General features: G+C 68.4%; 55 protein-coding genes and 2 tRNA genes (1 of these 57 running past the window's edge). 25 read left to right on the top strand and 32 right to left on the bottom strand.

Annotation, left to right across the window (positions count from 1 at the left end):
• Positions 1-5: 5 nt before the first annotated feature.
• The 11 genes from lipB to LRG07_RS05460 form a co-directional block, all read right to left on the bottom strand.
• Entirely contained in the window at positions 6-659 is a 654-nt protein-coding gene (gene lipB / locus LRG07_RS05510; RefSeq protein ID WP_201169804.1) for a lipoyl(octanoyl) transferase LipB, read from the bottom strand.
• Between the two features lie 12 nt (positions 660-671).
• Entirely contained in the window at positions 672-938 is a 267-nt protein-coding gene (locus LRG07_RS05505) for a YbeD family protein (RefSeq protein WP_201169802.1), read from the bottom strand.
• On the bottom strand, positions 935-1801 hold the full coding sequence (locus LRG07_RS05500) for a D-amino acid aminotransferase (RefSeq protein WP_201242973.1): 867 nt from the start codon (positions 1799-1801) through the stop codon (positions 935-937). The genes LRG07_RS05505 and LRG07_RS05500 overlap by 4 nt, the downstream gene beginning before the upstream one ends.
• Before the next feature lie 3 nt (positions 1802-1804).
• Positions 1805-2983, bottom strand: coding sequence for a D-alanyl-D-alanine carboxypeptidase family protein (locus tag LRG07_RS05495; protein WP_201242975.1), 1179 nt, complete (start codon positions 2981-2983; stop codon positions 1805-1807).
• Positions 2984-3057: 74 nt separating this feature from the next.
• Positions 3058-4110 (bottom strand): septal ring lytic transglycosylase RlpA family protein, encoded by a 1053-nt coding sequence (locus LRG07_RS05490; RefSeq protein WP_238634709.1) that lies wholly within the window; start codon positions 4108-4110, stop codon positions 3058-3060.
• Positions 4107-5093 carry a lytic murein transglycosylase B gene (mltB, locus tag LRG07_RS05485; RefSeq protein ID WP_238633318.1) on the bottom strand — a complete coding sequence of 329 codons (987 nt, stop codon included), beginning with the start codon at positions 5091-5093 and terminating at the stop codon, positions 4107-4109. Before mltB ends, LRG07_RS05490 begins: the two co-directional genes overlap by 4 nt.
• Positions 5094-5109: 16 nt before the next feature.
• Complete coding sequence (gene rodA / locus LRG07_RS05480; protein WP_238633319.1) at positions 5110-6240, bottom strand: rod shape-determining protein RodA; 1131 nt, start codon at positions 6238-6240, stop codon at positions 5110-5112.
• The gene (mrdA, locus tag LRG07_RS05475; RefSeq protein WP_238633320.1) at positions 6237-8162 is read right to left on the bottom strand and encodes a penicillin-binding protein 2; all 1926 of its coding nucleotides are present in this window, start codon (positions 8160-8162) and stop codon (positions 6237-6239) included. Before mrdA ends, rodA begins: the two co-directional genes overlap by 4 nt.
• 33 nt (positions 8163-8195) lie before the next feature.
• Positions 8196-8687 carry a rod shape-determining protein MreD gene (mreD, locus tag LRG07_RS05470; RefSeq protein WP_201241904.1) on the bottom strand — a complete coding sequence of 164 codons (492 nt, stop codon included), beginning with the start codon at positions 8685-8687 and terminating at the stop codon, positions 8196-8198.
• Positions 8684-9571, bottom strand: coding sequence for a rod shape-determining protein MreC (gene mreC / locus LRG07_RS05465; RefSeq protein ID WP_370641502.1), 888 nt, complete (start codon positions 9569-9571; stop codon positions 8684-8686). The genes mreD and mreC overlap by 4 nt, the downstream gene beginning before the upstream one ends.
• An 85-nt stretch (positions 9572-9656) precedes the next feature.
• A complete protein-coding gene (locus tag LRG07_RS05460; protein ID WP_201169784.1) occupies positions 9657-10700 on the bottom strand; it encodes a rod shape-determining protein in 1044 nt (347 codons plus the stop codon).
• 119 nt (positions 10701-10819) lie between these two features.
• On the opposite strand from LRG07_RS05460, the gene gatC reads away from it, so the two are divergent.
• From gatC to hslO, 4 genes are all read left to right on the top strand, one after another.
• Positions 10820-11107, top strand: a complete 288-nt coding sequence (gatC, locus tag LRG07_RS05455; RefSeq protein ID WP_201169782.1) for an Asp-tRNA(Asn)/Glu-tRNA(Gln) amidotransferase subunit GatC — start codon at positions 10820-10822, stop codon at positions 11105-11107.
• 16 nt (positions 11108-11123) lie between these two features.
• The gene (gene gatA / locus LRG07_RS05450) at positions 11124-12578 is read left to right on the top strand and encodes an Asp-tRNA(Asn)/Glu-tRNA(Gln) amidotransferase subunit GatA (protein WP_201169780.1); all 1455 of its coding nucleotides are present in this window, start codon (positions 11124-11126) and stop codon (positions 12576-12578) included.
• Positions 12579-12658: 80 nt separating this feature from the next.
• Positions 12659-14098, top strand: coding sequence for an Asp-tRNA(Asn)/Glu-tRNA(Gln) amidotransferase subunit GatB (gatB, locus tag LRG07_RS05445; protein WP_201169779.1), 1440 nt, complete (start codon positions 12659-12661; stop codon positions 14096-14098).
• A complete protein-coding gene (gene hslO, locus LRG07_RS05440) occupies positions 14095-14985 on the top strand; it encodes an Hsp33 family molecular chaperone HslO (protein WP_238641946.1) in 891 nt (296 codons plus the stop codon). Before gatB ends, hslO begins: the two co-directional genes overlap by 4 nt.
• Before the next feature lie 7 nt (positions 14986-14992).
• On the opposite strand, the gene LRG07_RS05435 is transcribed toward hslO, so the two are convergent.
• Genes LRG07_RS05435 through LRG07_RS05425 form a run of 3 tightly spaced genes read right to left on the bottom strand, consistent with a single transcriptional unit; the run spans position 14993 to position 16865 of the window.
• Entirely contained in the window at positions 14993-15736 is a 744-nt protein-coding gene (locus LRG07_RS05435) for a molybdopterin-synthase adenylyltransferase MoeB (RefSeq protein ID WP_201169776.1), read from the bottom strand.
• On the bottom strand, positions 15733-16578 hold the full coding sequence (prmC, locus tag LRG07_RS05430) for a peptide chain release factor N(5)-glutamine methyltransferase (protein WP_238641945.1): 846 nt from the start codon (positions 16576-16578) through the stop codon (positions 15733-15735). The genes LRG07_RS05435 and prmC overlap by 4 nt, the downstream gene beginning before the upstream one ends.
• Before the next feature lie 26 nt (positions 16579-16604).
• Positions 16605-16865: a Trm112 family protein gene (locus LRG07_RS05425; protein ID WP_201169773.1), complete on the bottom strand. Its 261-nt coding sequence runs from the start codon at positions 16863-16865 to the stop codon at positions 16605-16607.
• 89 nt (positions 16866-16954) lie between these two features.
• On the opposite strand from LRG07_RS05425, the gene clpX reads away from it, so the two are divergent.
• The 3 genes from clpX (at position 16955) to dksA (ending at position 19924) form a co-directional block, all read left to right on the top strand.
• Positions 16955-18214 (top strand): ATP-dependent Clp protease ATP-binding subunit ClpX, encoded by a 1260-nt coding sequence (gene clpX / locus LRG07_RS05420; RefSeq protein WP_201169771.1) that lies wholly within the window; start codon positions 16955-16957, stop codon positions 18212-18214.
• Between the two features lie 89 nt (positions 18215-18303).
• The gene (locus LRG07_RS05415) at positions 18304-19380 is read left to right on the top strand and encodes a 3-deoxy-7-phosphoheptulonate synthase (RefSeq protein WP_201169768.1); all 1077 of its coding nucleotides are present in this window, start codon (positions 18304-18306) and stop codon (positions 19378-19380) included.
• A gap of 109 nt (positions 19381-19489) precedes the next feature.
• Entirely contained in the window at positions 19490-19924 is a 435-nt protein-coding gene (dksA, locus tag LRG07_RS05410; protein WP_201169766.1) for an RNA polymerase-binding protein DksA, read from the top strand.
• 24 nt (positions 19925-19948) lie between these two features.
• Here the strand turns inward: dksA and prfA are convergent, their stop codons facing one another.
• Together prfA and hemA are read right to left on the bottom strand one after the other, a co-directional pair.
• A complete protein-coding gene (gene prfA / locus LRG07_RS05405) occupies positions 19949-21040 on the bottom strand; it encodes a peptide chain release factor 1 (RefSeq protein ID WP_201241898.1) in 1092 nt (363 codons plus the stop codon).
• Positions 20961-22310 carry a glutamyl-tRNA reductase gene (hemA, locus tag LRG07_RS05400; protein WP_201169763.1) on the bottom strand — a complete coding sequence of 450 codons (1350 nt, stop codon included), beginning with the start codon at positions 22308-22310 and terminating at the stop codon, positions 20961-20963. Before hemA ends, prfA begins: the two co-directional genes overlap by 80 nt.
• Positions 22311-22410: 100 nt before the next feature.
• Here hemA and LRG07_RS05395 point away from each other — a divergent pair, with 100 nt between their 5' ends.
• The 8 genes from LRG07_RS05395 (at position 22411) to ychF (ending at position 28752) form a co-directional block, all read left to right on the top strand.
• The gene (locus LRG07_RS05395; protein ID WP_238641944.1) at positions 22411-23802 is read left to right on the top strand and encodes a tetratricopeptide repeat protein; all 1392 of its coding nucleotides are present in this window, start codon (positions 22411-22413) and stop codon (positions 23800-23802) included.
• Positions 23792-24403 carry a lipoprotein insertase outer membrane protein LolB gene (lolB, locus tag LRG07_RS05390; protein WP_238641943.1) on the top strand — a complete coding sequence of 204 codons (612 nt, stop codon included), beginning with the start codon at positions 23792-23794 and terminating at the stop codon, positions 24401-24403. Before LRG07_RS05395 ends, lolB begins: the two co-directional genes overlap by 11 nt.
• Entirely contained in the window at positions 24396-25262 is an 867-nt protein-coding gene (ispE, locus tag LRG07_RS05385) for a 4-(cytidine 5'-diphospho)-2-C-methyl-D-erythritol kinase (protein ID WP_201169760.1), read from the top strand. Before lolB ends, ispE begins: the two co-directional genes overlap by 8 nt.
• Positions 25263-25274: 12 nt before the next feature.
• Positions 25275-25349: transfer RNA gene (locus tag LRG07_RS05380), tRNA-Gln, on the top strand.
• A 57-nt stretch (positions 25350-25406) separates the two neighbouring features.
• Positions 25407-26345, top strand: coding sequence for a ribose-phosphate diphosphokinase (locus LRG07_RS05375; protein WP_201169835.1), 939 nt, complete (start codon positions 25407-25409; stop codon positions 26343-26345).
• A 25-nt stretch (positions 26346-26370) separates the two neighbouring features.
• Positions 26371-27000 (top strand): 50S ribosomal protein L25/general stress protein Ctc, encoded by a 630-nt coding sequence (locus LRG07_RS05370; RefSeq protein ID WP_201169758.1) that lies wholly within the window; start codon positions 26371-26373, stop codon positions 26998-27000.
• Positions 27001-27007: 7 nt separating this feature from the next.
• On the top strand, positions 27008-27592 hold the full coding sequence (pth, locus tag LRG07_RS05365) for an aminoacyl-tRNA hydrolase (protein WP_201169756.1): 585 nt from the start codon (positions 27008-27010) through the stop codon (positions 27590-27592).
• Positions 27593-27660: 68 nt separating this feature from the next.
• Positions 27661-28752, top strand: coding sequence for a redox-regulated ATPase YchF (gene ychF, locus LRG07_RS05360; protein WP_201169754.1), 1092 nt, complete (start codon positions 27661-27663; stop codon positions 28750-28752).
• Positions 28753-28815: 63 nt separating this feature from the next.
• Here ychF and LRG07_RS05355 read toward each other — a convergent pair whose 3' ends face one another.
• Entirely contained in the window at positions 28816-29163 is a 348-nt protein-coding gene (locus LRG07_RS05355) for an HPF/RaiA family ribosome-associated protein (protein WP_201169752.1), read from the bottom strand.
• 185 nt (positions 29164-29348) lie between these two features.
• Here LRG07_RS05355 and LRG07_RS05350 point away from each other — a divergent pair.
• Together LRG07_RS05350 and LRG07_RS05345 are read left to right on the top strand one after the other, a co-directional pair.
• Positions 29349-29425: transfer RNA gene (locus LRG07_RS05350), tRNA-Met, on the top strand.
• A 112-nt stretch (positions 29426-29537) separates the two neighbouring features.
• Positions 29538-30509, top strand: a complete 972-nt coding sequence (locus LRG07_RS05345) for a site-specific integrase (protein WP_201169751.1) — start codon at positions 29538-29540, stop codon at positions 30507-30509.
• On the opposite strand, the gene LRG07_RS05340 is transcribed toward LRG07_RS05345, so the two are convergent.
• The 15 genes from LRG07_RS05340 to LRG07_RS05270 all read right to left on the bottom strand — a co-directional run bounded on the left by LRG07_RS05340 (position 30506) and on the right by LRG07_RS05270 (position 38386).
• Positions 30506-30691 carry an AlpA family transcriptional regulator gene (locus LRG07_RS05340; RefSeq protein WP_201169749.1) on the bottom strand — a complete coding sequence of 62 codons (186 nt, stop codon included), beginning with the start codon at positions 30689-30691 and terminating at the stop codon, positions 30506-30508. The two genes, LRG07_RS05345 and LRG07_RS05340, sit on opposite strands and share 4 nt — an antisense overlap.
• Positions 30688-30915: a hypothetical protein gene (locus tag LRG07_RS05335; protein ID WP_238636821.1), complete on the bottom strand. Its 228-nt coding sequence runs from the start codon at positions 30913-30915 to the stop codon at positions 30688-30690. Before LRG07_RS05335 ends, LRG07_RS05340 begins: the two co-directional genes overlap by 4 nt.
• A gap of 2 nt (positions 30916-30917) precedes the next feature.
• Positions 30918-31736: a thymidylate synthase gene (gene thyA, locus LRG07_RS05330; protein WP_238641942.1), complete on the bottom strand. Its 819-nt coding sequence runs from the start codon at positions 31734-31736 to the stop codon at positions 30918-30920.
• Between the two features lie 238 nt (positions 31737-31974).
• Complete coding sequence (gene dut / locus LRG07_RS05325) at positions 31975-32454, bottom strand: dUTP diphosphatase (protein ID WP_238641941.1); 480 nt, start codon at positions 32452-32454, stop codon at positions 31975-31977.
• A complete protein-coding gene (gene ssb / locus LRG07_RS05320; RefSeq protein ID WP_238641940.1) occupies positions 32454-32933 on the bottom strand; it encodes a single-stranded DNA-binding protein in 480 nt (159 codons plus the stop codon). The genes dut and ssb overlap by 1 nt, the downstream gene beginning before the upstream one ends.
• 14 nt (positions 32934-32947) lie before the next feature.
• The gene (locus tag LRG07_RS05315) at positions 32948-33280 is read right to left on the bottom strand and encodes a hypothetical protein (protein ID WP_201169739.1); all 333 of its coding nucleotides are present in this window, start codon (positions 33278-33280) and stop codon (positions 32948-32950) included.
• On the bottom strand, positions 33277-34335 hold the full coding sequence (locus tag LRG07_RS05310) for a DUF1351 domain-containing protein (RefSeq protein ID WP_238641939.1): 1059 nt from the start codon (positions 34333-34335) through the stop codon (positions 33277-33279). Before LRG07_RS05310 ends, LRG07_RS05315 begins: the two co-directional genes overlap by 4 nt.
• 13 nt (positions 34336-34348) lie before the next feature.
• Positions 34349-35071, bottom strand: a complete 723-nt coding sequence (locus LRG07_RS05305) for a putative quorum-sensing-regulated virulence factor (RefSeq protein WP_201169734.1) — start codon at positions 35069-35071, stop codon at positions 34349-34351.
• Entirely contained in the window at positions 35071-35781 is a 711-nt protein-coding gene (locus tag LRG07_RS05300) for a YqaJ viral recombinase family protein (protein ID WP_238641938.1), read from the bottom strand. Before LRG07_RS05300 ends, LRG07_RS05305 begins: the two co-directional genes overlap by 1 nt.
• Positions 35778-36578, bottom strand: coding sequence for an ERF family protein (locus LRG07_RS05295; protein ID WP_238641937.1), 801 nt, complete (start codon positions 36576-36578; stop codon positions 35778-35780). Before LRG07_RS05295 ends, LRG07_RS05300 begins: the two co-directional genes overlap by 4 nt.
• Positions 36575-36877 (bottom strand): hypothetical protein, encoded by a 303-nt coding sequence (locus LRG07_RS05290; RefSeq protein WP_201169728.1) that lies wholly within the window; start codon positions 36875-36877, stop codon positions 36575-36577. Before LRG07_RS05290 ends, LRG07_RS05295 begins: the two co-directional genes overlap by 4 nt.
• Positions 36874-37011, bottom strand: coding sequence for a hypothetical protein (locus LRG07_RS05285; RefSeq protein ID WP_238636813.1), 138 nt, complete (start codon positions 37009-37011; stop codon positions 36874-36876). The genes LRG07_RS05290 and LRG07_RS05285 overlap by 4 nt, the downstream gene beginning before the upstream one ends.
• A complete protein-coding gene (locus tag LRG07_RS05280) occupies positions 37008-37232 on the bottom strand; it encodes a hypothetical protein (protein ID WP_238636812.1) in 225 nt (74 codons plus the stop codon). Before LRG07_RS05280 ends, LRG07_RS05285 begins: the two co-directional genes overlap by 4 nt.
• A gap of 78 nt (positions 37233-37310) precedes the next feature.
• Positions 37311-37622, bottom strand: coding sequence for a hypothetical protein (locus tag LRG07_RS05275; RefSeq protein ID WP_238641936.1), 312 nt, complete (start codon positions 37620-37622; stop codon positions 37311-37313).
• Positions 37623-37819: 197 nt separating this feature from the next.
• Complete coding sequence (locus LRG07_RS05270; protein WP_238634727.1) at positions 37820-38386, bottom strand: LexA family transcriptional regulator; 567 nt, start codon at positions 38384-38386, stop codon at positions 37820-37822.
• A 263-nt stretch (positions 38387-38649) separates the two neighbouring features.
• On the opposite strand from LRG07_RS05270, the gene LRG07_RS05265 reads away from it, so the two are divergent.
• The 8 genes from LRG07_RS05265 to LRG07_RS05230 form a co-directional block, all read left to right on the top strand.
• On the top strand, positions 38650-38907 hold the full coding sequence (locus LRG07_RS05265) for a YdaS family helix-turn-helix protein (protein ID WP_201169715.1): 258 nt from the start codon (positions 38650-38652) through the stop codon (positions 38905-38907).
• Between the two features lie 185 nt (positions 38908-39092).
• Positions 39093-39632, top strand: coding sequence for a hypothetical protein (locus LRG07_RS05260; RefSeq protein WP_238636810.1), 540 nt, complete (start codon positions 39093-39095; stop codon positions 39630-39632).
• On the top strand, positions 39626-41161 hold the full coding sequence (locus LRG07_RS05255; protein ID WP_238641935.1) for a DEAD/DEAH box helicase: 1536 nt from the start codon (positions 39626-39628) through the stop codon (positions 41159-41161). The genes LRG07_RS05260 and LRG07_RS05255 overlap by 7 nt, the downstream gene beginning before the upstream one ends.
• Positions 41158-42063, top strand: coding sequence for a toprim domain-containing protein (locus tag LRG07_RS05250; RefSeq protein WP_201169711.1), 906 nt, complete (start codon positions 41158-41160; stop codon positions 42061-42063). Before LRG07_RS05255 ends, LRG07_RS05250 begins: the two co-directional genes overlap by 4 nt.
• Positions 42060-42374: a hypothetical protein gene (locus LRG07_RS05245; protein WP_238634731.1), complete on the top strand. Its 315-nt coding sequence runs from the start codon at positions 42060-42062 to the stop codon at positions 42372-42374. Before LRG07_RS05250 ends, LRG07_RS05245 begins: the two co-directional genes overlap by 4 nt.
• Positions 42371-42751 carry a hypothetical protein gene (locus LRG07_RS05240; RefSeq protein ID WP_201169709.1) on the top strand — a complete coding sequence of 127 codons (381 nt, stop codon included), beginning with the start codon at positions 42371-42373 and terminating at the stop codon, positions 42749-42751. Before LRG07_RS05245 ends, LRG07_RS05240 begins: the two co-directional genes overlap by 4 nt.
• Entirely contained in the window at positions 42748-43047 is a 300-nt protein-coding gene (locus LRG07_RS05235; RefSeq protein WP_238634733.1) for a hypothetical protein, read from the top strand. Before LRG07_RS05240 ends, LRG07_RS05235 begins: the two co-directional genes overlap by 4 nt.
• Positions 43044-43298, top strand: the 5' portion of a protein-coding gene (locus LRG07_RS05230; protein WP_201169703.1) for a hypothetical protein. 246 nt of this gene lie beyond the right edge of the window; 255 of the gene's 501 nt are visible here — the first part of the coding sequence; its start codon is at positions 43044-43046; its stop codon lies off the right edge, out of view. The genes LRG07_RS05235 and LRG07_RS05230 overlap by 4 nt, the downstream gene beginning before the upstream one ends.

The following is a 43298-nucleotide window of genomic DNA, read 5'->3' as shown; positions in this document are numbered from 1 at the left end:
TACCCTCAGGCGGGCTCTTGGCGGGGTTCGCGGGAGGCGGCGTCGATGGCCTGCAGCAGATAGATGCCCAGTTCCACCTCGAGCCGGTCCAGCGACGTGGTGATGCCCAGGTCACGCAGCCGCGTCGTGGGCAGACCGGCATGGCCGCAGGGGTTGATGCGCTGGAAGGGGTTTAGGTCGTTGCTGACGTTCAGCGACAGCCCGTGATAGCTGCAGCCCCGGCGGACCCGGATCCCCAGCGCGGCTACCTTGGCCCCCTCCACGTAGACCCCCGGGGCGTCCTCACGGCGGCCTGAGGGGACCCCGTAGGCGGCGAGCAGCGAGATGACCGCCTGCTCCAGGGCGTGGACCAGGGTGCGTACCCCCAGGTTCCAGCGCCGCAGGTCGAGTAGGGGGTAGGCAACCAGTTGCCCCGGACCGTGCCAGGTGACCTGGCCGCCGCGGTCAGTGCGCACCACCGGCGTCTCGCCGGCATCGAGGATGTGCTCCGCGCGGCCCGCCTGGCCCAGGGTGTAGACCGGCGGGTGCTGGAGCAGCCAGAGCTCATCGGCCGTCGCGGCGCTGCGCTCGTCGGTGAAGGTGCGCATGGCGGACCAGGTGGCCTCGTAAGGCTGCTCACCCAGGTAGCGGGTATGGATGTGTTCGAGGGCGCAGGGCAAAAGGGCGGCCTCCTAGAGGGTCACCATGATGGCGTCATCGGCATTGAGCTCGCGGTAGAGCCCCTCGAGCTGGTCGCGGCTGTGGGCCTCGATGGTCACCGTTACCGACACATAGCGGCCGGTGCGGCTGCCGGTGGTGCGCACCTCGAGGATCGTAGCGTGGCCGGCGGCGATGCGCTCGACGCGCGTGGCCAGGTCGGCGCCGGCGTGTCCCATGGCCTTGACCCCGATCCGGCAGGGGAACTCCAGGGGCGTATTGTCGGCGTTGAATTCGCTCATGGCTGCCTCCCGCGGGCGGTTGCCTCACGCAGTCGGGTGAACCAGCCCCGCATGGCCGCGAACACCGGCCCGGGGCTGCCGTTGCCCACCGGGTCTCCGTCGATGCGCAGCACCGGGGCGACCTCCTTGGTGGCGCTCGACAGCCAGACTTCGTCCGCCGACCGCAGTTCGTCCAGGCCGATCGGGCGACACCGAAAGGGTAGCCCGTGCTGCTCGGCCAGCTCGAGGATTACTTCCCGCGTGATCCCGGGGAGCAGGCCGGGGTGAAGCGCCGGTGTCGCCAGCTCGCCGTCGCGGACGAGGAAGACCGTGCTCGCCGCACCCTCGGTGATCTGTCCATCGCGGTGCAGGATGGCCTCGTCGGCGCCGGCGGCGATGGCCTCCTGGCGCAGCAGCACATTGGGCAGTAGGGCTACCGCCTTGATGTCGCAGCGGGCCCAGCGCAGGTCCTCGCGCAGGGTGGCGTGCAGCCCGTCGGCAAAGGCACCGGCCGCCGGCAGCGGTGAGCTCATGACAAAGACGGTCGGCTCGCTGCGCCCGGGGAACTCGTGGGTGCGCCGCTCGGGGCAGCCCCGGGTGACCTGGAGGTAGAGCGACTGATCGCCGCCGCCGTTAGCCCGGCAGACCTGCTCGAAGACCTCCGTCCAGCCCCTTGGGGAGAGCGGATCGGCCAAGTCGATGGCCGCCAGTGAGTTGGCCAGCCGCCGCAGGTGCGCATCGAGCCGGAAGGGCACGCCACCGTAGCAGGGGATCACCTCGTAGACCCCGTCGCCGAAAAGAAAGCCGCGATCCAGGGGCGAGATCCGCGCCGAGGCGAGCGCCATCAGCTCGCCGTTGAGGTAGCAGGTCGCCGGATTGCCCATCGGCTACTCGAACTGCAGCCAGACCTGGTCGATCATGCGGCGCCAGAGGCCCCCCTCTTCGACGTCCTCCATGGCGATCAGCGGCTCCTCGTGGATCACGCTGCCGGCAAGCTCGATCTTCAGCGTGCCAATCTCCGTGCCAGCCGCCACCGGGGCGCGGATCTGGCCGTCGACGCTTACCGAGGCGGTGAGGTTGTCGTACTCTTGGCGGGGGATGGTCACGTAGAGATCGTCCGGGATGCCCAGGGCCACGGAGTCGACCTCGCCCATCCAGGCGCGCGCCTCGGTCAGCTGCTCGCCGGCGCTGTAGAGGCGGTGGGTCTCGAAGAAGCGGAAGCCGTAGTTGAGTAGCTGCAGGCTCTGCTGGGCCCGCGCATCCTCGCTTTCGGTACCGAGGACCACGGAGATCAGGCGCATGCCCCCGCGCTCGGCGGAGGTGACCAGGTTGTAGCCGGCGGAGCTGGTGTAGCCGGTCTTCAGCCCGTCGACGGTCTCGTCGCGCCAGAGCAGGCGGTTGCGGTTGTGCTGGTTGATCCCCGCGTACTCGAAGGAGCGCTGCGAGTACCAGTCGTAGAACTCGGGGAAGTCGTCGATCATGGCCCGGGCCAGGCGCGCCGTGTCCCTGGCCGTGGTGCGCATCTGCTCATGGGGCATGCCCGTGGCGTTGGTGTAACGGGTGTTCTCCATGCCCAGGCGGCTGGCGTACTGGTTCATGACCTGGGCGAAGGTGTCCTCGTCCCCGGCCACGTGCTCGGCCAGCGCCACGGCGGCGTCGTTGCCGGATTGCACGATCAGCCCCTGCAGCAGCTCGGCCACGGTGACTTCGTTGCCGACCTCCAGGAACATCCGCGATCCGCTGGAGCGCCAGGCGTTCTCGCTGACGGTAACCTTGTCCTCGAGTCCGATGTGCCCGTCAGCGAGCTCCTCGAAGACCACGTAGGCGGTCATGATCTTGGCCAGACTGGCCGGCTCCCAGCTCTCCTCGGGGTCGCGGTGGGCGAGGATGTAGCCGCTGTGCATGTCGACGAGCAGGTGGCTCGGTGCGCCGATGCTCGGCGGCGATGGCGTGGGGACCGATTCGACGATGGGCGTACCCCAGCGGTCGTCGGCGGTGGCAATGGGAAGGAGCCCGGCGGTCAGCAGGGCGGGGACGAGCAGTCGTAGGAGGGTTCGTCTCATCATCGGAATGGCGGCGGTCTCGACGGATGGCACAACGAGCTCTCATTGTAACGCGTTTGCGGGTGGGGGCGGGGGGGTTACGGGGTGATGCGGTAGTGATCGATCCCCGCCTCCTCCAGGGTCCGTTCTAGGCGGTCCACGTCGGCGAGGTTCTCCAGCGGCCCCAGGCGAACGCGGTGCAGCGGCCCCTCGGCCCCATCGATCTCCTCGACGGCCACTTCGGCTTCCGGGTCCAGTTCGCGAATCCGGGTCCGCATTCGCTCGGCGTTCTCGCGCTGGCCGAACACGCCGGTCTGCAGATGGATGGCGATCGGCTGGATCGCCCCGGCCTCGTCCAGCAGGCGGTCGGCGGTGCGCACCTGGACCGTTGCCGGGATGCCGGCGGAGGCGGGCGTGTTGCCGGAGTCGTTTTCGTCCTCGCGCTCCTCCCGTGCAGTGATCAGCTCCTCGATGGGATCGGGCTCGCGTTCATCGTCGACGCCGAAGGTCTCCACCGCCGGCGCATCGCCGACCTCGGCATCCGTGTTGTCGGCCTTGTCCCGCGGCGGATCGTCCGGGGTCACCACGCGGATCTTCACCGGGGCCGTGCCTTGATCGGCCACGTCCAGGCGCACCGCGGCGGCATAAGACAGATCCAGGATGCGCTCGTCGGGGTCGACGAAGGGGCCCCGGTCGTTGACCTTGACCACCGCCCGGCGGTCGTTTTCCAGGTTGGTGACCTCCACCCAAGTGGGCAGCGGAAGCTCGCGGTGGGCGGCGGTCATGGCGTACATGTCGTAGGGGGTGCCGCTGGAGGTGCGCCGGCCGTGGAACTTGGTCCCGTACCAGGAGGCGCGCCCGCGCTGGGTGAAGCCCTCGGCCTCTTCCCGGCTCATGGTGTGGTAGGTCTCGCCGAAGACCTCGTACTGGTCGGGATTGCCGTAGCGGCTCGGCGGCACGTCCTGCGGTACGGCGTCGGGCAGGCGGGCGAGTTCCTCGGGGTCGCGATCCGAGGGCCCGTCGGTGGCAACCCGTTCGGCCGGGTCCTCATCCGGACGGGGCGGTGGCAGGTCGCGCTCCGGGGCGGCGCAGCCGGCGATCAGTGCTACGCCGCTGGCCGTAGTGAGCAGCACCGTGGCAAGCGGCCTCACTCGGGTTGCCCCCCGGCAATGGCCTCGGCCAGCTGGTAGACGGCCATGGCGTAGAGGGCGCTGTGGTTGTAACGGGTCAGGACGTAGAAGTTCTGCAGCGTCAGCCACAGCTGCGGGCCGCTTTCGCCCTCGAGTTCGATGAGCGCCGCCGGGGTGTCGCCGTCGAGCGACTCCGGCACCTCGACCCCCAGCGCCTCCAGCTCGGCGACGGTCTTTCGGGCGGGCACGGGGCGGTTGGTGTCGGCCAGCGCCTGCTGCCAGTCTGCGCCCTCGGCCTCCACCCGGCGGGCTACCGGCGCGCCGGGCTCCCAGCCGTGCCGGGCCAGGTAGTGGGCGGCGCTGCCGGCGGCATCCGCCGGGTTGTCGATCAGGTCGCGGCGCCCGTCGCCGTCCTGATCCACGGCGTAGGCGCGGTAGCTCGACGGGATGAACTGCGCCTTACCCAGGGCGCCGGCGTAGGAGCCGGTGGGCTCCGTGGGGTCCCACTCGTTCTCGTGGCTGAGCAGTAGGTAGGCCTCCAGCTCGTCCCGGAAGAAGCCGGCACGCGGGTGGTCGGAGAAGCCCAGCGTGCTCAGGGCGTCGAGGACCCGGTGGTCGCCGCGGCGTTGGCCGTAGTAGCTCTCCACGCCGAGGATGGCCAGGATCACCGGCTCGGGCACGCCGTGCTCGTCGCTGACCTCGGCAAGCATTCGGCGGTGCTCGGATCCGTAGTCGCGGCCGGCAGCAATGCGCTCTTCGGTGAGGAAGATCCCGCGGTACTCGTGCCAGGGGAGTCCTTCGGCCGGGGCGGCGATGCGCTCGAGCACCCGCTCATCGTGCTCGGCGGCGGCGAGCACCGCGCGCAGGTGCTCGGCGTCCAGGTCGTGGCGCTCGGCCACTTGATCGGCGAAACGCTCGCGCTCGGTGGTGGTGGCGGTGGCAGTGCCGAGCAGCGCACTGGCGCACAGCAGTGCCACGGTGGCGTGACGGAGGCGTTGGTTCATGACCGGCTGCAGGCCCTCACGACCAGAGACGACGGTGGGTGTGAATGGCCATGAGAATACCGAAAGCCGCCATGATGGTCACCAGTGACGAGCCGCCGTAGCTGACCAGCGGCAACGGCAGACCGACCACAGGCAGCAGCCCCGAGACCATCCCGGCGTTGACCAGGACGTAGATAAAGAACGTCAGCGAGATGCTGCCGGCGAGCAGACGGCTGAAGTTGTCCTGAGCGCGGGCGGCGATGTAGAGGCCGCGGCCGACGATGATTAGATAGACGGCGAGCAGCTGCGCCACGCCCATCAGGCCGAACTCCTCGGCCACCACCGCCAGCACGAAGTCGGTGTGGCGTTCAGGAATGAACTCCAGGTGCGCCTGGGAGCCGTTGAGCCAGCCCTTGCCGAACAGCCCGCCGGAGCCGATGGCGATCTTCGACTGGATGATGTGGTAGCCCGCGCCGAGGGGGTCGTTCTCGGGGTTGAGGAAGGTCAGTACCCGGGCGCGCTGGTAGTCGTGCATGACGAAGAACCACAGCAGCGGTGCCGCGGCGCCGGCTCCGGCGACGCCGCCCAGGATCCACCGCCACCCCAGGCCGGCCAGGAAGAGGATGAAGAAGCCTGAGGCCGCCACCAGCACGGCGGTGCCCAGGTCCGGCTGGACGGCGATCATCCCGACCGGCGCGGCGATCAGCACCAGCGCCAGCATCACGCGCCGCGGGCGGGGCGGGATGTCGTGATCGGCCAGCAGCCAGGCGAGCATCAGCGGCAGGGCCAGTTTCATCAGCTCGGCCGGCTGGAAGCGCATGAAGCCGAGGTCGATCCAGCGCTGCGCCCCCTGACCGATGACGCCCATGACCATCACCGCGGCCAGCAGCGCCATGCCCACGCCGAAGACCCAAGGTGCCCAGCGGCGCAGGGTGCGCGGCGGAATCTGCGCGCAGGCGAATAGCGCCAGGAAGCCGAAGGAGACGCGGATGACCTGGTTCCGGGTCTGGTCCCAGTCCTCGCCGAAGGCGCTGTATAGGACTGCCACGCCGAAGGCGGCGACAGCGGCCAACGCGGTCAGCAGCACCCCGTCGAGGTGTAGTCGCGACTGCAGGAACGAGAGCCGGACACCAACCCCCTGGCTGCCGGGCAGGGCGCTTGTGCTCATGGCATCAGCTCCATCGGGGCCTCTTCCTCGTCCTCGACCTCGCTCTCGTCGATGCGGCCGGCCTCCAGGTCCTCGAGGAAGGCGTAATCTTCGGTCAGCCAGACATCGGTAACGGCGCGGGCCACCGGGGCCGCTGCGGCACCGCCGCCGCCCTCGGCGTTCTCGACCACCACGACCACGGCGATCTCCGGATCCTCCGCTGGCGCGAAACCGATGAACAGGGCGTGACTGCGCAGATGCTCGGGGATCTCCTCCTCGTCGTCGTCCTCGCGGCTCTCGGTGACCTGCGCGGTACCGGTCTTGCCGGCCAGGCTGTAGTCCAGATCGTCGCCGATCAGCCGCGCCGTGCCGCGGGGGTGCTCGACGGCGGCTCGCATGGCCTCGGTAGTGAGCTCCCAGTGCTCCGGGTCGTTCAGCTCGATGCGTTCCTGGGGGGTGCTAGCGGCGGTTCGCGACTCGTGTCCCGCTTCGCCATCGCGGATCGTCTGGACCAGGCGCGGTTCGACGATGCGTCCCTGGTTCGCCAGGATGGCGGTGGCCCGGGCCAGCTGCATGGGCGTGGTGCTGAAGTAGCCCAGGCCGATGCCGGTAATCACGGTCTCGCCGTGGTACCAGCCGCCGCCCAGGGCACGGCGCTTCCAGTCGCGGTTGGGGAGGATCCCGCTGCGTTCGCCGGAGGTGTCCACCCGGGTCGGCGTGCCGAAGCCGAACGGCTCGAGGAACGCGGACATCCGATCGATCCCGAGGCGGAAGGCGGTGTCGTAGAAGAAGACGTTGCACGACTCGGCCACCGCCCGGACAAAGTCGGTATCCCCGTGCCCCCAGTCCCGCCAGCAGCGGAAGGGTTCGTCGCGGCCCTCCACGTGATAGCTGCCGTCGCAGTGGATCTCGGTATCCGGGCGGATGACGTCATGTTCCAGGGCGGCCAGGCCGACGAAGGGCTTGATGGTGGAGGCCGGCGGATAGAGCCCGCGGATCGGGCGGTTGATCAGCGGTTGCCAGCCAGTGTCCTCCAGCTCCTGGAAGCGCTCCCGGCTCATGCCGCGGACGAACTTGTTGGGGTCGTAGTGCGGACGGCTGGCCATGGCCAGGATGTCGCCGCTGTCCGGGTCCAGGGCCACCACCGCCCCGCGCTGATCGCCCAGGGCGCGCTCTGCGGCGTCCTGCAGATCGATGTCTAGGGTCAGGATGAGGTCGTCGCCGGATCGCGGCGGGTGGCGGTCGAGGGTGCGTAGCACGCGGCCGGCGGCGTTGGTCTCCACACGCTCGACGCCCACCTCACCGTGGAGGACCTGTTCGTAGGCGTGCTCGATCCCGCTCTTACCGATGTGATTGGTCCCGCGGTAGGCAGTGCGGTCGATGCGGCGCAGGTCCCGGGCGGTGATGCGCCCGACGTAGCCCACGGCGTGACTCCCGGTCTGGCCCTGCGGGTAGTGGCGTACCAGCCGGGCATCCACCTCCAGGCCGGGGAAGCGGTGGCGGTGGACGGCGAGCTTGGCCACTTCCTCCTCGTCCAGTCGGGTGCGCAGCGGCAGGGCCTCGAAGTGACGGGAGTTGTTCAGGCGGTTGAGGAAGCGCTCGCGCTGGGCCTCAGTGATCTCGATGATCTCGCCGACCTCGTCGAGCATGGTGTCGATGTCCGGGACGCGCTCCGGGGTCGCCACCAGCTGGTAAGAGGGGCGGTTTTCCGCAAGGATGGCGCCATTGCGATCGAGGATCTGGCCGCGACTCGGCGGGATCGCGTTGACCTTGATGCGGTTCTCCTGGGAGAGGGTGGCGTAGTGATGGTGATCGACCACCTGCAGGCGCACCATCTGGGTCATCAGCCCGGCGACCACGAGGATGCACAACACGCCGGCCACCACGATCCGTCGCCGGATCCTGGAGGCGTCCTGTTGCTGATCGCGAATGGAAAGGCTCACCAGCTACCTCATTGCCCGCCGTTCCCGCCGGTGTCACTGCACCTGGAAGCGGCGCCGCACCCCCCTCATGATGTGAAAGACCATCGGCCAGATGGCAGCGCCAACCAGGATCGCAGCCCACGCCTGCCAGTCCGGTGCCGGCCGTCCGATGATGCCGTTGATCCAGAGGATCACCAACTGCGCCACCAGCAGCAGCCCGAGCACGACCAGCGCCTGCTGCCAGACCGGCACCAGGCGCAGGTGCTGGTGCAGCCGCAGCGCCAGGAAGGCGATCAGGGCGAAGGCCAGGGCGTGCTGCCCGAGCAGGGTCCCGAGCAGGGCGTCCTGGAACAGCCCGGCCAGCCACCCGACGCCGACGCCCACGCGCTCGGGCAACGCCAGGCTCCAGTAGAGCAGGATCAGCGCCGTCCACTCCGGGCGGAACTCCTGCGCCCAGCCCGGCATGGGTACGATGGTCAGCATCAGGGCGATGATGAAGCTGAGCAGGATCACCCCGCCCCCATTGCGTGGCCGATGACCCGTCAAGACTCGTCCTCGCTCTTGTCGTCGGCGGCCCCGGCGTCGTCCTCGGCGCCGGGCGTATCCGGGTCGTCGGCCACGGAGACCAGCAGCAGCTTGCGGCTGCGGTCGAGTTCCGCGGCCGGCCGGGCGGTCACCCGCGCGAAGGGCTCGCCGGCCTCCACCTCCACCGAGGTGACCTCGGCGACCGGGTAGCCGCGTGGGAAGGCGCCGCCAAACCCGGAGGCGGTGAGCAGATCACCCTCGCGGATGTCGGCGTTGCCCGGCACGTTGGCCAGCTCCAGTCGCTGCGGGTCGCCGCTGCCCAGAGCCACGGTGCGCAGCCCGTTGCGATGGTTCTCCACCGGGATGGCGTGGCTTGGGTCGGAGATCAGCCGCACGCTGGCCGAGCGGGGTCCGACCCGGTCCACCTGGCCCATGACCCCGTTGGCATCCAGGACCGGCTGGCCGACGAACACCCCCTGACTGGCACCGCGGTCGATCTCGACCAGGTGGGTGTGGGGGTCGAGCTCGACGCGCATCAGCTCGGCGATGGCCACCTCGGTCTCGAGCCGTTCCGAGGAGCCGAGCAGCTCGCGCAGGCGCTCGTTCTCCCGCTCCAGGGCCTGCATGCGCTGGAGCCGCTCCTGGTACGCCAGGTGCCGGTCGCGCAGCTGGCGGTTTTCCTCCATGATCTGATGGCGTGTGGCCAGCCGCTCGGAGACCCGTTCCGCGATGGAGAAGGGGGCGTCGACGACGAACCGCAGCGGATACACCACCCCGGAGACGGTCTCGCGGACCGGCTCGACGAGGTGCTCGCGGTGGTCCAGGCTCATGAGCAGGATCGAGACCGTGGCCAGCAGCACCAGGCGCACGGTGGCCGACGGACCCTGTGTGAATAACGGCTTAATGGTTCACCGAGCCTCGCAGCGTCAGCTTGCGGAGCCTGCCAGTCTAACGCAGGCCCCACCCGGGTTTGCAGCTGCGGTGGTTCGTCTATTCGCTGACGAACAGATCGGCGCCCCGTTCGTCCATGAGCTCCAGGGCCCGGCCACCGCCACGGGCGACACAGGTCAGCGGCTCGTCGGCGACGACCACCGGCAGCCCGGTCTCCTCCATGATCAGCCGGTCGAGGTTGCGCAGCAGCGCACCGCCGCCAGTGATCACGATACCGCGCTCGGCAACGTCGGCGCCGAGTTCCGGCGGCGTCTGTTCCAGAGCGGTCTTGAGCGCCGAGACGATCCCGGACAGCGGCTCCTGGAGCGCCTCGAGGATCTCATTGGAGTTCAGGGTGAAGCTGCGCGGCACGCCCTGCGCCAGGTTGCGGCCGCGGACCTCGATCTCGTTGACCTCGGTATCGGGGAAAGCGGTACCGATCTCCTGTTTGATGCGCTCGGCGGTGGCTTCTCCGATGAGGATCCCGTAGTTGCGACGGACGTAGTTGACGATGGCTTCGTCGAAGCGATCGCCGCCGAGGCGGACCGAGGCGGAGTAGACGATGCCGTTGAGCGAGAGCACCGCGACCTCCGAGGTGCCGCCGCCGACATCGAGCACCATCGAGCCGCTGGCCTCGTCGACGGGCATATTGGCGCCGATGGCCGCCGCCATCGGTTCCTCGATCAGGTGCACCTCGCGGGCCCCGGCGCCGGCCGCCGACTCGCGGATGGCCCGGCGCTCGACCTGGGTCGAGCCGCACGGCACGCAGACGAGCACCCGCGGGCTGGGCTTGAAGAAACGGGCCTCATGCACTTTCTTGATAAAGTGCTGGAGCATCTTCTCGGTCACCGTGAAGTCGGCGATGACGCCGTCCTTCAGGGGCCGGATGGCGCGGATCGTCCCCGGGGTGCGCCCGAGCATGCGCTTGGCCTCGGCGCCGACCGCCGCGATGCGCTTGCTGCCGCCGTCGCGATCCTGCTGGATGGCGACCACCGACGGCTCGCTCAGGACGATGCCCTGACCGCGCAGGTAGATCAGCGTGTTGGCCGTGCCAAGATCGATGGATAGATCGTTGGAGAAGAGTCCGCGGATACCCTTAAACATGCCCAGCGTTCCTAAGGTCGAAGGTGGCTCAATCTAGCAGTGCCCCGGGGTTTGGGCAAGCTCGGGGCTATGGTAGGTTTTACGGTTGCTATCGCGCCAGTTATGGGGAGAAAGGCTCTATGGCCATCGAGGCAGATGAGGTGCAGCAGATCGCGCACCTGGCCCGCATCCGGATCGACGACGGGGCGGTTTCCGGGTACGCCCGCGACCTGACGGGGATCCTGGAGTTCGTCGAGCAGATGGCAAGCGTCGATACCGAGGGCGTCGAGCCTATGGCCCACCCTTGGGATGCCACGCAGCGCCTGCGCCCGGACGAGGTCACCGAGCCCAACCTGCGCGATCACTATCAGTCCGGGGCGCCGGCCGTCGAGGCCGGCCTGTACCTCGTCCCCCGCGTCGTCGAGTAACGGAAGCCGAACACCCATGCACCAGAAGACCGTTGCCGAGATCTCCGCGGCGTTGCACGCCGGAGAAGTCTCCAGCCGTGAACTCACCGATGCCCTGCTCAAGCGCATCGAGACGTACGACCCCGGGCTCAACAGCCTGATCACCGTCACCGCCGAGCAGGCCCGAGCTGCCGCGGACGCCGCCGACGCCCGGCTGCGCGCCGGCGAGGCCGGGCCACTGACCGGCGTGCCGCTGGTCCACAAGGACATCTTCTGTACCGACGGGGTGGCGACCACCTGCGGCTCGCGCATGCTTGAGCCCTTTCGTGCGCCGTACGACGCCACCGTGGTGCGGCGTCTGGCCGAGGCCGGCGTGGTCATGCTCGGCAAAGCCAACATGGACGAGTTCGCCATGGGGTCGTCCAACGAGACCAGCTACTTCGGTCCGGTGCGCAACCCCTGGGACCTGGACGCGGTCCCCGGCGGCTCCTCCGGCGGCTCGGCCGCCGCTGTGGCGGCGCGCCTGGCCCCGGCTGCCACGGGGACCGACACCGGCGGCTCGATCCGGCAGCCGGCGGCACTCTCCGGGATCTGCGGACTCAAGCCCACCTACGGCCGCGTTTCGCGCTACGGCATGGTGGCCTTCGCCTCCAGCCTCGATCAGGCCGGGCCGTTCGCACGCACTGCCGAGGACCTGGCGCTGCTGCTTGGTCCGATGGCCGGCCTGGACGAGCGCGACTCGACCAGCGTCGACCATGTGGTGCCCGACTACAGCGAGTCGCTCAACCGCTCAATCAAGGGGCTGCGCATCGGCGTACCGCGGGAGTTCTTCGGCGAGGGGCTCGATCCCGACGTCCGCTCCCGGGTCGAGGCCTCCCTGCAGGTGCTTGAGGGCGAGGGCGCCGAACTCGTCGAGGTGCAGCTGCCCAACATGGAGCTGGCCCTGCCGGCCTACTACGTCATCGCGCCGGCCGAGGCCTCGTCCAACCTGGCGCGCTTTGACGGCGTGCGTTTCGGCCACCGTTGCGCTGACCCGCAGGATCTGGAGGATCTCTACAAGCGCAGCCGTGCCGAGGGCTTCGGCGACGAGGTCCAGCGCCGCATTCTGGTTGGCACCTACGCGCTGTCCGCCGGCTATTACGACGCCTATTACCGCAAGGCGCAGCAGATCCGCCGCCTGGTGGCGGACGACTTCCGCCAGGCGCTGGAGCAGGTCGACGTGCTGGCCGGCCCCACCTCGCCGACCCCGGCCTTCGATCTGGGCGAGCGCGCCGATGACCCGGTGCAGATGTATCTCTCCGACATCTACACCCTCGGGGTGAACCTCGCCGGCCTGCCCGGCCTGTCGGTCCCCGCCGGCTTCTCGCGCGGCCGGCCCGTGGGGCTGCAGCTGATCGGCGGCTACTTCGACGAAGCCCGGCTGCTGAACGTCGGGCACAAGTACCAACAGGTTACGGACTGGCACAAGCAGGTCCCTGAAGGGTTCGAGTAGATGCGGGGCGACCCCGGATACCCTGGAACCAACGCCCGCGTCCGCTCGACGCGCCCAAAGCCTACGGAGCGACCGCACCCATGAAGTGGGAAACCGTCATCGGTCTCGAGATCCACGCGCAGCTCGCGACCCGCACCAAGATCTTCTCCGGCGCGCCGACCGCCTACGGCGCCGAGCCGAACACCCAGGCCTGTCCGGTGGACCTCGGCATGCCCGGGGTGCTGCCAGTGCTCAACCGCGAGGTGGTGCGCATGGCCATCAAGTTCGGCCTGGCCGTCGGGGCGCGCATCGCGCCGCGGTCGGTCTTTGCGCGCAAGAACTACTTCTACCCCGATCTGCCCAAGGGTTATCAGATCTCGCAGTACGACCTGCCCATCGTCGAGGGTGGTCAGCTGGACATCGAACTCGAGGACGGCGTCGGCAAGCGCATCGGCATCACCCGTGCCCACCTCGAGGAGGATGCCGGCAAGTCCCTGCATGAGGATTTCCACGGCATGACCGGGGTGGATCTCAACCGCGCGGGGACGCCGCTGATGGAGATCGTCTCGGAACCGGATCTGCGCTCGCCGGCCGAGGCCGCCGCCTACATGAAGAAGCTCCACGCCCTGGTGCGCTACCTGGAGATCTGCGACGGCAACATGCAGGAAGGTTCCTTCCGCTGCGACGCCAACGTCTCGGTGCGTCCGGCCGGGCAGCAAGCCTTCGGCACCCGCGCCGAACTCAAGAACCTCAACTCCTTCCGCTTCGTCGAGCGGGCCCTCGAGTACGAAGTCGAGCGGCAGATCGATCTGCTCGAGTCCGGCGGTGAAGTCGTCCAGGAAACCCGCCTCTACGACGTCGACAAGGGCGTCACCCGCTCCATGCGCACCAAGGAGGAGGCCAACGACTACCGCTACTTCCCGGAGCCGGACCTGCTCCCCGTGGAGGTGGACTCGGCGCTGGTCGAAGAGGTGCGCGAGACCCTGCCCGAACTGCCGGACGAGAAGCGCCGGCGCTTCGAGGAGGAGTACGGCCTGCCGGCCTACGACGCCGGCGTGCTGACCGCCACCCGGGACATGGCCGATTACTTCGAGCACGCGGTCAGCGAGTCCGGCGGCTTCGCCAAGCGCACTGCCAACCTGCTGATGAGCGAGCTGCTCGCCTACCTCAACAAGGATGGTCGGGAGATCGGCGACTCGCCGGTCACCCCGGAGATGCTCGGCAAGCTGGTGGCCCGGGTCGAGGACGAGACCCTCTCGAGCCGTGGCGCCAAGGATGTCTTCGAGGCCATGTGGGCCGGCGAGGGCGAGCCGGACGAGGTGATCGAGAGTAAGGGCCTCAAGCAGGTCACCGACACCTCGGCCATCGAGGCCCTAGTCGACGAGGCCATCGCCAACAACCCGAAGCAGCTCGAGCAGTACCGTGCGGGCAAGGAGAAGCTCTTCGGCTTCTTCGTCGGGCAGGTCATGAAGGCCTCCGGCGGCAAGGCCAACCCGCAGCAGGTCAACGAGCTACTCAAGAGAAAGCTGGACGGATCGTGAGCGACGCCAGTCAACGCTTCATCTTCGAGAACGCGGACGTACGCGGCGAGATCGTGCAGCTGGATCAGGTGTTCGCCGCCGTTCGTGAGCACCACGACTACCCGCCGGCGGTGGCGCGTCTACTCGGCGAAGCCATGGTTGCGGCGGCGCTGATGTGTGCCACCATCCGCTCCGACGGTGTGCTCAGCCTCCAGGTCGAGGGGGGCGAGGGCGCGGCGGTGTCCATGCTGCTGGCCCAGGTGGACGCCTCCGACGGGACCCTCCGCGGAACCGCCCGTTACGAGGGCGAACCCGCCCGCGGCGGCCTCGCCGAGCTGTGCGCCGGCGGCCGCCTGGCCATCACCATCGAGCCGGAGGAGGGACAGCGCTATCAGGGCGTAGTCGGCATCGATGACGGCGGTCTGGCGGCCACGCTGGAAGCCTACTTCCGGGATTCCGAGCAGCTGCCCACCCGCTTGCACCTGGCCTGCGACGGCCGGCGGGCCGGTGGGCTGCTGCTCCAGCGGCTGCCCGCCAGTGGCGGCACGCAGCCCACCGAGGCGGATCCCGACGCCTGGGATCGCATCGGCTACCTGGCCGAGACGCTGACCGATCGCGAGCTGCTCGAGCGGCCGGCGCACGATGTCCTGCACCGGCTTTTCCATCAGGAGACCGTGCGCGTCTTCGAGCCGCGCACGCTCGCCTTCCGGTGTCGCTGCTCGGCCGGCCGCATCGCCTCCATCCTCCGCGGTCTCGGCCGCGAGGAGGTCGAGCAGGTGCTCGCCGAGGAGGGTGTGGTCGAGGTGCGCTGCCAGTTCTGCGGCGCCACCTACAGCTACGACCGGGTCGATGTGGCGCAGGTGCTCAGCGACGCCAACGCTGCCCCGGGCAGCGATAGCTACCACTGACTGGGGTCTACGCCGCGTCGGCGCAGACCGGGCAGTGGGGGTCGGCGTTCACGGTCAGTGTGCGCAGGCGCATGCGCAGGGCGTCGATCAGCAGCAGGCGGCCGAAGAGGGGGTCGCCGGCGCCGGAGAGGATCTTGATCGCCTCCACCGCCTCGAGGGTCCCTGCCACGCCGGGCAGGGGGCCGAGCACCCCGCTTTCGCTGCAGGTCAGCTGCGGCTCATCCCCTTCGGCGTAGATGCAGCGGTAGCAGGGTCGTCCGCCGGGGCGGAAGGCGGTGACCTGCAACTCCCAACGGATCACCGCGGCACTGACCAGCGGCCGCTGTGCCGCCACGCAGGCGGCGTTGAGGGCGAAGCGGGTGGCGAAGTTGTCGGTGGCGTCGATGACCACGTCGGCAGCGGCCACCTCAGCGCTCAGGCGCCCGCCCTCGAGGTGCTCCTGCAGCGGCGAGAGGGTGATCTCCGGGTTGCGAGCGGCGACGGCCCGCGCCGCTGAGGTCGCTTTGGGCTGGCCGATGGCGTCGTGGCGGTGGGCGATCTGGCGCTGCAGGTTGGACAGGTCCACGGTGTCGTCATCGGCGATGCGCAGTTCGCCCACCCCGGCGGCCCCGAGGTAGAGGGCCAGCGGCGAGCCCAGCCCGCCGGCGCCCACGATCAGCGCCCGGCTGCCGGCCAGGCGCTGCTGCCCGGCAATATCGAGCTCCGGCAGCATGATCTGCCGGCTGTAGCGCAGCAGCTGCTCGTCGTTCACGGTCGTCTCCCCAGCGTCAGTCGCTCGAGTCCGGCCAGGTCGCGCTCGGTGCGCACCTGTTCCAGCCCGGCGGCGGCGAACAGCCCGCGCACGGCCTCGCCCTGGGCAGCGCCGTGCTCGAGCATCAGCCAGCCGCCCCGGGCCAGCTCTCCGGCAGCCGGTGCAAGCAGGCTGCGGATAGCTGCCAGCCCGTCGCAGCCGGCGGCCAGCGCCTCGCGCGGCTCGTGCCCGAGGCCGCCGTTGGTCCACTCCGGAGCGGTGGTCTCGACGTAAGGTGGGTTGCTGGCGATGACCTGGAAGGGGCCGGCCGGCACCCCCTCGTCCCAGTCACCGGCGATCAGCTCCACGCTCGTCAGTCCCAGGCGTTGCCGGTTCTCCCGCGCCACGGCCAGGGCAGCCTCGCTGCGCTCGGTGGCGGTGATCCGGGCGTCGGGGCGTTCGCTGGCCACCGCCAGGGCGATGGCGCCGCTGCCGGTGCCCAGCTCGAGCAGGCTGCCCCCGGCGGGCAGGCAAGCCAGGGCCTGCTCGACCAGGTGTTCGGTCTCGGGGCGGGGCACAAGGACTGCCGGGGTCACCGTCAGCGACAGGTCGCGGAACTCGCAGCGGCGCAGCAGGTAGGCCGCGGGCTCACCGGCGGCCCGACGGGTGAGCAGGTTCCGGTAGGCGTCGATGGTCGCGGTGGGGACCGGGCGCTCGGGGAAGGCGAACAGGTGGCTGCGGCCGACACCGAGGACCTCGGCGAGAAGCAGCTCGGCATCAAGCCGCGCCGACGCGCTCGACGCCCGCAGCGCATCGATGCCCTCGCGCAGCGCCTGGCCGATGCTCCGCCCTGCCTCGCTCACCGGCCCTCCCGCAGGGGTCTCGCCGCTCAGCCGCGCCCGGCGGTGGCGCCCGGGATGCTGCGCTCTTCGAGCATCACCGGGATGCCGTCATCCACCCGGTAGATACGGCTGCCGTTGTCGGTGATCAGGCCCTCGTCCAGTGGCGCGTCCACCACCGTGTCGTCCAGGTAGCGGGCCTGCCCCTCGGCGATGTGGCGATTGAGCGCCTCCAGCTCCTGCGCCGAGAGCGGCTGCAGGGGGCGCTTGGTGATCGGGCAGCAGAGGATGTCGAGTAGTTTGCGATCCATGGACGGGAGTATACCACTCTCAAGGTTCCTGCTGGCCTGCCGTTGGAACAGGGTGAGGCCTATGGCAAACGAGCAGCGGGGAGAGTGCAATGCCGGGATGGTGTGGCGATGTGTCCGGTGCCTGGCTCGAGGCCCCCGAGAGCATCCCGGGTGTGCCAGAGGAGACCGAGCGGCGCTGTTCCTTCTGCGGGCACGATGAGCAGGTCGCCGGGCCGCTGATCGGCGGCGAGGCGGCGTTTATCTGCGAGCACTGCATCGCCAGCTGCAACGAAGCGCTGGAGGCCGATCGCGAGCGCCGGCAGCAGCGGATCCTCGCCTCCCTGCCGGTGCCCCGGTCGCTGCGCCGCTATCTGGATCACTACGTCGTCGGTCAGGAGCAGGCCAAGAAGGTCCTCTCGGTCGCCGTCTACAACCACTACAAACGCCTGGTCGCTGCCGCCCGCGGCGAGTCGGTGCAGCTGGGCAAGAGCAACATCCTGCTTGTCGGCCCCAGCGGCACCGGCAAGAGCCACCTGGCCGAGTGCCTGGCGCGCTGCGTCGAGGTCCCCTTCGTGAGCGTTGACGCCACCACGCTGACCGCCTCCGGCTACGCCGGCGAGGATGTCGAAGCGGTGATCGGGCGGCTGCTCGCGGCCTGTGACGCCGATCCGGAGCGGGCTGCGCGGGGCATTGTCTACATCGACGAGATCGACAAGCTCGCCGCCCGGGGTGGGGTCGAAGGCGGACCCGATTTGGCCGGCGAGGGGGCGCAGCAGGCGTTGCTCAAGCTGCTCGAAGGGCGCCGGGTGACGGTCTCCAGCGCCGGGTGCCAGGGCAGCCCGGTTACCGTCGATACCGGCCAGATCCTGTTCATCTGCGGCGGCGCCTTCGAGGGCCTGGAGGCCCTCGCCGCCGAGCGCCCGGGTGCGGGTTTCACCGCTGCCGCCACTGGCCCGGCGGCGCCCATGGCCCATCGCGCCGCTGCGCTGCAGCGTTTCGGCCTGGTCCCCGAGCTGGTTGGTCGCCTGCCGGTGGTCGAGTGCCTGCAGCCGCTATCCACCGAGCACTTAATCCGTATCCTGACCGAGCCGCGCAACGCCCTAATCCGTCAATACCAGCTCCTGTTCGCCCGCGACGGCTGTGAGCTCGAGATCACCGCCGACGGCCTTGAGGCGGTGGCGCGGCGGGCGCAGGCGCGGGGCACCGGGGCCCGCGCCCTGCGTGCAGTGCTCGAGGAGGTGCTCCTCGAGCCGATGTTCTCCGTCCCCGCTGCCGGCGGCGAGGTGGTGCGGCTGGTCATCGACGCCGCCGCCGTGCACGGCGGTTCGCCCGGCTACTACTGGCGGGCCGCGGTGCGGCACGCGGTCTAAAGCTCCTTGATGGTCTGAGTCAAGCGCGATTACTATTGATCGGCTAGCCATTCACCACCCGCCGGCGGGCGGGGCGACTCGAGACCGACATGCAAGAGAGCGATAACGTCAACGACGTCAACGTAGCCAACGGTGAGCGTCTTCCGACTCCGGCTGAGATCAAGGCCGAGGTCCCGCTGACGGATGCCGCCCGGCAGACCGTGCTGGAGGGGCGTCAGGCCCTGCGGGATATCCTCGATGGCAAGGATCAGCGCGTGTTCGCCGTGGTCGGGCCGTGCTCCATCCACGACCCCGAGGCGGCGCTCGACTATGCGCGGCGGCTCAAGGCGCTGCACGATGAGCTCAGCGACCACATCTACGTGGTCATGCGGGTGTATTTCGAGAAGCCGCGTACCACCACGGGCTGGAAGGGCCTGATCAACGATCCGGATATGGACGACTCGTTCCGGATTGACAAGGGTCTGCGCATGGGGCGCGAGCTGCTGCGCGAGATCGCCGCCATGGGGTTGCCCACGGCCACCGAGGCCCTCGACCCCTACGCGCCGCAGTATTACGGCGATCTGGTCTCTTGGACCGCCATCGGCGCCCGCACCACGGAGTCCCAGACCCACCGCGAGCTGGCCAGCGGCCTCTCCACTCCGGTGGGGTTCAAGAACGCCACCGACGGCAGCCAGACGGTGGCGATCAACGCCCTGCAATCGGCAGCGTCGCCCCACAGCTTCCTGGGCATCGATCAGGAGGGGCGCATCACGGTCATCCGGACGCGCGGCAACCAGTACGGCCATGTCGTGCTGCGCGGCGGCTCGCAGCCGAACTACGACTCGGTGAGCATCCGCCTTTGCGAGCAGGCTCTGGAGAAGGCCGGCATGCCGCAGCGCGTGGTGGTCGACTGCAGCCACTCCAATTCCAACAAGGACCCGGCGCTGCAGTCGATGGTCCTCGAGGATGTCATCCGTCAGATCCGCGAGGGCAACCGCTCGATCGTCGGGGTGATGCTCGAGAGCAATATCGGATGGGGCAGCCAGAAGCTCGGTGCCGACCCGGGCACGCTGGACTACGGGGTGTCCATCACCGATGCTTGCATCGACTGGGAGACCACCGAACAGGTCCTCCGGGAGGCCGCAGGGCAGCTGCGCGGCAGCCTGCGCGAGCGCGCACTGCTGTAGTTGACTCTGCGCAAATGCTGATGTATTTCTCTCGGGCTAGTGCTCTGGCGAGCACAGCCCGAGCGCTTCGCTGAGGGCGGCGAGGGCCGCAAAGGGAGGAGGACGCGGTATGGCTCCGACGAGACACGCGATGCCGGTCAAGGGCTTTGAGCCGTATCAGGCCGGCGAGACCGAAGAGTACATGAGCGACGAGCAGCTGGAGCACTTCCGACAGCTGCTTCTGGCGTGGAAGCGCGAACTCCAGGAGGAGGTGGAGCGCACCGTTCACCACATGCGCGACGACGCCAACAACCACGCCGACCCGTCGGACCGGGCGACCCAGGAGGAAGAGTTTGCCCTGGAGCTGCGGGCCCGGGACCGGGAGCGCAAGCTGATCCGCAAGATCGATCAGGCGCTGGAGAGCATCCGCACGGGCGACTACGGCTACTGCGAGCAGTGCGGGGTCGAGATCGGCCTGCGTCGGCTTGAGGCGCGCCCGACAGCGACCATGTGCATCGACTGCAAGTCGCTGGAGGAGATCCGCGAGCGCCAGCGCGTGGCCTAGATCACGCGCTGCGCCGCGGTTTTATCAGCCGGAGTCCTCGGCGATTTCGGCGAGGGCTTCGGCCTGGTGCTCCTGGATCAGTCCATCCAGGAGTTCATCCATCCCCCCTTCCATGATCTGCTCGATCTTGTAGAGCGTAAGCCCGATGCGGTGGTCCGTCACCCGGCCCTGCGGGAAATTGTAGGTCCGGATCCGCTCTGAGCGATCCCCCGACCCCACCGCCAGGCGGCGCTGTTCGCTGCGCTCCGACTGCTGCCGGGCCCGCTCCTGCTCGTTGAGGCGCGCCTGGAGCAGCGCCATCGCCTTGGCGCGGTTCTTGTTTTGCGAACGCTCGTCCTGGCACTCCACCACCAGCCCGCTGGGCAGGTGGGTGATGCGTACGGCCGAGTCGGTGGTGTTGACGTGCTGGCCGCCGGCGCCCGACGAGCGGAAGGTATCCACCCGCAGGTCGGCGGTGTTGATCTCGATGCCGCTGACCTCGTCGAGTTCGGGCAGGATGGCCACCGTGCACGCCGAGGTGTGGATCCGCCCCTGGGACTCGGTGGCTGGTACCCGCTGGACGCGGTGGGCGCCGGACTCGAACTTGAGGCGGGCGTAGACGCTTCGCCCGCTGACCCGGGCAATGACCTCGCGGTAGCCGCCATGCTCGCCCTCGCGGGCGGAGAGGATCTCGGTCTTCCAGCCCTGGCGCTCGGCGTAGCGCAGGTACATGCGCAGCAGGTCGCCGGCGAACAGCGCGGCTTCGTCGCCGCCGGTACCGGCGCGCACCTCGAGGAAGACGTTGCGCTGGTCGTCGGGGTCGGTGGGCACCAGATGCCGTTGTAGCCGGCCCTCGAGTTCCTCGAGCCGATGGCGCGCCTCGTCGGCCTCCTCCTCGGCCATGGCGCGGATCTCGGCGTCGCTGTCGTCGAGCATCGCCTCCGCGTTGGCGACCGCATCGGCCGCCTCGCGGTAGGCGTTCAGGTCCTGGACGACGGGTTCCAGCCGGGCGTATTCGCGGGAAAGTTCGGCAAATTTCGACGGGTCGCCGACGACATCAGGATCCGCCAGCTGCGCGCCGATCTCCTCGTGCCGTTCCGCCATCCGCTCCAGCTTGTTGCGAATCGTCGCCTTCACTAGACCTCTCTACCAGCTGTTGGTCGATGGCCAGGGTCTCCAGTGCGTGCTGGATCCGCGTGCGGTCGCCGCTGGCGGCGGCGGCCCGCAGGCCAACGGTGGGGGCGTGGACCAGCCGCCGGGTGAGCGTGTGGGTCAACCACTCGATCACCTCAAAGGGGTCCTCGCCGCGGGAGAGCTGCCGCGCCGCCTGCGCCCGGGTGGCGCGGGCGTAGCTCTCGGCCCGGTTGCGGAACGAACGGATCGCCTCGCCGGCGTCGCGGGCGCGGCGCCACTCGAGATAGTGCCGGACCTGTTGCTCGACGATGGCCTCGGCCTGGGTCGCGGCGTCCTGGCGCGAGCGCATGTTCTCGGCCACTACCCCGCGCAGGTCGTCCACCGTGTAGAGGTAGACGTCGTCCATTTCGCCGGCCTCGGGCTCGATGTCCCGCGGTACCGCCAGGTCGAGCATGAACATCGGCTTGTGCCGGCGCGCGCGTACCGCCCGCTCGACCGTGCCCTTGCCGAGGATGGGTAATGAGCTGCCTGTCGAGGATACCACCACGTCGGCCTCGGGGAGACGGCGCGGCAGGTCGTTGAGGCTCATGGCCTCGCCGTCGTGGGCTTCGGCCAGTCGTTTGGCGCGCTCGACGTTGCGGTTGGCGACGAGCACCTGGCCAATCCCCTGCTGTGCCAGGTGGCGGGCGACCAGCTCGATGGTCTCGCCGGCGCCGACCAGCACCGCGGTGCGCTTGGGGAAGTCGTCGAAGATCTGCTTGGCCATGGTCACGGCGGCGAAGGCCACCGAGATCGGGTTGGAGCCGATGTCGGTGTCGGTGCGCACCTGCTTCGCCACCGAGAAGGCGTGCTGGAACAGGCGCTCGAGCACCGCGCCGAGGCAGCCGGCGCTGGCCGCCTTGTGGTAGGCGTCCTTGACCTGGCCGAGGATCTGCGGCTCGCCGAGGACGAGGGAGTCGAGCCCCGCCGAGACCCGCATCAGGTGGCGCATGGCCTCGGTGCTGCGGCGAACGTAAAGGTGGGGCCGGACCTTGCGCAGATCCACCCGCTGGTGGCGGGTCAGCCAGCCAATGACCACCTCGGGGTCCGTATGCGGCAGCCGGATGTAGATCTCGGTGCGATTGCAGGTGGAGAGGATTGCCACCTCGTCGGCACCGGTCTCGCTGCGGGCGCTCTGCAGGGCGTCCCCGAGGGCCTCGGCGTTGAACGCCAGGCTCTCACGGACTGCTACTGGCGCACTATCGTGATTGAGTCCAATTGCAAATAATGGCATGAGACTGGCGTCATTAGGCTTCGTTAGGGCACCATCAGGCGTCAACCCGGATTATTACGAAATGCGGACGCTTCGGTAAAGCGTCTCGCCCACGGAAAAAATGCCCGATCCGATCGAATTCTCCAGGGGCGGCCGCTGTCCGGCGTTTCGCCGCCTGCGGCCTGGTGTCGCGCTGGCCGTCTGCGCCCTGGTCGTCGGGTGTGCCGGCCCCCAGCCCGATACCGATCCCCCCGCTGAAGCGCCGACGGCTGCCCTGGCCCCTGAGGCCGAGCCGTGGGAGCCCTCGCCACGGGATGAGGCCATCCGCCATGTGCTAGCTGCAGAGATCGCGGTGCGCCGGGATCGGCTGGACCAGGCCCTGAGCCACTACGCCCGGGCCATGGCAGTCAGCCGCGACGAGCGCGTGGCCGAACGGGCGGTGCAGCTGAGCTTTGTCCTCGAAGAGGAGGGCGTGGCCCGCGAGGCCGCCGAGCGCTGGCGGGAGCTTGCCCCGGAGCGGGTCGAGGCCCATCAGCTGCTCGGCCTGCTGGCCCTGCGCAGGGGTGACGAGACTGCCGCGCGCGAAGAGCTGGAGAAGACCATCGAGCGCTGGCCGGGGACAGCGGGACAGGCCTTCCTGCAGCTCGGCATGCTCCTCGGGCATGGGGCCGACGCCGAAGCGGCTGCACGCGTGCTGGCCGAGCTGGCCGAGGTCCACGCCGACGTGCCAGAGGCGCACCGGGTTCTGGCCGCGGCGGCGGAGCGGGCCGGCGATGACGACAAGGCGGTGGCGGCGGCCGCGCGGGCCTTCGAGCTCGCGCCAGCGGATCGCGAGGCCGGGGCGACCCTGCTGCGGGTTGCCTTCCAGGCCGGGCACGCCGGCGCCCTGGAGACCGACGACGCGCTGGCGCACCTGGAGCGGGTGCGCGAGACGCAGCCGGCGCTGACGTCGCGCACGGCGCTGCTGGAGGGGCACCTGCTGCGCGAGGCCGGACGACCGGAGGCAGCGCTGGGCGCGTACCAGCGCGGGCTGGAGGCGGACGGCGACGATCAGGACATCTTATACGGGCGCGGGTTGGTGCGTGCGGAGACCGGGGATGTGGACGGCGCCGTGGAGGATCTGCGTCGGGTCCTCGAGGCAGATCCGGGCGACGCCCACGCCCAGAACGCCCTGGGCTACACCCTGGTCGATGCCGAGCGCGATCTGGCCGAGGCCCGCGAGCTGATCGAGCGCGCGCTGCAGCAGGAGCCGGACAACGCCGCCTTCCTCGACAGCAAGGGCTGGCTGCTCTACCGAGAGGGAGATCCGGAGGCCGCGCTGGACTATCTGCGCCGCGCCTTCGAGAAGGAGCCCCACGGCGAGATCGGTGCCCACCTGGGCGAGGTGCTCTGGGAGCTCGGCGAGCGAGAGCAGGCGCGCCAGGTTTGGCGCCGGGCGCTGGACGCCGAACGCGGCCGACGGGTTCTGGAGCGGACGTTGGAGGATTACGAGGTGGATCTGGATGACGAGTAGATGGGGGGCGCGGCTGCTTGCCGGGCTGCTGGCGGTCGGAGTGCTTTCGGGCTGCGCGCTGCTCGTCCCCGAGGACGAGCGGCAGGCGCATTACGAGGCGTTCCTGGAGGAGCGCTCCGAGCTGCGCGACTGGTCGGTGAGGGGGCGCGCCGCCCTGCGCGCCGACGGCGAGGCGGTCAGCCTCTCCCTGCGCTGGCAGCAGCGGGGCGAGTCCTACACCATCAACCTCTCCGGGCCCTTCGGGGCCGGTGCCGTGCGCATCGAAGGCCAGCCGGGTCAGGTGACCCTGCGCGACGGCGCCGGGCAGAGTGCCACGGCGCAGAGCCCGGAGGATCTGCTGGCCGCGCAGACCGGCCACCGGCTGCCGGTGACTGCACTGCGCGACTGGATCGTTGGCCGTCCGGCCGCGGGCCTGGGGGTGGACGAGCTGAGTCTGGATCGCGCCGGTCGGCCGGACCGGCTGGAGCAGGCCGGCTGGGAGGTGGACTTCCAGGGCTGGACCGAAGTGGACGGTATGGACCTGCCCAGCCGCGTGGATCTACATAGTGGCTCGACGCAGATGCGGGTGGCGCTGTCGGGGTGGAGTCGCGGGGATGGCTGAGTGGAGCGTGTGGCCGGCGCCGGCCAAGATCAACCTCTTCCTTCACGTCCTCGGTCGGCGCGCCGACGGTTACCACGAGCTGCAGACAGCTTTCCAGCTGCTCGACTATGGCGACCGCATCTGGTTGCGCCCGCGCTCCGACGGGTACATCGTGCGTTGCAGCGATCTGCCCGGGGTCGCCCCGGAGGACGACCTGACCGTGCGCGCCGCTCACGCGCTGCAGGTGGCCACCGACTGCGGGTACGGCGCGGATATCCATGTGGACAAACGCCTGCCGGCCGGGGGCGGGGTTGGCGGCGGCTCCTCGGACGCCGCCACGGTGCTCGTAGCCCTCAACCACCTGTGGCGGGCCGGGCTGGGCGAGGAGGCGCTCGCGGGCCTCGGTCTGGCCCTCGGCGCCGATGTGCCGGTGTTCGTCCGTGGGCGCAGTGCCTGGGGGGAAGGCGTGGGCGAGCACCTGCGACCGATGCCCGCCGAGCCGGGGGGCAACCGCTGGTACCTGGTGGTCGATCCGGGGGCGAGCATCTCCACCGCCGAAGTCTTTGGCGCACCGGAATTGACACGCGATACGTCTCCGATCACAATAGCCGACCTTCGCGCCGGCGCCGTTCGCAACGACTGCGAGCCGGTGGTCCGGGGCCGCTGGGCGGCGGTGGCTGAAGCCCTCGAGTGGCTCGCCCGGCACGGCGACGCGCGAATGAGTGGCACCGGCAGCTGCTGTTTCGTCGGCTTCCAGGCCGAAGAGCCAGCGCAAGCTGCCCTAGAGCGCCTGCCCGGGAGGTGGTCCGGGTTCGTCGCTCGGGCCGTGGAACGGTCTCCGCTGCACACTGCGCTGGCGGCGGCGGCTCACCCCGGCTGACCTGTCAACAACTGGGGCGTAGCCAAGCGGTAAGGCACCGGTTTTTGGTACCGGGATTCGCAGGTTCGAATCCTGCCGCCCCAGCCATATCCGCTACACACCGAGTTGTAAGGTGGACGTCTAGCCGTGCAAGTAAACGGACCCATGATGGTCTTTGCGGGGAACTCCAACCCGCAACTGACGGAGGCCATTGCTGCCCATCTGAAGATCCGCCTCGGGCACGCGGTGGTCGGCCGTTTCAGCGACGACGAGATCATGGTGGAGGTCAACGAGCACGTCCGCGGCAAGGACGTCTTCGTCGTGCAGTCCACCTGTCAGCCGGCCAACGACAACCTCATGGAGTTGCTGGCGATCGTTGACGCGCTGCGCCGTTCCTCGGCCGCGCGCGTCACCGCGGTGATCCCGTACTTCGGCTACGCCCGGCAGGACCGGCGCCCGCGCTCTCAGCGCGTGCCCATCTCGGCCAAGCTGGTCGCGGACATGATGCAGGCTGCCGGCTACGACCGGGTGGTGACCGTGGATCTGCACGCCGATCAGATTCAGGGGTTCTTCAACATCCCCGTGGACAATGTCTACGCCTCGCCGATCCTGCTCGGTGACATCTGGCGTCAGCTCTACCCGCGCAAGGTGGTGGTCTCGCCGGATGTTGGCGGCGTGGTCCGGGCGCGGGCGGTGGCCAAGCGGCTCGACGATGCCGAGCTGGCCATCATCGACAAGCGTCGTCCACGGCCCAACGAGTCCTCGATCATGAACATCATCGGCGATGTGCAGGACAAGACCTGCATCATCGTCGACGACATCGTGGATACCGCCGGCACCCTCTGCCAGGCTGCCGGCGCCCTCAAGGAGCGGGGCGCACGCAAGGTGGTCGCGTACATCACCCACCCGGTGCTCTCGGGCAGCGCAGTGGATAAGATCGCGGCCTCCGAGCTCGACGAGCTGGTGGTCAGCGACAGCATCCCGCTCGGCGAGCAAGCGGCCGCGTGCCCGAAGATTCGACAACTGAGTATCGCGGAGATCCTCGCCGAGACGATGCGTCGGGTCAGCAACGACGAGTCGGTGAGCGAGCTCTTCGTGGAGTGATTCCCAACCAGGAGTGGAACCAATCATGACGGTGGAAATGAGGCTCGACGCGCATCCGCGCACGGAGACCGGCCGCGGCGCCATGCGCCGTCTGCGTCGTGCCCGGCGCGTCCCGGGTGTCGTCTACGGTGCCGGCAGAGAGCCGCAACCGGTGGCGCTCGAGAACGATCAGCTCTACCGGCTGCTCGAGGAGGAGTCCTTCTTCTCCACGATCCTGCAGGTCCAGATGGGCTCTGAGACCGAGCAGGCCATCGTCAAGGATCTGCAGCGCCATCCGTTCAAACCGCTGGTTCAGCACATCGACCTGCAGCGCGTTCGCGATGACCAGCCGATCACCGTGCATGTGCCGCTGCACATCCACGGCGAGGAGCAGTCCCCGGGCGTGAAGAAGGGCGGCGTGCTCCACCACGACCTGCTCGATCTCGAGGTGGTCTGCCTGCCCAAGGATCTGCCGCCGCATATCGATATCGACGTTTCCAGCCTCAAGGTTGGCCAGGCGGTCCACATCAGTGAGCTGACGCTGCCCGAGGGGGTCCAGTCGGCGGCGCTGCAACAGGGCGAGGGGCACGATGCGCCTGTGGTCTCGGTTCAGGCAACTCGTAAGACGCGAGGCGCCAGCAGCGGCGACGAGGCCGAGTCCTCCGAGTCCGAGTAACGCCGAAGTGGCCGGCCGGGAAGGCAATTTCCGGCTCATCGCTGGCCTCGGCAACCCTGGCAGCAAGTACGCTGGAACCCGGCACAATGCCGGGTTCTGGCTTGTTGATGAGCTGGTCCGTCGCTACGGGGGCGAGCTGCGGGAAGAGTCCAAGTTCCGCGGCGATTGTGCCCGTGTGCTCATCGACGGCTACGACTGCCGGCTGGTCAAACCGATGACCTATATGAACCACAGCGGTCAGGCCGTCGGTGCGCTCGCGAACTTCTTCAAGATCCCGCCCGAGGCGATCCTGGTCGCCCACGACGAGATCGACCTGCCACCGGGCAGCGTCCGGCTCAAGCGGGGCGGCGGGCACGGCGGGCACAACGGTCTGCGCCACATCCAGTCGACCCTCGGTACCGCCGAATTCGCCCGGCTGCGCATCGGCGTCGGTCACCCGGGGCACAAGGACCAGGTGGTCCCGCACGTCCTCTCCCGTCCGGCCCCCGACGAGCTGCGCCTGCTCGAACGGGCCATCGACGACGCCGCCGACGAGATACCGCGTCTGCTGGCCGGGGAGTGGGACCGCGCCTGCCAGCAGCTCCACGCCTAGGGGAGACGGGCCGGCCCGCCGGCCTGCACGCGCCCTCCAAGTCACCCAACCGCTTTCAGGATCGCGCCATGGGATTTAACTGCGGCATCGTCGGGCTTCCCAACGTCGGCAAATCGACGCTGTTCAACGCCCTGACCCAGAACGACATCCCGGCAGAGAACTACCCATTCTGCACCATCGACCCGAATGTCGGCATCGTCGCCGTCCCCGATCCGCGGCTCTACCGGCTGGCGGAGCTGGTGCGCCCCGAGCGCACCATCCCCACCACCATGGAGTTCGTGGACATCGCCGGTCTGGTCTCCGGCGCCTCCCGCGGAGAGGGGCTGGGCAACCAGTTTCTCGCCCATATCCGCGAGACCGACGCCGTAGCCATGGTCCTGCGCTGCTTTGAGAGCGAGGACGTCCACCACGTCGAGGGGCGCGTCGACCCGCGGGCCGACGCCGAGACCATCCACACCGAGCTGGCGCTGGCCGATCTGGACACCGTCTCGCGGGCGCTGCAGCGCCAGGAGCGGGCCGCCAAGAGTGGTGACAAGGAGGCGGTGCGCCTGCGCGATCTACTCGAGCGGGCCCGCCAGGCCCTCGACGAGGGGCAGCCGCTGCGGACCCAGGCATTCAGCGAAGAGGAGCGCCGGCAGCTGCAAGGCTACCACCTGATCACCCTCAAGCCGCTGATGTACATCGCCAACGTGGCTGAGGACGGCTTTAGCGACAATCCGCTGCTGGCCGACGTCCAGGCCCTGGCCGAGAGCGAGGGTGCCCGGGTGGTGCCGGTCTGCGCCGCCATCGAGGCCGAGCTGGCCGTGCTCGATGACGCGGAGCGCGACGAGTTCCTGGCCGAGTACGGGCTCGAGGAGCCGGGGCTCAACCGCGTGATCCGGGCCGGTTACGACCTACTCGGTCTGCAGACCTTCTTTACCGCTGGCGAGAAGGAGGTCCGGGCATGGACCGTGCGCCGCGGCGCCACCGCCCCCGAGGCGGCCGGCCGCATCCACACCGACATGCAGCGCGGCTTCATACGGGCCGAGGTGGTCGCCTACGACGACTACATTGCTTACAACGGCGAGCAGGGTGCCAAGGATGCCGGGCGTTGGCGGCTGGAGGGGAAGGAGTACGTCCTCAACGAGGGAGACGTGGTGCATTTCCGTTTCAACGTCTGACACTGCCCGCCTCGGGGCGGCAAAGCGGGCGCGGCGCAGCTGCCGCCGCCGCGCCCGAAAGCCTTACTCCGGCCGTTCCGCGTTCCGGTCGGCCTTGCGCTGCTTGTCGGCGAGCTTGCCCAGGCGGCCCTCAAGTACCCGCTCAAGCCTCTTGGCCGCGCCGCGGGCGGCGTCGTAGGCATCATCGGCGGTGTTCTCCGCCAGCACTGGATCCAGCCCACGGGGGCGGGCCTCGATGCGGCAATGCTTGTTGACCCCGCCCTTGGGGCCGTTGATGTCCTGGAAGTGCACCTCGATGCGGGTCAACTGCTCCCCGAAGCGCCGGTCGACTGCGCCCAGTGCCTCACGGATGCTCTCTTCCAGCGCGTCTGAGACGTGCACGCCGGCGCCAGGATTGATCTGAATCTGCATGGATGCGGAATCTCCTCCAGGTCGTTCGTGGTGGATCGTCGTTGGCGCACAGCACGGACCTGCCGCGTCCGGGCGCCCCGGCACTTATTCTGACGGAACCGGCCCAGCGTACCAAGGGCCCCGGCACACGGCGGCCGCAGCCTTGACACGATCAGCGCGGGCTCGGAGAATACGCGGTGATACGTGGCTATGTAGCTCAGCTGGTTAGAGCGTCGCACTCATAATGCGAAGGTCGGTGGTTCGACTCCACCCATAGCCACCAGAAAATCAGATACTTACAGCACCAACCCCGCTCCGAAAACGCCAACTGCTGCACTACTGCTGCACTCGGAGCGAGCTAGCTATCGCAGTGGCGGTGGTGGCATGATCCACCTATGGCCACCATCATCAAGCGCGGCAAACGCTGGCAAGCACAAATCCGGCGGCAGGGATACCCGCCGCTGGTCAAGTCTTTTCCGACGAAAGCCGACGCGCAACGCTGGGTCCGTGACCAGGAATCGGAAATGGACCGCGGCGAGTGGATCGACACCCGGGAGGCGGCGCGCACCACACTCGCCGAGGCACTGGATCGGTACCAGCGCGAGGTCATCCCGCGCAAGAAATCCCAAAGCCAGGAGCGTGGCAGGATCCGCCTGTGGCTGCGATCCGGCCTAGCGCCTTACGCCCTCATCAACCTGCGCGGCTCCGACGTGGCGCGCTGGCGTGATGATCGCCTGGAGGATGTCTCCTCGGGCACCGTGCGCCGCGATCTAGCCTTGCTCTCACACCTCTACACGGTAGCGCGCAGCGAGTGGCGCATGGAGGGGCTGCGTGATCCCACCGAGTCGATCTGGTGGCCCTCCCCGGGGCAAGCCCGGGACCGCAGGCTCCAGCCGGAGGAGGAGCGCCGGCTGCGTGAGCACGCCACCCCGCAATTCGACGCCCTACTGACCGTGGCGCTGGAGACGGGGATGCGCCGCGGCGAGATCGCCGCGATGCGCTGGGCGGACGTGAATCTGCGCGCCCGGGTAGTGCGCGTGCCGGATTCCAAAACCAACGAACCGCGCGAGGTGCCGCTGTCCAGGGCGGCGGTGGCGGCGCTGGAGTCAATCCCGCGTCGGATCGACGGTGCGGTCTGGCCGTGGTGCGCCGATGGCATCGGCTCGGCCTGGAAGCGTCTGCGCCGGGCGGCAGAGGTCGAGGGCTTTACCTTCCACGACCTGCGCCATGAGGCGACATCGCGGCTGGTCGAGTCGGGCCGGTTTTCGCTCACCGAGGTATCCGCGATCACCGGACACAAGTCGATGCAGACGTTGAGGCGCTACGCGAACCACCGGGCGAGCGACCTGGCGCGCAAGATGGATTAGGCGCACCGCGTCCGCCGCAGATGCTCCGATAGCCACCCCTCGAACTCCTGCCGATCCCAGGCCCAGCGTCTACCGATCCGCCCAGGCCGCGGGACATAGCCGCGTTTGACCGCGGATCGCAAGGCGTCTCGGGACATCCCCATCCGCTCGGCCACGTCGTCGATATAGAGAACCTGCCTCATGCCCCTTCTCCCTGTAGTGACACGCGCGTTGCATTGAGCCCGTGCTTGTTGCGCCAGACGCAGATGGCGATGTCCTCGCCGTCGCCGTCGTACTCGTAGGTGACCGCCTGGCTTCGGCCGTAGAGCCCGGGCCCGTCCTCGTGGATGAAGCGCAGGGCCGATTCCCAGGCGCAGCGCCATTCCGCCTGTTCCCATAAACCGTGCAGCTTGATGTTCTCGTCCATGCTCACACCGCCACCGGCGCCGGGATTCGCTCGGCCGGGGTGTAGTTGTGGAGTTCTACCGCCGCGCTGCCCTCGGCGTAGTCGATCACCGAGGCGGCCGGTTCCAGGTCCACGCGCGGGGCCGGTGCGGCGAGGGCAGTCAGTTGCCGCCGGGCCTGTGCGAAGTGGTTGTGGTACAGATGCACGTCGCCGAGCGTCCAGGTGAATACGCCCGCCGGATACCCGGTCACCTTGGCCATCATCGACAGCAGCAGTGAGTAGGCCCCGAGGTTAAAAGCGCCGCCGAGGAAGTAGTCACAACTGCGCTGGTAGAGCTGCAAGTGCAGCCGGCCGCTGAGCACGCGAAAGTGCATCAGCACATGGCACGGCGGCAGGGCCATCAGGTGAATCGCCTCCGGGCGCCAGGACGAGAGGATAATCCGGCGGGAGTGGGATTCGGTGCGGATCATGTTCTCGATGTACTGGATCTGATCGAAGCCCTGGGCGTGGCGCCACTGCTCGCCGTAGATCGGCCCGAGCATTCCGGCCTTTGCCCAGGGCGACCACAGCTTGCGCACGTCCTCGGGCAGATCGTGAAGGTCGGTCTGCCCGCGCAGCATCCAGAACAGTTCCTCGCGCAGCCCACGCCACCACACTCTCTTTGTGGTCAGCAGCGGGAAGCCTTCGGCTAGGTCGAATCGAAGCTGCTCCCCGAAGATCGAGCGTGTCCCGACGCCGGTGCGGTCCGTGGAGTCTTCGCCCTGGTGGAGCACCCGGTGCAGCAGCCCGAGGTAGGTGATGTCGTGCGCGCTCACGACCTTGGTGCTCTCGGTGTCGGTCATCGGTTCGGCTCCTGCTCTGGACGAGCAATCATCAGGGCGCGGCATTGCCCACTCTCGCGCGGAATGTGGAAGCGGTAGGAGCAACCATCGCAGCGGCGAAGGATGTGCTCCTCGTTCATGAATGCGCGGCCGGCATACGCGCCGCATCGTGTGGTGACACTCCAGGCCGGCAGCCGCTTGCGCGGCGCCAGATCGGAGTGGCAGCCGTTCCGATCCGGGTCAACCGTTGTCCGCCGGCTCATGCCGCCCCCGACGACCCAAACCCACCTTCGCCGCGCTCGCTCGGCGCGAACTCGGTGACCTCGACCAGATCGACCCGGAACACCGGGGCAAAGACCAGTTGGCCGATCCGCTCCATAGGCTCGATGGTGTATTCCCGATCCGGGCACCCGGTGTGGTACACCGATGCGAAGACCTGGCCTTGGTAGTCGCTGTCGATCAGGCCGACGGAGTTGCTCAACGTCAGGCCGTGCTTGTGCGCAAGGCCGCTGCGCGGCATCAGAAGCGCACAGGCCCAGGCGTCGTCGATGTTGAGCGCAACGCCCAGCGGCACCAACTCCTTGGCGCCCGGGCGAAGGGTCAGCGGCTCGTCAATGCAGGCGCGCACGTCGATTCCGGCCGCCTGCGCGCTGGCCCGGCGCATCTTGTAGCGTTCTTCGCGCAGGCGCGGGTCCAAGATGATGTGCTGCACCAGGCAGCTTCCGTAGGGGTCGAGCATCAAAACAGCCTCCAGTCCGCCCGCATGAACGGGATGTCGTCATCGAAGTCGGTGGGAGCGCCGCCGCCGTTCGCCGGCTGCTGGGGCGGTTGCTGTTGCCGCTGGGCATACCCACCGCCGCCACCTTGGCTGCCTTGGCCCTGGGTGTTGAGCATCTGCATCTGATCGACCACGATCTCCGTGGTGTAGCGGTCCTGGCCGTTCTGGTCCTGCCACTTGCGCGTCTGGAGTTTCCCCTCGACGTAGATCCGATCCCCTTTGTTCAGGTACTTTCCGACGACTTCCGCGAGACCGCGCCAGAACACCAGCCGGTGCCATTCCGTGCGTTGCTGCTCTTCGCCGGTCTGTTTGTCCTTCCAGGATTCGCTGGTTGCCAGCGATGCCTGGGCGACCGGGGTGCCGCTGCCGGTGTGGCGCACCTCCGGGGCTTGCCCCAATCGGCCGATCAGGATCGCCTTGTTAACGCCGCGTTCTGCCATTGCTCGTCCCTCGATTAGTAGGTCGTCCCCGGCAGGGCGCCGGGTTCGGTTACGCGGATACAGTGCAGATACCAGTTGGCTGCGAACTCGGTCGCGGCTGCGCGCTGGTAGTCCGGGCTCAGGTTCCGTGGCATTTCGTAGGCTTCGTAGACGATCATCGTCATCAGCCCCCACACCGACGGATCGACCGCTCGGGGCAGTTGGCCGATGACGCTGGTGATCGTCTGCCCGACCTGTCGCTCCTTCATCACTTGGAAGGCGAACTCGTGGACCGCTTCGCAGTCCTCGCTGGCTTGGGTGGCAGTCACCGCAAACGCCAGTGCCATACCGATGAGCAGCTTCTTCACGTCAACGATTCCTCGACTTGGTTGATGGGAAGCGCTTGGACGCTTTGTAGGGTCGTGACGCCGGCGCGCTCCATGACCCGGCGGCACTCGGCCTCGATGGCCGCACGCTTCACGCGCGGCGATACCTCGATGTAGAAGGTGGCGAGCACGGAGTAGCGGACCTTCCCGTTCTGGGCCGGTGCCGGGGGCGGTTGTGGTCCTGGGGTGGAGGCGGCAGGCTGCGGTGACTCACCCCCCTGGGCGGCCTCCAGAGCGCGGCCCTCCTCGCAACCGGCGCGCTCCAATTCAGCGGCCCGTTCGCGCCGGGCCTGCGCAGCCTGCTCGCGTGCTCGGGCCTCGGCCTGCTCGCGCTCCCACTGCTCGCGTTGCCGTCGGGCGGCCTGCTCCTGGCGCTCCAGTTCGCGGTCTAGGGTGGCGCGCAGCGCCGACTCGTACTCGTCGTCGGGGGCGACCAGGACGTGCTCGACGTGCTCCCGGGTCAGCGGGGCGTGCAGGCCCTCGCGGTAGCTGCGGGCCTCCAGTTCCAGGAGCCGGGTGGTGACCATCTGCTCGCGGTCGCGGTCATTGCGGACCCGCTCCTGCAGCTTCTCCCGTGCCGCCTTGGTCAGCGCGCCTTTTGGGGTGACGCTGCTCAGGAGGACCAGATCCTCGTAGTCGGCGGTGCGGTAGTCGGGGCTCACGCCCTCGGACTGCCAGAGTTCATCGCGCAGACTCGCCAGTAGGGCGCGGGCCCGCTCGCGGGTCTGGTCCTCGTACCGGCGCACCTGCTCCAGTAGATCCTGGCGGGCTTCCTCGCAGCGTTGTTCGAGGGCCTTCATCTGACGCTCGAACTCGGTGATCGGCTGCCGCGCCTCGTCGGCCGCCTTCTTCCGGCGCTCAGCCAGGGTCTTCTTGAGCGCGTTGATCTCCGTGGCCTGGGCCTTGGCGGCCTTCACACCGTCGGGGGATACCACCTGGCGGTACTGCTCCAGGCGTTCGGCCAGGGCGGCCTCAAGCTGCTCGTAGTTGACCTGGATGAGCCCGGGCTGGGCTTGAATCTCGATCATCTGTTGCATGGCGGCGGCCTCCTCAGACCGTGACGCAGCGGTTTTGAAGTTCCAGTTCCAGGGTGTGCTCGGTGTCGCGGTCCCAACCGTCTGCCTGGCGCTGCATCCAGCGCAGGTAATCGGTCGGTACCTCCTCCCACCGGCGGCCGCGGTACCTGCCGAACATCATTCGCTCCAGGGCCACCGGCTGATCGGCGTAGTCGATCAAGGCGCGGATGCTCGGGCAGCCGTGATCGCGGGCCAGCAGGTTGCCCAGCAGCGCGGCTGTGACGTAGCAATCGGCCAGGGCCCGGTGCGCCGGCATCCCCTTCGCGCCCGGGGCAATGAGGCCGAGGTGGTAGCGAAGAAACTGGTTCGAGTAGCTTTCCAGGCCCGGCAGCAGATGCTTTGCAAGGCGCTGGGTGCAGAGCCAGGTGGCGTTGTTGATGCCGTGGCACTCGAAAAATGCCCGCTCGAACTCGGCGTTGTGCGCGACCAGCGGACCCGGGTGCTGCGCGGCTCGCGCTAGCCAGTCCATCGGGGACGGGGCATCGGCCACGTCCTCGTCGGTCAGGTGGTGGATGGCGCTGGCCGAGGCGGGGATCGGTTGCCCCGGGTTGGTGATCTGTTGGCAGTAGGCGATCACCTCGCTCTCTCCGGTCGCGGTATCGACCGCGACATCGACCGAGGCGAACTCGCAGATCCCGTCGCGCTCCGGATCCAACCCGGTTGTCTCCAGGTCCACGACGCGGAAGACGTGCTGCATCACGCGCTGCCTCCCTCAAAAATGCCCACGACGCTTTCGTCGTCCTCGCTCTGCGAGGCGGCCGTTTCCTCGGGGGCGCGGGTTCCGTCATCGGCCAGGCGAATCCGGTAGGACTCCACCAGGGCGTCGAAGGCGGTCAGGTCGGCCATCAGGGCGTCGATGTACCCCTGATCGGCGTGCTCTCGGTGGAGCTTCGGGTTCAGGCCGGGGTGGTAGGGGAAGACCGCCCACCAGTCGCGCTCGCAGATCCACATGCACCCCTGCACCTGGTCGCGGACCTCGGAGAAATCGTCCTCCAGCCACATGGCCATGATCTTGGTCGGGTCGAGGAAAGCCTTGAACTCCGCGCCCCCGCCCGAGCCGATCAGCCCATCGGGGCTACAGCCAAAGCGCCCGCAGTCGGTAGTGACGAAGCCGACCTGCTCGATGTCGGCGCCGAGGATCAGAGAGAGCGTCTCCCGTGCCTCCACCTCCAGCCGGTGACCGCGCTCGCCCTGCCAGGGCTGGTACTCGTCCACGTCCAGCGGCCAGCCGGTGATCCGCTCGATAGCCAGGCGCATCGCGTACTTGCGTGCATCCTGTTTCCAGTCGCCCTTGTTCGCCCCGGTCTTCATCCGCTCGCGCAGCATGGCGAAGCGGCTTGCGGTAATGACCCCAGCGCGGGCGCGGTGCCACTCGGGGGTGCCCTGTTCCACGTCGTGGACGATCATTGGGATGCCTCCTGGCTGTGATGCTTCGCGGTCAGTTCCAGTCGCTTGAGTACGGTGGGCACAGTCGAGGCCGGGATGTCGGCCAGGCGCTCGACCTGCATGCTCTTGAGCACACGGCCCTGGGTGCCCTCGGGGCAGCGGCGCAGCGCACCCTCGATGGCGGCAAGCTGCTCGGCGGTGACGGTCTGGCTGCCCTGGGCAACAGGGCGGGGCGGGTTGCCGGCGGCGTTGCCGTCGTCGTCGTCCTCGCCGATGGCGACGTTGAAGATCAGCTTGAGCAGGTAGCGCATCCCGTAGCTCATCGCGGATCCGCTGGCGTGGGTGCGGGTCATCACGGCGTTGCCCTTGGCACCGATTCCGTCCGAGGGCATGTCCACCCGGTAGGTGCGGGTGTGGCCGGTCTCATGCGAGACGTAGCAGAGCACGCGCACCCAGCCGTCCTGCACCGCCTCGGTATCGAACGACAGCGAGAAGCCCTCCTGGGTGTAGATCGGGCGCAGGGCGGCATCCATCCGCGCGTAGGTGGCGTACCGGCTACGGGTCTGCGGGTTATTGGCGTCAGCCGAGACCCGCCCCATCTGGCGTTGGCAGCGGGACATCGCGCGGTTGAACTCGGCCTCGGCGTTGCGCGCCTCGATCCGCTCGTACATCGACCAGAGGCGTTCCATCTTCTCCACGTCGGTTGACGGGTCGGATGCCGCGCGGATGATGTTCTGAACCAGGCTCCCGTTGTCGGGTGCCTCAGAGCGTGCCGGCACAGACTCCCGGTTGTGCTCAATGGCAGTGCTCTCGCTCACGCTTCCTCCTCAGCGGGGTCGCCCCGCTCTACAGTCGGGCCAATCGGCCCTTCCCAAATGTCGATTCCCCGGCGCTCCAGGGCGTCGGTGACCATGCCGTTGATCGCCCGCTCGCCGGGTGTGGCGCAAAACGTGCGCTCGGTGATCCACGTTGCGAGGGCGTCGGCCAGTGCATCGCGCTCGTGCTCATCCAGGCTCGCCAGGGCCACCTGCAAGGACTCGCGGGTGCGCTGGCGCGCTTCCCGGATCACCGCGGCGCGGACGGATGGCGTCATCGTCTGTGCAGGGGTGTCTTTCACAGCCCTAGCTCCTCTACGTCCTCGGCGGCGACGTAGCCCGCCTCGTACTGCTCACGCGCCTCGGGCTCGGCCGGCGGGTTGCTCTCCTCACCGCGCTGGCGAGCGCGGACGCCCTCCGTGAACGGGGCGCTCATTGCCCTTCCTCCAGCCCTGCCGCGCGCGCTTCTAGGCGATGCGCGATGCTGAGAAGCGCACCTTGTGCGTTGGGCGCTGTCGCCACCGTGGCGAGGTCCGCTTTCAGCCCCCCGATCACCGAAGCCAACACCTGCGCCGACTCGTCCAACTCGGCACAGGCCAGGGCCATGCGCGCCGCGAAGATCCGGTCGATAACCTCGTCGGCCGTTTTCTCGTCCATGTCACCCTCCCAGGGCGGTTTCCAGGCCCATCAGAAGAATCAGCGCCGTGACAGCGAGCACGGCCCCCATGGCGTCTTTCATTGCTCGCGGTCCTCGTCCTCGACCTGCTCGCGGGCCCAGCGGTCCATCAGGTCGTAGTAGGCGGTACGCGCCGGCTCATGCCCGGCCAGGGCGGACTTGCGCAGGGCACGGAACAGCCGGTGCTCCAGGTCGTGCTGGAAGGCGTACTCGATCAGTTCCAGGTCATGCCGCCCGTTCTCGGCGTCCTGGATGTGCTCGGCGGCCCGGCGGTCGATGGCGTCCTCACGGGCGCAGATCAGTCCCTCGCGGTGCGCATGGACCCGCTCGGCAAGGTCAATCGGGTCGGTGTGTCCGGGGAGGTGGTACATGACGGACGCTCCTGAGCTACATTCTGTACCTCAAAGAGTAGACAGGTGCGGTACCACTTGCAAGTACTATTTGTCACACAGACAGATAAAAAAAGCCCGGCGGTGCGCGCCGGGCATCAGGGCTGAATGAACAAAAGTATATGTGTCAGGGTGTCGCAGTCACGAGGCTCGGTGGTCTTGCGGAGGGGGCAGGGGAGCTAAAGCTTTTGGATTCGCTGCGTGATAACGCCGATGATCTCGGCTTGCTCGGCCGGGGTTGGCTGGGCAGGCCAGTTCGGGTTGGTGGGCGCGAGGAAGGCTTGCCCCCCTTCTTTGAGGTAGCGACGAATCATCGGTTCTCCGTCAATCAGGGCAAGTACAAACCGCATGTGCTCGGGTTCGAGGTCGACATCGATGTAAATTCGGTCTCCTTCGGCAAAGTGATCGGCCACCGAGATTAGGTGAGGCACGCTGAAGGCAATGTAAGTCCGGTGTGGATCCGGCGATGGCAACCAGTCCACAACGCTGTCGTTATCAGGCTTCATTCCTTTACCTAGTTGACGGGCAACCTCCCACTGATAGAGGGGGGTGATGCCCGGGTCTAGTTCCGCTCCATGTTGGTCGCCGATAAGCAGCCAAGTCGGGGAGCACTCCAGGGTTGTGGAGAGGGTGAGCAGTTGGTCGGTGTTGATCCGGGTGCGTCCGCGGAGTGCGTGGCCGACCGCCGAGCGGGTAACCCCTAGCGCAGCCGCGAGGTCGTCCGTCGTTAGGTTCAGCTCACGCATCCGTTCGCGTGCTCGCTCCCTCCAAGAGTTTTCAGACACAGCTCTTACCTTTTCGTTAGTTCATCGCGCGCGGATTTTTTCACGTCCCTCCCCCCTTCTTTTGGGCGGATTGCCCGCGCAAGGGGTGTGTGTACTCAATGTACCCTTGCGCCTCAAGTTTAGACAAGCCGCTCGATCTTTCCACTGGTCTGCGCCCGCTTGGCGCCTGTGACGTTCGCTCCCCTTTTCTTGCCTTGGTGCGCTACTGCGAGTACCTTTAGGGTATGGATCTACGAGCGTGGGTGTACGGGCAGGACGAGCCAGTGAGAACGACGCTCGCACGCCTGGCGCGCGAAATCGGCGTCAGCGTTAGCGCCGTCAAGCACTGGATGTACGGGATACGGCGTGTCTCCGCCGAGCGGTGCCGGGTGATCGAGCGCCTGACCAGCGGGGCAGTGACCGCCGAGGAGCTCAGGCCGGATGTTTTCACATCACCACACCGGAGCGAGGCAGCAAAGGAGGGAGGGGTGGCCCAGCGGTGAATGGGCAATGAGTAGGGCAAAAAAAGAACCCCGGCGGCTGTGACGGGCCATGAGCCGGGGTTCTGGATCAACCCTTAAGTTGAGGATTTGAGCATGACACTCACGGACAGCATCGGCAAGCACCTAGTGCAGACAGCGAAGTCGAACCCGGTAAAAACCGCCGTCAGCAGCGGGGAGCAACGCTGATGGCCAAGAACAAGAACAGCAACCAATCCCTGCCCTGGTTCCGCCTCTACACCGAGATCGTGGACGACGAGAAGCTGCGCTTACTCGCGTTCGAGGATCGCTGGCACTACGTCGCGTTACTGGCTTGCAAGGGCAAGGGAATCCTCGACCAGAACACCGACGCGGAACTCCTGGAGCGCAAGCTGGCCGTCAAGCTCGGGCTCCAGGTCCGAGAGTTGGGCGAGTTGAACCGCCGGCTGCGTGAGGTCGGGCTGATTGACCAGAACTGGCAGCCCCTTGGCTGGCACAAGCGCCAGTACAAGAGCGACAACAGCACCGCCCGGGTCCAGGCGCACCGGGCAAACAAGCGGGCGAAGGCTTCGAGTGAAACGGGTGAAACGTTACAGAAACGTTCCCGAAACGGGCCAGATACAGAGGCAGATACAGACTCAGACACAGAAAAGAACTCCCCCGGCAATAGGAAGGGGGATATAGAGGTAGTAGATAGGGGAGAGGATGCGCGCGGGGGCTTCGCCTCGGAGGAGGACGTGCCATGGTGAGTAGCCTCCGTCCCTTCCAGGCCCAGGCCATCGACCGCTTGCGCCGGGCCATCAGTGCCGGCTCTCGTGCGCTGATCCTGAGCAGCCCCACGGGTTCCGGCAAGACGATGATCTCATCGGCCATTGCCGCGGGGGCTGTTGCCAAGGGCCGCCGTGTGGCGTTCTTCGCTCCGCGCCGCGAGCTGATCCGACAGGCCAGCGCCACGTTCGGCCGGGCTCAGGTGCCTCACGGCATCGTCATGGCCGGTCAGAGGCGGTGCCCGCAAGAGCCGGCGCAGATTTGCTCCTGGGACACGCTGCGCTCCTGGCTCGACAAGGGGCGCATCGGCCGGGCTCCAGGCGCGGATCTGGTGATCGTCGATGAGGCGCACCTGTCCGTCGCTCCGACCTACCTGCGGATTCTCCGCGAGCACTACTCGAACGCCATCATCCTCGGGTTGACCGCCACCCCGGCGCGCGGTGACGGCCGGGGGCTGGGGATGCTCTACGAGCAGATCATCCAAGCGGCCACGGTGCAGGAACTCACCGAAGACGGTTACCTGGTGCCGGCGCGTTACTTCGAGCCGACCCCGGCTGATCTGTCCGGGCTCAAGCAGGCCCGCGGCGATTTCGAGTCAGCCGGCATCGAGCAGCGGTGGAACACGCCCAAGATGGTCGGTGACGTGGTGGAGCAGTGGGGACGGATCGCCCCGGATCGGCAGACGGTCGTCTTCGCCAACTCGGTGGCCCATGCCCTGAGCCTGCGTGACCGCTTCCGTGATGTCGGCGTCCGGGCCGATTACATCCACGGCGGGATGCAGGGCGCCGAGCGCGATGCGGTCACAGAGCGGGTCTACAGCGGCGCCAGCCAGGTGGTCGTCAACGTGGACGTGCTCACCTTCGGCTTCGACGCCCCGGCGCTCTCCTGCGTCGTCCTCGCCCGTCCGACCAAAAGCCTCGTGCGCTACCACCAGACCGTAGGCCGGGTGCTGCGCCCCGCGCCGGGCAAAGAGGACGCCATCGTGATCGACCACGGCGGCGTGCGCCGAACCCTGGGGCGGGTATCGGACCCTGTGGAGTGGACGCTCTCGGGCGCCGAGCGGGTCCAGGATCGGGTCGTGAGCCGGCGCAAGAAGGAGAGTGAGCCGATCACCTGCGGCGAGTGCTCGCTGGTCTACGAGCACCGCCGAGACTGTCCTGCGTGCGGGTGGGAGCCGCCGCGCAAGCGCCGCGAGGTCGCGTTCGTCGAGGGTGATCTGCTCGAGACCGACGAGCAGGGGCGCACAAAGCAGCAAGCCCAGGGGGATCGCCTGGTCGAGCAAGCCCGCTTCTACGCCGAGTTGCGCGGCGTGGCGCGCCAACGCGGCTACAAGGACGGCTGGGCGGCCAACAAGTTCAAGGAAAAGTTCGGCACCTGGCCGAACCACCCGAGCCTGCGCAACGTCGCCCCGCGTGAGCCGGGCCCGGCGATGCTCTCCTGGGTCAAGAGCCGGCAGATCGCATTCGCCAAAGGCAAGGCCAAGGCCAAGCAGGCGGGGGTGACGGTATGAGCGACCTTCGCCAGCGTTGCCGCGGGCAGTGGGAGCGAATCATCAGCGAGATCCTGGGCCCGCAGTGGATCGAGAGCCGCAAGCACCAACGCTGCCCCTGCCGCCCGGACGATAAGCCGAAGTACCGCTTCTCCGATCATCACGGCTCGGGCAGCTTCTTCTGCCACTGCTCGAACGGGGATCGAGACGGGGTGCAGTTGGTGATGTGTCGCCTGGGGCTCGACTTCAAGGCCGCGGCGGAGCGTATCGAACAGGTGATCGGCGCCGGGCCGATCCCGGCCCGGCGCAAGCCAACCCGCGCCGAGCGGTTGCAGCGGGAGGTGGAGCACAGCGGGCGCAGTCGGTACCTGGAGAGCCGGGGGCTGGAAATGGCCCCTGGGCTGCGGTGGCACCGCTCCCTGGCTTACTACGACGAGCATCAGCGAGTGATCGGCCACTACCCGGCGATGTGCGCGCCCGTGCTACGCGACGGAGCCTTCGAGACCTACCACGTCACCTACTTGCAAGGCGGGCAGAAGCTCTCGGGCATGGAGCCGCGGAAGATCCTGCCGAGCAAGTCCGGCTCGCTCGCCGGGGCGTCGATCCCGCTTTACCCACCTGGGCCGGTGCTCGGTGTTGCCGAGGGGATCGAGTCGGCCATTGCCGCGAAGATGCTCCACGGCGTCCCGGTGTGGGCGCTCATCAACACCGCCCTGATGAAGTCCTGGACCCCGCCGGCCGGCACGCGGTCGGTGCGGATCTACGCCGACCACGACCACAACTACGCCGGTCACGCCGCGGCTTATGGCCTGGCGCACCGTCTGGTTCTCACGGGCTTCGATGTCGAGGTCCATTTCCCGCCCGTGCCGGGCACTGATTGGAACGACGTGCTGCATGCGCGTCGGGAGGTTGAGGCGGAGTGATCCAGCTTGGCTACAAGCTGATGCGGCGGATGGGGGACGGCTACGCGCCGCTCTACTTCTGCCGCAGCCATCGCTATCAGCTCGGCGATTGGCAGGAGGCGGTGGACGGCGGGCGCAAGCGCGGCTACGCGCACCGGCCGTTCTTCCATATCTGCCAGGCCCCGGATGCGCCCCATATCCGGCTGCGCGCCCCGCGGGTCTGGCTGCTCTGCGAGTTCCAGCCCCACCAGGTCTTCCCGAGGCCGTCGAGCCAGGGCGGTGACTGGTTCCTGGCCAAGTGGATGCGCTTGCTGCGGGAGGTGGCGTTGTGATCGAGGACATCCGGCAACACAACCGCAAGGCTCTCTCGGCACTGATCGAGGATCCGGTTCTGGCCGAACTCCAAGCGGCATTCGATGGGCGGATGACCTACGCCGAGCAGGACGGGCACGAGGTCGGCACCCGGGTCGAGGTGCGAGAGGTCGGGGGTACCGCCGGCGGGGCGGCCCGGGTGGCGACGTACCGGGAGCAGGTCATCGGGCCGTGCGCGGCCCCGTTGCGCGAGCAGGCGGCGCAGATTCTCCACGCACCAACACGGGAGCAGCGTCGGAAGGCACTGGAGCGGTTCCGTTCGATCTACGGCGAGCCGGCCGCAGCGGCGTTGGAGCGCTCGGTACGCGAGGGCTGGCAGGGGAGGAAGGGGCGATGACGAATACCGCCTCAGACTACCTGGCCCGGGCTGGTGAGGTGATGAATCAGCGCGGCAAGAGCCGGGACCAGGAGAACGGGGAGCGGTCGATGGCCGCCGCCGTCGATGCGTTCTGGACGATCTACGGGGCGCGGATCCTTGCCCGGGGGTACATGGCCGAGACCGAGGGCTGGGAGTTCATGTCGGTGCTCAAGAAGGTCCGCGGCGCCCAGGGCGAGTACCGCGAAGACGATTATCTCGATGACGTGGGCTACGTCGCCCTGGCGGCGGAGTCTGCCGCACGCGGTGCGCGGTGATCGCGCCAACCGCGGTGCGCCTGACCCCGGCCGAGGTGGCGTTCGCCTCGACGCTGGCCGCGCAACGCCTGGCGACCAAGGCCGGCCCGGTCGGATTCCAGGCGGCCAAGGTCAGTCCCTATGGGATGCATCTTGCCGGCGTGCTCTCCGAACTGGCCGCGGCCCGGGTCTACGGGGCCCGCGTCGATCAGACCGTCCGCCCGCAGGGCGATGGGCACGCCGCCGACCTGACCGCCCGCGACGGGCGGCAG

Source organism: Halorhodospira sp. 9622 (genome assembly GCF_022228025.1).
GTDB lineage: Bacteria > Pseudomonadota > Gammaproteobacteria > Nitrococcales > Halorhodospiraceae > Halorhodospira > Halorhodospira halophila_A.
Note: the sequence above shows the minus strand (reverse complement) of the source record. Positions and strands in the feature narration are given on the sequence as shown.

Excerpts from the sequence above, each read along its gene's own strand:
- ychF (WP_201169754.1), top strand. The coding sequence starts at position 27,661 with ATGGGATTTAACTGCGGCATCGTCGGGCTTCCCAACGTCGGCAAATCG.
- hemA (WP_201169763.1), bottom strand. The coding sequence starts at position 22,310 with ATGCCATTATTTGCAATTGGACTCAATCACGATAGTGCGCCAGTAGCA.
- LRG07_RS05275 (WP_238641936.1), bottom strand. The coding sequence starts at position 37,622 with ATGTACCACCTCCCCGGACACACCGACCCGATTGACCTTGCCGAGCGG.
- LRG07_RS05305 (WP_201169734.1), bottom strand. The coding sequence starts at position 35,071 with ATGCAGCACGTCTTCCGCGTCGTGGACCTGGAGACAACCGGGTTGGAT.
- LRG07_RS05335 (WP_238636821.1), bottom strand. The coding sequence starts at position 30,915 with ATGGACGAGAACATCAAGCTGCACGGTTTATGGGAACAGGCGGAATGG.
- gatB (WP_201169779.1), top strand. The coding sequence starts at position 12,659 with ATGAAGTGGGAAACCGTCATCGGTCTCGAGATCCACGCGCAGCTCGCG.
- LRG07_RS05340 (WP_201169749.1), bottom strand. The coding sequence starts at position 30,691 with ATGAGGCAGGTTCTCTATATCGACGACGTGGCCGAGCGGATGGGGATG.
- thyA (WP_238641942.1), bottom strand. The coding sequence starts at position 31,736 with ATGACCGACACCGAGAGCACCAAGGTCGTGAGCGCGCACGACATCACC.
- LRG07_RS05375 (WP_201169835.1), top strand. The coding sequence starts at position 25,407 with ATGATGGTCTTTGCGGGGAACTCCAACCCGCAACTGACGGAGGCCATT.
- rodA (WP_238633319.1), bottom strand. The coding sequence starts at position 6,240 with ATGAGCACAAGCGCCCTGCCCGGCAGCCAGGGGGTTGGTGTCCGGCTC.
- gatA (WP_201169780.1), top strand. The coding sequence starts at position 11,124 with ATGCACCAGAAGACCGTTGCCGAGATCTCCGCGGCGTTGCACGCCGGA.
- LRG07_RS05395 (WP_238641944.1), top strand. The coding sequence starts at position 22,411 with ATGCCCGATCCGATCGAATTCTCCAGGGGCGGCCGCTGTCCGGCGTTT.
- LRG07_RS05355 (WP_201169752.1), bottom strand. The coding sequence starts at position 29,163 with ATGCAGATTCAGATCAATCCTGGCGCCGGCGTGCACGTCTCAGACGCG.
- LRG07_RS05300 (WP_238641938.1), bottom strand. The coding sequence starts at position 35,781 with ATGATCGTCCACGACGTGGAACAGGGCACCCCCGAGTGGCACCGCGCC.
- LRG07_RS05500 (WP_201242973.1), bottom strand. The coding sequence starts at position 1,801 with ATGGGCAATCCGGCGACCTGCTACCTCAACGGCGAGCTGATGGCGCTC.
- LRG07_RS05460 (WP_201169784.1), bottom strand. The coding sequence starts at position 10,700 with ATGTTTAAGGGTATCCGCGGACTCTTCTCCAACGATCTATCCATCGAT.
- LRG07_RS05345 (WP_201169751.1), top strand. The coding sequence starts at position 29,538 with ATGGCCACCATCATCAAGCGCGGCAAACGCTGGCAAGCACAAATCCGG.
- mltB (WP_238633318.1), bottom strand. The coding sequence starts at position 5,093 with ATGAACCAACGCCTCCGTCACGCCACCGTGGCACTGCTGTGCGCCAGT.
- dut (WP_238641941.1), bottom strand. The coding sequence starts at position 32,454 with ATGCTCGACCCCTACGGAAGCTGCCTGGTGCAGCACATCATCTTGGAC.
- LRG07_RS05270 (WP_238634727.1), bottom strand. The coding sequence starts at position 38,386 with ATGCGTGAGCTGAACCTAACGACGGACGACCTCGCGGCTGCGCTAGGG.
- LRG07_RS05280 (WP_238636812.1), bottom strand. The coding sequence starts at position 37,232 with ATGGACGAGAAAACGGCCGACGAGGTTATCGACCGGATCTTCGCGGCG.
- LRG07_RS05495 (WP_201242975.1), bottom strand. The coding sequence starts at position 2,983 with ATGATGAGACGAACCCTCCTACGACTGCTCGTCCCCGCCCTGCTGACC.
- LRG07_RS05505 (WP_201169802.1), bottom strand. The coding sequence starts at position 938 with ATGAGCGAATTCAACGCCGACAATACGCCCCTGGAGTTCCCCTGCCGG.
- lolB (WP_238641943.1), top strand. The coding sequence starts at position 23,792 with ATGACGAGTAGATGGGGGGCGCGGCTGCTTGCCGGGCTGCTGGCGGTC.
- LRG07_RS05285 (WP_238636813.1), bottom strand. The coding sequence starts at position 37,011 with ATGAGCGCCCCGTTCACGGAGGGCGTCCGCGCTCGCCAGCGCGGTGAG.
- LRG07_RS05425 (WP_201169773.1), bottom strand. The coding sequence starts at position 16,865 with ATGGATCGCAAACTACTCGACATCCTCTGCTGCCCGATCACCAAGCGC.
- LRG07_RS05265 (WP_201169715.1), top strand. The coding sequence starts at position 38,650 with ATGGATCTACGAGCGTGGGTGTACGGGCAGGACGAGCCAGTGAGAACG.
- ssb (WP_238641940.1), bottom strand. The coding sequence starts at position 32,933 with ATGGCAGAACGCGGCGTTAACAAGGCGATCCTGATCGGCCGATTGGGG.
- LRG07_RS05235 (WP_238634733.1), top strand. The coding sequence starts at position 42,748 with ATGACGAATACCGCCTCAGACTACCTGGCCCGGGCTGGTGAGGTGATG.
- gatC (WP_201169782.1), top strand. The coding sequence starts at position 10,820 with ATGGCCATCGAGGCAGATGAGGTGCAGCAGATCGCGCACCTGGCCCGC.
- LRG07_RS05260 (WP_238636810.1), top strand. The coding sequence starts at position 39,093 with ATGGCCAAGAACAAGAACAGCAACCAATCCCTGCCCTGGTTCCGCCTC.
- LRG07_RS05310 (WP_238641939.1), bottom strand. The coding sequence starts at position 34,335 with ATGCAACAGATGATCGAGATTCAAGCCCAGCCCGGGCTCATCCAGGTC.
- clpX (WP_201169771.1), top strand. The coding sequence starts at position 16,955 with ATGCCGGGATGGTGTGGCGATGTGTCCGGTGCCTGGCTCGAGGCCCCC.
- LRG07_RS05250 (WP_201169711.1), top strand. The coding sequence starts at position 41,158 with ATGAGCGACCTTCGCCAGCGTTGCCGCGGGCAGTGGGAGCGAATCATC.
- LRG07_RS05415 (WP_201169768.1), top strand. The coding sequence starts at position 18,304 with ATGCAAGAGAGCGATAACGTCAACGACGTCAACGTAGCCAACGGTGAG.
- ispE (WP_201169760.1), top strand. The coding sequence starts at position 24,396 with ATGGCTGAGTGGAGCGTGTGGCCGGCGCCGGCCAAGATCAACCTCTTC.
- LRG07_RS05255 (WP_238641935.1), top strand. The coding sequence starts at position 39,626 with ATGGTGAGTAGCCTCCGTCCCTTCCAGGCCCAGGCCATCGACCGCTTG.
- LRG07_RS05370 (WP_201169758.1), top strand. The coding sequence starts at position 26,371 with ATGACGGTGGAAATGAGGCTCGACGCGCATCCGCGCACGGAGACCGGC.
- dksA (WP_201169766.1), top strand. The coding sequence starts at position 19,490 with ATGGCTCCGACGAGACACGCGATGCCGGTCAAGGGCTTTGAGCCGTAT.